The sequence below is a fragment of the Kribbella sp. NPDC031520 genome, from assembly GCF_055580825.1.
This window is the reverse complement of record NZ_JBVIKS010000001.1, coordinates 1,323,328-1,377,330: the sequence shown is the minus strand read 5'-3', so window position 1 is coordinate 1,377,330 and position 54,003 is coordinate 1,323,328. Positions and strand designations below refer to the sequence as shown.

Annotated in this window: 61 protein-coding genes (2 of these 61 cut by a window edge); 31 read left to right on the top strand and 30 right to left on the bottom strand. The window is 69.4% G+C overall.

What is annotated here, in order from left to right:
- Together ACZ5BU_RS06915 and ACZ5BU_RS06910 are read left to right on the top strand one after the other, a co-directional pair.
- On the top strand, nt 1-1,233 hold the 3' portion of the coding sequence (locus ACZ5BU_RS06915) for a kinetoplast-associated-like protein (RefSeq protein ID WP_465696156.1). 816 nt of this gene lie to the left of the window's left edge; only the last 1,233 of its 2,049 coding nucleotides appear in the window; the start codon falls outside the window, past its left edge; it ends in the stop codon at nt 1,231-1,233.
- 72 nt (nt 1,234-1,305) lie between these two features.
- Nucleotides 1,306-2,256 carry a DivIVA domain-containing protein gene (locus tag ACZ5BU_RS06910; RefSeq protein ID WP_141855377.1) on the top strand — a complete coding sequence of 317 codons (951 nt, stop codon included), beginning with the start codon at nt 1,306-1,308 and terminating at the stop codon, nt 2,254-2,256.
- A gap of 49 nt (nt 2,257-2,305) precedes the next feature.
- Here the strand turns inward: ACZ5BU_RS06910 and ACZ5BU_RS06905 are convergent, their stop codons facing one another.
- Complete coding sequence (locus ACZ5BU_RS06905; RefSeq protein WP_465696154.1) at nt 2,306-3,196, bottom strand: HhH-GPD family protein; 891 nt, start codon at nt 3,194-3,196, stop codon at nt 2,306-2,308.
- 24 nt (nt 3,197-3,220) lie between these two features.
- On the opposite strand from ACZ5BU_RS06905, the gene ACZ5BU_RS06900 reads away from it, so the two are divergent.
- Nucleotides 3,221-3,883, top strand: coding sequence for a hypothetical protein (locus ACZ5BU_RS06900; protein ID WP_465696153.1), 663 nt, complete (start codon nt 3,221-3,223; stop codon nt 3,881-3,883).
- On the opposite strand, the gene ACZ5BU_RS06895 is transcribed toward ACZ5BU_RS06900, so the two are convergent.
- The 11 genes from ACZ5BU_RS06895 to ACZ5BU_RS06845 form a co-directional block, all read right to left on the bottom strand.
- Nucleotides 3,884-5,395, bottom strand: a complete 1,512-nt coding sequence (locus tag ACZ5BU_RS06895) for a DHA2 family efflux MFS transporter permease subunit (RefSeq protein ID WP_465696152.1) — start codon at nt 5,393-5,395, stop codon at nt 3,884-3,886. It lies immediately after the preceding gene.
- Nucleotides 5,371-5,943 (bottom strand): PadR family transcriptional regulator, encoded by a 573-nt coding sequence (locus ACZ5BU_RS06890; RefSeq protein WP_465696150.1) that lies wholly within the window; start codon nt 5,941-5,943, stop codon nt 5,371-5,373. Before ACZ5BU_RS06890 ends, ACZ5BU_RS06895 begins: the two co-directional genes overlap by 25 nt.
- Before the next feature lie 121 nt (nt 5,944-6,064).
- Nucleotides 6,065-7,159: a DNA integrity scanning diadenylate cyclase DisA gene (gene disA / locus ACZ5BU_RS06885; protein ID WP_465696149.1), complete on the bottom strand. Its 1,095-nt coding sequence runs from the start codon at nt 7,157-7,159 to the stop codon at nt 6,065-6,067.
- A gap of 158 nt (nt 7,160-7,317) precedes the next feature.
- Complete coding sequence (locus ACZ5BU_RS06880) at nt 7,318-8,259, bottom strand: beta-ketoacyl-ACP synthase III (protein WP_465696148.1); 942 nt, start codon at nt 8,257-8,259, stop codon at nt 7,318-7,320.
- A gap of 107 nt (nt 8,260-8,366) precedes the next feature.
- A complete protein-coding gene (gene radA / locus ACZ5BU_RS06875) occupies nt 8,367-9,767 on the bottom strand; it encodes a DNA repair protein RadA (RefSeq protein ID WP_465696147.1) in 1,401 nt (466 codons plus the stop codon).
- 9 nt (nt 9,768-9,776) lie between these two features.
- Complete coding sequence (locus ACZ5BU_RS06870) at nt 9,777-11,066, bottom strand: hypothetical protein (RefSeq protein ID WP_465696145.1); 1,290 nt, start codon at nt 11,064-11,066, stop codon at nt 9,777-9,779.
- Nucleotides 11,063-12,835 (bottom strand): sugar ABC transporter permease, encoded by a 1,773-nt coding sequence (locus ACZ5BU_RS06865; RefSeq protein WP_465696144.1) that lies wholly within the window; start codon nt 12,833-12,835, stop codon nt 11,063-11,065. Before ACZ5BU_RS06865 ends, ACZ5BU_RS06870 begins: the two co-directional genes overlap by 4 nt.
- On the bottom strand, nt 12,835-14,085 hold the full coding sequence (locus tag ACZ5BU_RS06860) for an ABC transporter substrate-binding protein (RefSeq protein WP_465696143.1): 1,251 nt from the start codon (nt 14,083-14,085) through the stop codon (nt 12,835-12,837). The genes ACZ5BU_RS06865 and ACZ5BU_RS06860 overlap by 1 nt, the downstream gene beginning before the upstream one ends.
- Entirely contained in the window at nt 14,075-14,626 is a 552-nt protein-coding gene (locus tag ACZ5BU_RS06855) for a P-loop NTPase family protein (protein WP_465696141.1), read from the bottom strand. The genes ACZ5BU_RS06860 and ACZ5BU_RS06855 overlap by 11 nt, the downstream gene beginning before the upstream one ends.
- A gap of 92 nt (nt 14,627-14,718) precedes the next feature.
- Nucleotides 14,719-15,414, bottom strand: a complete 696-nt coding sequence (locus tag ACZ5BU_RS06850) for a class I SAM-dependent methyltransferase (RefSeq protein WP_465696140.1) — start codon at nt 15,412-15,414, stop codon at nt 14,719-14,721.
- Nucleotides 15,415-15,418: 4 nt separating this feature from the next.
- On the bottom strand, nt 15,419-16,618 hold the full coding sequence (locus tag ACZ5BU_RS06845) for an MFS transporter (RefSeq protein WP_465696139.1): 1,200 nt from the start codon (nt 16,616-16,618) through the stop codon (nt 15,419-15,421).
- 131 nt (nt 16,619-16,749) lie between these two features.
- On the opposite strand from ACZ5BU_RS06845, the gene ACZ5BU_RS06840 reads away from it, so the two are divergent.
- Together ACZ5BU_RS06840 and ACZ5BU_RS06835 are read left to right on the top strand one after the other, a co-directional pair.
- Nucleotides 16,750-18,177 (top strand): beta-N-acetylhexosaminidase, encoded by a 1,428-nt coding sequence (locus tag ACZ5BU_RS06840; protein ID WP_465696138.1) that lies wholly within the window; start codon nt 16,750-16,752, stop codon nt 18,175-18,177.
- Nucleotides 18,178-18,281: 104 nt separating this feature from the next.
- On the top strand, nt 18,282-19,670 hold the full coding sequence (locus ACZ5BU_RS06835) for a WS/DGAT/MGAT family O-acyltransferase (RefSeq protein WP_465696136.1): 1,389 nt from the start codon (nt 18,282-18,284) through the stop codon (nt 19,668-19,670).
- Here ACZ5BU_RS06835 and ACZ5BU_RS06830 read toward each other — a convergent pair.
- Together ACZ5BU_RS06830 and ACZ5BU_RS06825 are read right to left on the bottom strand one after the other, a co-directional pair.
- Nucleotides 19,667-20,299, bottom strand: coding sequence for a VOC family protein (locus ACZ5BU_RS06830; protein ID WP_465696135.1), 633 nt, complete (start codon nt 20,297-20,299; stop codon nt 19,667-19,669). The two genes, ACZ5BU_RS06835 and ACZ5BU_RS06830, sit on opposite strands and share 4 nt — an antisense overlap.
- A gap of 55 nt (nt 20,300-20,354) precedes the next feature.
- The gene (locus ACZ5BU_RS06825) at nt 20,355-21,095 is read right to left on the bottom strand and encodes a DUF3109 family protein (protein ID WP_465696134.1); all 741 of its coding nucleotides are present in this window, start codon (nt 21,093-21,095) and stop codon (nt 20,355-20,357) included.
- Between the two features lie 62 nt (nt 21,096-21,157).
- Here ACZ5BU_RS06825 and ACZ5BU_RS06820 point away from each other — a divergent pair, with 62 nt between their 5' ends.
- The 6 genes from ACZ5BU_RS06820 to ACZ5BU_RS06795 are packed head-to-tail and all read left to right on the top strand — an operon-like array spanning nt 21,158 to nt 25,610.
- The gene (locus tag ACZ5BU_RS06820; protein ID WP_465696133.1) at nt 21,158-22,090 is read left to right on the top strand and encodes a Ppx/GppA family phosphatase; all 933 of its coding nucleotides are present in this window, start codon (nt 21,158-21,160) and stop codon (nt 22,088-22,090) included.
- A gap of 4 nt (nt 22,091-22,094) precedes the next feature.
- Complete coding sequence (locus tag ACZ5BU_RS06815; protein ID WP_465696131.1) at nt 22,095-22,943, top strand: sugar phosphate isomerase/epimerase family protein; 849 nt, start codon at nt 22,095-22,097, stop codon at nt 22,941-22,943.
- Nucleotides 22,940-23,545: a TetR/AcrR family transcriptional regulator gene (locus ACZ5BU_RS06810; protein ID WP_465696130.1), complete on the top strand. Its 606-nt coding sequence runs from the start codon at nt 22,940-22,942 to the stop codon at nt 23,543-23,545. Before ACZ5BU_RS06815 ends, ACZ5BU_RS06810 begins: the two co-directional genes overlap by 4 nt.
- Entirely contained in the window at nt 23,545-24,114 is a 570-nt protein-coding gene (locus ACZ5BU_RS06805) for an HD domain-containing protein (protein WP_465696128.1), read from the top strand. The genes ACZ5BU_RS06810 and ACZ5BU_RS06805 overlap by 1 nt, the downstream gene beginning before the upstream one ends.
- 39 nt (nt 24,115-24,153) lie before the next feature.
- On the top strand, nt 24,154-24,876 hold the full coding sequence (locus ACZ5BU_RS06800) for an ABC transporter ATP-binding protein (RefSeq protein WP_465696126.1): 723 nt from the start codon (nt 24,154-24,156) through the stop codon (nt 24,874-24,876).
- Nucleotides 24,873-25,610: an ABC transporter permease gene (locus tag ACZ5BU_RS06795; protein ID WP_465696124.1), complete on the top strand. Its 738-nt coding sequence runs from the start codon at nt 24,873-24,875 to the stop codon at nt 25,608-25,610. Before ACZ5BU_RS06800 ends, ACZ5BU_RS06795 begins: the two co-directional genes overlap by 4 nt.
- Nucleotides 25,611-25,632: 22 nt before the next feature.
- On the opposite strand, the gene ACZ5BU_RS06790 is transcribed toward ACZ5BU_RS06795, so the two are convergent.
- The 3 genes from ACZ5BU_RS06790 to ACZ5BU_RS06780 are packed head-to-tail and all read right to left on the bottom strand — an operon-like array spanning nt 25,633 to nt 28,218.
- Nucleotides 25,633-26,610, bottom strand: coding sequence for a hypothetical protein (locus tag ACZ5BU_RS06790; protein ID WP_465696122.1), 978 nt, complete (start codon nt 26,608-26,610; stop codon nt 25,633-25,635).
- 11 nt (nt 26,611-26,621) lie between these two features.
- A complete protein-coding gene (locus tag ACZ5BU_RS06785; protein ID WP_465696121.1) occupies nt 26,622-27,128 on the bottom strand; it encodes a SigE family RNA polymerase sigma factor in 507 nt (168 codons plus the stop codon).
- 55 nt (nt 27,129-27,183) lie between these two features.
- Nucleotides 27,184-28,218, bottom strand: a complete 1,035-nt coding sequence (locus ACZ5BU_RS06780) for a DUF695 domain-containing protein (RefSeq protein ID WP_465696119.1) — start codon at nt 28,216-28,218, stop codon at nt 27,184-27,186.
- Between the two features lie 176 nt (nt 28,219-28,394).
- On the opposite strand from ACZ5BU_RS06780, the gene ACZ5BU_RS06775 reads away from it, so the two are divergent.
- A complete protein-coding gene (locus tag ACZ5BU_RS06775) occupies nt 28,395-29,324 on the top strand; it encodes a proline dehydrogenase family protein (protein WP_465696117.1) in 930 nt (309 codons plus the stop codon).
- Nucleotides 29,325-29,336: 12 nt separating this feature from the next.
- On the opposite strand, the gene ACZ5BU_RS06770 is transcribed toward ACZ5BU_RS06775, so the two are convergent.
- Nucleotides 29,337-29,864: a hypothetical protein gene (locus tag ACZ5BU_RS06770; protein WP_465696116.1), complete on the bottom strand. Its 528-nt coding sequence runs from the start codon at nt 29,862-29,864 to the stop codon at nt 29,337-29,339.
- Nucleotides 29,865-29,965: 101 nt separating this feature from the next.
- Here ACZ5BU_RS06770 and proC point away from each other — a divergent pair, with 101 nt between their 5' ends.
- The gene (proC, locus tag ACZ5BU_RS06765) at nt 29,966-30,769 is read left to right on the top strand and encodes a pyrroline-5-carboxylate reductase (RefSeq protein WP_465696114.1); all 804 of its coding nucleotides are present in this window, start codon (nt 29,966-29,968) and stop codon (nt 30,767-30,769) included.
- A gap of 73 nt (nt 30,770-30,842) precedes the next feature.
- The gene (locus ACZ5BU_RS06760) at nt 30,843-31,421 is read left to right on the top strand and encodes a hypothetical protein (RefSeq protein ID WP_465696113.1); all 579 of its coding nucleotides are present in this window, start codon (nt 30,843-30,845) and stop codon (nt 31,419-31,421) included.
- On the opposite strand, the gene ACZ5BU_RS06755 is transcribed toward ACZ5BU_RS06760, so the two are convergent.
- The gene (locus ACZ5BU_RS06755) at nt 31,414-31,845 is read right to left on the bottom strand and encodes a PPOX class F420-dependent oxidoreductase (RefSeq protein ID WP_465696111.1); all 432 of its coding nucleotides are present in this window, start codon (nt 31,843-31,845) and stop codon (nt 31,414-31,416) included. The genes ACZ5BU_RS06760 and ACZ5BU_RS06755 overlap by 8 nt on opposite strands.
- A gap of 50 nt (nt 31,846-31,895) precedes the next feature.
- On the opposite strand from ACZ5BU_RS06755, the gene ACZ5BU_RS06750 reads away from it, so the two are divergent.
- The gene (locus ACZ5BU_RS06750) at nt 31,896-32,252 is read left to right on the top strand and encodes a winged helix-turn-helix transcriptional regulator (protein WP_465696110.1); all 357 of its coding nucleotides are present in this window, start codon (nt 31,896-31,898) and stop codon (nt 32,250-32,252) included.
- Between the two features lie 4 nt (nt 32,253-32,256).
- Nucleotides 32,257-33,159 (top strand): TIGR03560 family F420-dependent LLM class oxidoreductase, encoded by a 903-nt coding sequence (locus ACZ5BU_RS06745; protein ID WP_465696108.1) that lies wholly within the window; start codon nt 32,257-32,259, stop codon nt 33,157-33,159.
- Here ACZ5BU_RS06745 and ACZ5BU_RS06740 read toward each other — a convergent pair.
- From ACZ5BU_RS06740 to ACZ5BU_RS06725, 4 genes are all read right to left on the bottom strand, one after another.
- Nucleotides 33,145-33,891, bottom strand: a complete 747-nt coding sequence (locus ACZ5BU_RS06740; protein ID WP_465696106.1) for an endonuclease/exonuclease/phosphatase family protein — start codon at nt 33,889-33,891, stop codon at nt 33,145-33,147. The two genes, ACZ5BU_RS06745 and ACZ5BU_RS06740, sit on opposite strands and share 15 nt — an antisense overlap.
- Complete coding sequence (gene trpS, locus ACZ5BU_RS06735) at nt 33,888-34,856, bottom strand: tryptophan--tRNA ligase (RefSeq protein ID WP_465696104.1); 969 nt, start codon at nt 34,854-34,856, stop codon at nt 33,888-33,890. Before trpS ends, ACZ5BU_RS06740 begins: the two co-directional genes overlap by 4 nt.
- A gap of 144 nt (nt 34,857-35,000) precedes the next feature.
- A complete protein-coding gene (locus ACZ5BU_RS06730) occupies nt 35,001-35,756 on the bottom strand; it encodes an SGNH/GDSL hydrolase family protein (RefSeq protein WP_465696102.1) in 756 nt (251 codons plus the stop codon).
- Between the two features lie 169 nt (nt 35,757-35,925).
- Entirely contained in the window at nt 35,926-36,510 is a 585-nt protein-coding gene (locus ACZ5BU_RS06725) for a TetR/AcrR family transcriptional regulator (protein ID WP_465696101.1), read from the bottom strand.
- 79 nt (nt 36,511-36,589) lie between these two features.
- On the opposite strand from ACZ5BU_RS06725, the gene ACZ5BU_RS06720 reads away from it, so the two are divergent.
- The 3 genes from ACZ5BU_RS06720 to ACZ5BU_RS06710 all read left to right on the top strand — a co-directional run bounded on the left by ACZ5BU_RS06720 (nt 36,590) and on the right by ACZ5BU_RS06710 (nt 38,428).
- The gene (locus ACZ5BU_RS06720; protein ID WP_465696099.1) at nt 36,590-36,901 is read left to right on the top strand and encodes a hypothetical protein; all 312 of its coding nucleotides are present in this window, start codon (nt 36,590-36,592) and stop codon (nt 36,899-36,901) included.
- Between the two features lie 17 nt (nt 36,902-36,918).
- On the top strand, nt 36,919-38,094 hold the full coding sequence (locus ACZ5BU_RS06715) for an acetoin utilization protein AcuC (protein ID WP_465696098.1): 1,176 nt from the start codon (nt 36,919-36,921) through the stop codon (nt 38,092-38,094).
- 118 nt (nt 38,095-38,212) lie between these two features.
- Nucleotides 38,213-38,428, top strand: a complete 216-nt coding sequence (locus ACZ5BU_RS06710) for a helix-turn-helix domain-containing protein (protein WP_012923942.1) — start codon at nt 38,213-38,215, stop codon at nt 38,426-38,428.
- 50 nt (nt 38,429-38,478) lie between these two features.
- Here ACZ5BU_RS06710 and ACZ5BU_RS06705 read toward each other — a convergent pair whose 3' ends face one another.
- Nucleotides 38,479-38,973: a MarR family winged helix-turn-helix transcriptional regulator gene (locus ACZ5BU_RS06705; RefSeq protein WP_465696096.1), complete on the bottom strand. Its 495-nt coding sequence runs from the start codon at nt 38,971-38,973 to the stop codon at nt 38,479-38,481.
- 63 nt (nt 38,974-39,036) lie between these two features.
- Between ACZ5BU_RS06705 and ACZ5BU_RS06700 the strand changes: the two genes are divergently transcribed.
- Entirely contained in the window at nt 39,037-40,272 is a 1,236-nt protein-coding gene (locus ACZ5BU_RS06700) for an amidohydrolase family protein (protein WP_465696094.1), read from the top strand.
- On the opposite strand, the gene ACZ5BU_RS06695 is transcribed toward ACZ5BU_RS06700, so the two are convergent.
- Nucleotides 40,262-41,122, bottom strand: coding sequence for an alpha/beta fold hydrolase (locus ACZ5BU_RS06695; protein WP_465696093.1), 861 nt, complete (start codon nt 41,120-41,122; stop codon nt 40,262-40,264). The two genes, ACZ5BU_RS06700 and ACZ5BU_RS06695, sit on opposite strands and share 11 nt — an antisense overlap.
- Nucleotides 41,123-41,176: 54 nt before the next feature.
- Between ACZ5BU_RS06695 and ACZ5BU_RS06690 the strand changes: the two genes are divergently transcribed.
- Nucleotides 41,177-42,934: a BTAD domain-containing putative transcriptional regulator gene (locus ACZ5BU_RS06690; RefSeq protein WP_465696091.1), complete on the top strand. Its 1,758-nt coding sequence runs from the start codon at nt 41,177-41,179 to the stop codon at nt 42,932-42,934.
- Here the strand turns inward: ACZ5BU_RS06690 and ACZ5BU_RS06685 are convergent.
- Genes ACZ5BU_RS06685 through ACZ5BU_RS06675 form a run of 3 tightly spaced genes read right to left on the bottom strand, consistent with a single transcriptional unit; the run spans nt 42,931 to nt 44,367 of the window.
- Nucleotides 42,931-43,146, bottom strand: coding sequence for a hypothetical protein (locus ACZ5BU_RS06685; protein WP_465696089.1), 216 nt, complete (start codon nt 43,144-43,146; stop codon nt 42,931-42,933). The two genes, ACZ5BU_RS06690 and ACZ5BU_RS06685, sit on opposite strands and share 4 nt — an antisense overlap.
- A gap of 44 nt (nt 43,147-43,190) precedes the next feature.
- The gene (locus tag ACZ5BU_RS06680; RefSeq protein WP_465696088.1) at nt 43,191-43,673 is read right to left on the bottom strand and encodes a GNAT family N-acetyltransferase; all 483 of its coding nucleotides are present in this window, start codon (nt 43,671-43,673) and stop codon (nt 43,191-43,193) included.
- Nucleotides 43,674-43,704: 31 nt separating this feature from the next.
- Nucleotides 43,705-44,367 carry a class I SAM-dependent methyltransferase gene (locus ACZ5BU_RS06675; RefSeq protein WP_465696087.1) on the bottom strand — a complete coding sequence of 221 codons (663 nt, stop codon included), beginning with the start codon at nt 44,365-44,367 and terminating at the stop codon, nt 43,705-43,707.
- Between the two features lie 110 nt (nt 44,368-44,477).
- On the opposite strand from ACZ5BU_RS06675, the gene ACZ5BU_RS06670 reads away from it, so the two are divergent.
- From ACZ5BU_RS06670 to ACZ5BU_RS06660, 3 genes are read left to right on the top strand one after another with little or no spacing between them, the layout of a single operon-like run.
- Entirely contained in the window at nt 44,478-44,579 is a 102-nt protein-coding gene (locus ACZ5BU_RS06670) for a 30S ribosomal protein bS22 (protein ID WP_008356322.1), read from the top strand.
- A gap of 47 nt (nt 44,580-44,626) precedes the next feature.
- Nucleotides 44,627-45,634, top strand: coding sequence for an NAD-dependent epimerase/dehydratase family protein (locus ACZ5BU_RS06665; protein WP_465696085.1), 1,008 nt, complete (start codon nt 44,627-44,629; stop codon nt 45,632-45,634).
- Nucleotides 45,627-46,709: a lysophospholipid acyltransferase family protein gene (locus ACZ5BU_RS06660; protein WP_465696083.1), complete on the top strand. Its 1,083-nt coding sequence runs from the start codon at nt 45,627-45,629 to the stop codon at nt 46,707-46,709. The genes ACZ5BU_RS06665 and ACZ5BU_RS06660 overlap by 8 nt, the downstream gene beginning before the upstream one ends.
- A 68-nt stretch (nt 46,710-46,777) precedes the next feature.
- Here the strand turns inward: ACZ5BU_RS06660 and ACZ5BU_RS06655 are convergent, their stop codons facing one another.
- The gene (locus tag ACZ5BU_RS06655; protein ID WP_465696081.1) at nt 46,778-47,431 is read right to left on the bottom strand and encodes a hypothetical protein; all 654 of its coding nucleotides are present in this window, start codon (nt 47,429-47,431) and stop codon (nt 46,778-46,780) included.
- Nucleotides 47,432-47,481: 50 nt separating this feature from the next.
- Between ACZ5BU_RS06655 and ACZ5BU_RS06650 the strand changes: the two genes are divergently transcribed.
- Nucleotides 47,482-47,958, top strand: coding sequence for a hypothetical protein (locus ACZ5BU_RS06650; protein WP_465696079.1), 477 nt, complete (start codon nt 47,482-47,484; stop codon nt 47,956-47,958).
- A 142-nt stretch (nt 47,959-48,100) separates the two neighbouring features.
- On the opposite strand, the gene ACZ5BU_RS06645 is transcribed toward ACZ5BU_RS06650, so the two are convergent.
- Nucleotides 48,101-48,673 (bottom strand): sigma-70 family RNA polymerase sigma factor, encoded by a 573-nt coding sequence (locus ACZ5BU_RS06645; RefSeq protein WP_238332099.1) that lies wholly within the window; start codon nt 48,671-48,673, stop codon nt 48,101-48,103.
- Between the two features lie 367 nt (nt 48,674-49,040).
- On the opposite strand from ACZ5BU_RS06645, the gene ACZ5BU_RS06640 reads away from it, so the two are divergent.
- The 6 genes from ACZ5BU_RS06640 to ACZ5BU_RS06615 all read left to right on the top strand — a co-directional run.
- Complete coding sequence (locus ACZ5BU_RS06640; RefSeq protein ID WP_465696077.1) at nt 49,041-50,489, top strand: class I adenylate-forming enzyme family protein; 1,449 nt, start codon at nt 49,041-49,043, stop codon at nt 50,487-50,489.
- Nucleotides 50,486-50,722: a glutaredoxin family protein gene (locus tag ACZ5BU_RS06635; RefSeq protein WP_465696075.1), complete on the top strand. Its 237-nt coding sequence runs from the start codon at nt 50,486-50,488 to the stop codon at nt 50,720-50,722. Before ACZ5BU_RS06640 ends, ACZ5BU_RS06635 begins: the two co-directional genes overlap by 4 nt.
- Nucleotides 50,723-50,822: 100 nt before the next feature.
- Nucleotides 50,823-51,578 carry a redox-sensing transcriptional repressor Rex gene (locus ACZ5BU_RS06630; RefSeq protein ID WP_465696073.1) on the top strand — a complete coding sequence of 252 codons (756 nt, stop codon included), beginning with the start codon at nt 50,823-50,825 and terminating at the stop codon, nt 51,576-51,578.
- The gene (locus ACZ5BU_RS06625; protein WP_465696071.1) at nt 51,575-52,852 is read left to right on the top strand and encodes a glutamyl-tRNA reductase; all 1,278 of its coding nucleotides are present in this window, start codon (nt 51,575-51,577) and stop codon (nt 52,850-52,852) included. The genes ACZ5BU_RS06630 and ACZ5BU_RS06625 overlap by 4 nt, the downstream gene beginning before the upstream one ends.
- The gene (gene hemC / locus ACZ5BU_RS06620) at nt 52,849-53,736 is read left to right on the top strand and encodes a hydroxymethylbilane synthase (protein WP_465696070.1); all 888 of its coding nucleotides are present in this window, start codon (nt 52,849-52,851) and stop codon (nt 53,734-53,736) included. Before ACZ5BU_RS06625 ends, hemC begins: the two co-directional genes overlap by 4 nt.
- Nucleotides 53,733-54,003, top strand: the 5' portion of a protein-coding gene (locus tag ACZ5BU_RS06615) for a bifunctional uroporphyrinogen-III C-methyltransferase/uroporphyrinogen-III synthase (RefSeq protein ID WP_465696068.1). The gene runs 1,469 nt beyond the window's last position; 271 of the gene's 1,740 nt are visible here — the first part of the coding sequence; the start codon lies at nt 53,733-53,735; the stop codon falls past the right edge of the window. The genes hemC and ACZ5BU_RS06615 overlap by 4 nt, the downstream gene beginning before the upstream one ends.

Below are 54,003 nucleotides of genomic sequence, written 5' to 3'. Positions count from 1 at the left end.
GAGCGGGCCGCCCGGGAAGCGCAGCAGCTGGTCGCGGACGCCGGCGAACAGGCCGCGCTGGTGTCGCAGGCCGCCGCACGCAACGAGGCCGAACTGATCGCCCGCGCCGAGGCCGAGGCGAGCGCACTGCGCGCCGCCGTCGAGCGCGAGGTCGAGGCCGCCCGGGAGAAGGCCCGGGTCCAGATCGCCGAGGCCCACGCCGAGATCGAACGGCTGCGCGGCGAGAACCGTACCGAACTGGAACGCCGTACGGCCGAACTCGAGGAGACCGAGCGCGCCAAGCTGGCCGCGATCTCGCTGGAGATCGACAAGCTCCGCAACGAGGCGATCGCCGAGATCGCCGAACGCAAGGCCGAGACCGAGGCCGCCAACGAACGGCTGATGGCCGATGCCCGCGCCCAGGCCAAGCTGGTGGTGGACTCGATCGAGGCGGACCGTCGTACGGCGGCCGCCGAGGCGCAGCGGATCGTCGAGGAGGCGAACCAGGCCGCCGAGGCAGCGCTGGCCGAGGCCGAGAAGCAGACCCAATGGAGCAAGCAGACCGTCGACGGGCTGATCGCCGCGGCGGAGGCCGAGGCGCAGTCGATCCGCGACCAGGCCGCCGCGGACGCGACCGAGCTGCTGAAGGCGAAGCGCGCGCACCTGCGCCGCGTGGTCGGTCGTTCGACCAGCCGGCTCAAGCAGACCCAGGACGCGATCGCCAAGGAGAACGCCGAGCTCACCCAGCTCGCCGAGACCACGCTCTACTCGGCCGGTGAGCAGGCCGAGGCGACCCTCGAGGCCGCCAAGCGCGAGGCCGAGAAGGTCACCAGCCAGGCCCAGCTCCGCGCCGACCGGCTGAAGACCACCGCCGCCGAGGACGCCCGCGAGATCATCGAGCGCGCGAACCGCCGCGAGGCCGAGGCCGAGTCGAGCACCCAGGTACTGCGGGAACGCGCCGCCAACGACCTGTCCGAGGCGCAGCGCCAGTCGCACGAACTGATCCGCAAGTCCCGCGCCGAGGCGCAGCAGATCGAGGCTCAGGCCCGTGAGCACGCCGACGACCTGCGCGCGCAGGCCCGAAAACTTCTCGCCGACGCCGAGGCGAGGGTCGCGGCATTGAACCAGCGCCGTGATGAGATCACCAAGGAGCTCACCCAGCTTTCGGGTGTGATCGAGGCACTCGCTGTACCGGGGTTCCGCCCAGGTGGTGGAATGTCCTCCAGTGAGGGTTCCACGGGGGAATCAGGATGAGGACGTGACAGTCAGATCCTTGTCAGTGACAATGTGTGATCCACCCACCCATCGAAGTGAGCATCGGAAAACATGAGCAGTGAAAGCCCAACCCCGTTCCGTACCGTTCTGCGTGGCTACGAGCCTGCCCAGGTGGATCAGCACATCCGTGAGCTGACCACCTCCCTGACCGCGTTGCAGCAGCAGTCCGAGCAGCTGCAGCGCCACGTCCAGGAGCTGCAGTCCCGCACGGACGCTGCGGAGGCGGCCGTTATCTCCGCCCAGGAGGACTCCAAGGACCGCGCGCCGACATTCACCGAGTTCGGTGAGCGGGTCGCGAAGATCCTGTCGCTGGCCGACGACGAGGCCCGTGACCTGGTGACCCGCGCGCGTACCGACGCCGAGGCGATCGTCGCCGACGCCGAGGCGCACGCGAAGAAGGTCCGCAAGGAGGCCGAGCAGTACTCGCTGGACTGGAAGAGCGAGGTCGACGCCGAGGCCGCCCGGATCCTCGAGGAGGCCCGGACCCAGGCCGACGACATGCGTGACGAGGCCGAGCGCGACGCCACCGCGCGGCGCAGCGAGGCCCAGGCGCTGTACGAGCAGGAGCGGGCCAAGTCCGCGCAGGCCGCGGCCGCCTTCGAGACCACCCTGGCCGAGCGCCGGGGCAAGGTCGAGCAGGAGTTCGCCGCCCGTACCGCACTGGCCGAGCAGCAGCTGGCCGCCGTCACCGACCGCGCTGCTCAGGTGCAGCGGGAGGCCGACCGGTCCCGGTCCGAGGCGGAGCGCCTGGCCCAGCAGCAGCTGGCCGACGCGAACCGGCAGGCGCAGGAGATCGTCGCCGCCGCGAAGGACAAGGCCGAGCGGATCCGCGCCGAGTCCGAGCGTGAGCTTGCGGCCGCGACGCAGCGCCGGGACAGCATCAACGCGCAGCTGACCAACGTCCGCCAGATGCTGGCGACGCTGTCCGGCAGCCCGGCGATGCCGCTCGACCTGCTGGCCGACGACGACGAGGACGCCACCACCGGCAGCAAGAAGAACTGAAACACCCCTCGAGAAGCCGGCCCGATCCTTCGAGCCGGCTTCTCGACGTTTACGCAGGCAGCCGATAGGTGTTGCGGGCCAGCGGCTCGACGAGGCCGTCGGCGACCAGGCCGTCGAGGGCGCGTTCGCGTTGTCCGGCGTCCGGCCAGCACGCGTCCAGCTCCGCCTTCGCGACCGGGGCCGACGCGGACCGGAGTACGGCGAGGAGCCGGCCGCGGGCCTGGCGGTCCGTACCTTCGTACGTCTGCCCCTTGCGCGGCGGACCGTCGTACGGCGGGCTCCCGGCCAGGACCCACGCGCACCGGGACCGGATCGGGCAGTCGGCGCAGCGTGGTGTCCGTGCGGTGCAGACGAGTGCGCCGAGCTCCATCGATGCGACGGCCCAGCGTGCGGCGGTCGACTCGTCGTCGGGCAGGGCGCTGACGGCGAGGCGCTGGTCGGCGGCGGTGGGGGAGACACTCGGCTGCGCGACACCGGTCAGCGAACGGGCAAGGACCCGCCGTACGTTCGTGTCGACGACCGCGTGCCGTTGCCCGAACGCGAACGACGCGATCGCGGCCGCGGTGTACGTCCCGACGCCGGGCAGGGCGAGCAGCGCGGCGTGGTCGTCCGGGACCTCGCCGCCGTGACGCTCCACGATCGCCTGAGCAGCCGCGTGCAGCCGGAGGGCGCGCCTGGGGTACCCGAGCCGGTCCCAGGCCCGCACAGCCTCACCTGGGGCCTCTGCGGCCAGGTCTGCCGGCGTAGGCCACCTCGCCAGCCAGCGTTCGTACGCCGGGAGCACCCGGTTGACCGGCGTCTGCTGCAGCATGAACTCGCTGACCATCACGGCCCACGCCCCGGCACCCGGCTCCCGCCACGGCAGCCCGCGCTTGTTGACGTCGTACCAGGTCAGCACGGGGTGATGGAGAGCTGACGGCGAGCCTGAGTGGTCCAGCACAGTGCCGATATTAGAGTGCGCTCCATGAGCAGCCTGCTCCGTCCGGTCGGGCACCTGCCTGCCAGCGTGTACTGGTTCCGGCGGGGGCTCGTGCTCGCGATCGTGGTGGTACTGGTCATCGTGATCTCGAACCTGTTCGGTGGCGGCGGTGATGCGCAGAGGGCCAACGCGTCCGACCCGCAGCAGAACCCGACGACCGCGCCACCGGCCTCGACCCCCACGACGACGCCGACCACCAAACATTCGTCGAAGGAAACGCCCACACCCACGCCGAAGCCGACGAAGACCACTCCGCCGACCGACCTGCCGTGCCGGCCGTCGGATCTGGACGTCAACGCGCTGCCGGCGAACCGGAAGATCGTCTCCGGCTCGGTGCTGAACTTCGTCGTCCAGTTGGTCCCGACCGGCGATGGCTGCAAGGCGTCGATCGGTGCCGACCAGCTGACCGTCACGGTGACGTCCGGCACGGACCTGATCTGGAGCACCACGCAGTGCGAGAGTGCGATCCAGAACGCCACCCTCGTTGTTGCCAAGGGCAAGCAGTCTGCGGTGACGGTGCCGTGGAACGGACATCGTTCCAGGCCGGGCTGTCTGCCGGGTCAACCGGTGGCCAGGCCTGGAACCTATGTCGTCAAGGCCGAGTACAACGGCCGCCTGTCCGGCGCCCAAGCCTTCACAGTCGTCTGATCAGGCCGCTTCCGCCGGCTGGGTAGCGTCGGCAGACCCCTTCCGTAGGTGGCTCGGTGCGGTGAACAGCAACGCCGCGACCAGCCCGATCACCAGCACCGCGGCCGGCAGTACGAGCGACTGCGCCATCGAGTCGCTGAACCCCTGCCGCACGATCTCCGGCAGCCTGCCGCTGGAGAACCCTTCGGCGGACGCGCCACCGGTCCTCCCGGGCAGGTTGTGCGCCAGCCGCGACTCCATCAGTACGGCGATACTCGCGCTGCCGAGAACCGCGCCGACCTGACGGGTCGTGTTGTACACGCCCGCACCCGCGCCGGCCTGGTGCAGCGGGAGGTTCCGGGTGGCCGTCGTACCGATCGGGGCCCACATGAAGCCGTTCGCGACACCGAGCAGCGCGATCGGCAGCAGCAGGTGCCAGATCGGTACGTCGGGCTCGATCACCCGGCTCATCCAGAACATCGACACCGAGCAGCAGAGCAGACCGAACCCGGCGATGAACCGCGGCGGCGTCCGGTCGACCAGCCGGCCGACGAACGGCGCCAGCGCACCGGAGAGGACCGCCATCGGCACCAGCAGCAGCGCCGACTTGGTCGGGGTCAGACCGCGAACCGCCTGCGCCCACAGCATCAACGGGAACGCCATCGCGGTGATCGCGAAGCCGACCGTGGTGATCGCGACGTTCGCCAGCGAGAAGTTCCGGTCCTTGAACAGCCCCAGCGGCAGCAGCGGTTCGCCACGGTTGCGGGACTGCCAGAGCACGAAGCCTGCGAGTACGACGACACCCGCGACGATCAGCCCCCACACGGAGATCGGCCCGGTGATCTTGCCCCAGTCGTACTTCTGCCCCTCCTGGATCCCGAAGACCAGGAGGAACAGGCCGACCGCGCTGAGCACGACGCCGATCAGGTCGAACTTGTGCTCGTGCGTCGGCAGGTCCGGTACCAGCCGCATCGCCAGCACGAACCCGACCACGCCGACCGGCGCGTTGATGAAGAAGATCCACTGCCAGCCGAGCCCGTCGACCAGGACGCCGCCGAGGATCGGGCCGACCAGCGTCGCCACGCCGGCGGTCGCGCCCCACAGGCTCATCGCCCGGCCGCGCTGGTTCGGCGGGAAGATCCGGGTGATGACGGCCATCGTCTGCGGCGTCATCATCGAGGCGCCGAGGCCCTGGAACACCCGGGCCACGATGAGCATCGTGATCGTATTCGTCAGGCCGCACCACACCGAGGCCAGCGTGAACAGCGCCAGCCCGGTCAGGTACAGCTTCTTCGGGCCGATCCGGTCGCCGAGGCGGCCGGTGATCAGCAGCGGTACGGCGTACGCGAGCAGGTACGCGCTGGTCACCCAGACCACCGTGCCGACGTCCGAGCCGAGGTCCTCGAGGATCGCCGGGGTGGCGACCGAGACGATGGTCGAGTCGACCAGGATCATGAAGAAGCCGAGGACGAGCGCCCACAACGCCGGCCACGGCCGGATCTCCGGCCTCACTGTTTCGTGCGGGGTTGCCATTCCAGATCCTTGCTCTCGATACGTTCGATGGTTTTGGCGAGCCAGTCGCGTTCGGCCGCGAGCTGGTCGCGCATGAAGAGACCGCCGAGCAGATAGGCCTCGGGTACCTCACGGTCCAGCGCCTTGCCGAGCGTGTCGTCCACGTCGGCGAGCAGCGCGTCCAGGTCGGCCACCCGGTTGCGGATCCGCAGTACGGCGTCCTCCGCGTCCAGGTTGTGCGCCTCGCTCAGCAGGACGGGCAACGTCGGGTACTCGTAGACGTACTTCTCCAGCCCGGTCTCGACCCGGCGGACCAGCGCCGCGCGGCCTTCCGGAGTGATCTCGTACGTCGTGCGTTCGGGGCGGTTGCCCGCGCGTTCGGTACCGGTCGCGCGGACGTAGGTCTGCCCGGCCAGCCGCTCCACGGTGTGGTAGAGCGAGCCGGGGCGGACCTTGACGATCCGGTCGTTCTTCCGGGTGGTCAGCAGTTGATACATCTCGTAGGCGTGCATCGGCCGCTCCTCGAGCAGCGCCAGCACCGAGATCGCCAGCGGGGTGAGCTCGGCCATTGTCCTCCACCTGGATTGTTCCGTACGAAATGTTCCATGTGGAGTATTAGCCCGAGCTCGGCCAAATGCAAGACGCCCCCGGTTCTTTCACGAACCGGAGGCGTCTGGTGACAGTGTGCTGCTAGACGTAGCGTTCCAGGATGCTCGACTCGGCCAGCCGGGACAGGCCTTCGCGGACCGTGCGGGCGCGGTTCTCGCCGACGCCCTCGACCGTCTGCAGGTCGTCGATGCTTGCCGCGAGCAACTTCTGGAGATGGCCGAAGTGGTCGATCAGCCGATCGATCACGGCGCCCGGGAGCCGCGGCACCTTGGCCAGCAGCCGGTAGCCGCGGGGTGTGACGGCCGCGTCCAGCTGCTCGGCGCCGCCGATCTGCAGCGCGCGGGCGACCTGGCCGATGTCCAGCAGGTCGGTGGCGCTGACCGCGTCGAGCTCGAGCAGTACGTCGTCGGCGGTCTTGGCGCGCCGGCCGGTGGCCGGCGGCAGGTAGTCGCGGACGACCAGTTCGCGTTCGCCGGCGACGCCCGCGACGAGTTCGTTCAGCTGCAGGGTGAGCAGCCGGCCGTCGGTGCCGAGCTCGACCACGTACCCGTCGATCTCGGTGGCGATCCGGCGGACCATCTCCAGCCGCTGCGCGACCGCGGCGACGTCCCGGACGGTCACCAGGTCCTCGATCTCCAGCGCGGACAGCGTTCCGGACACCTCGTCGAGCCGGAGCTTGTAGCGTTCCAGCGTCGCGAGCGCCTGGTTGGCGCGGGACAGGATCGCGCCGGAGTCCTCCAGGACGTAGCGCTGGTTGTCGACGTACAGCGCGATGATGTGCATCGACTGCGACACCGAGATCACCGGGAACCCGGTCTGCCGGTGCACCCGGTCGGCGGTGCGGTGCCGGGTGCCGGTCTCCTGGGTCGGGATCGCCGGGTCCGGCATCAGGTGCACGGCGGCGCGGATCAGCCGGGTGGCATCCCGGTCGAGGACGATCGCGCCGTCCATCTTGCTGAGCTCCCGCAGACCGGTCGCGGTGAACTCGACGTCGATCTCGAAGCCGCCGGTGGAGATCGCGTCCACAGCCTTGTCGTGTCCGAGCACGATCAGTGCACCGGTCCGGCCCCGCAGGATCCGTTCCAGTCCTTCGCGCAGTTCGGTACCGGGAGCCACCGCTGCCAGCGTCGCCCGGAGCCGGGCGCCGGTGTTGTTCTTGTCCGTGTTCGCCGCCACGGAACCTGAGTCTATGCGGTTCCGCGCACACTGTTGTGCCGATATCCGGGTCGGGTCGGAGCACACCGGCCCGCATCTGCGGATGCTCGTGCACCCGCCCGTGCATCCGGACCGTGCAGTAGGTGTTTCCCGCGTACGGAGGTACGGCGTCTGCTGCGTCAGGGGCAGCGGATGACCTGACCGGCGTACGACAGACCGCCGCCGAATCCGAACAGCAGCACCGGCGCGCCGGACGGGATCTCGCGCTTCTCGACCAGCTTCGACAGGGCGATCGGGATGCTCGCGGCCGAGGTGTTGCCGGACTCCACGACGTCCTTGGCGACCACCGCGTTGACGGCGCCGAGGCGCTTCGCGAGCGGCTCGATGATCCGCAGGTTCGCCTGGTGCAGGACGACGCCGCCGAGCTCCTCGGGCTTCAGGCCGGCCTTCGCGCAGACCTGCTGGGCGATCTCCGGCAGCTGCGTGGTGGCCCAGCGGAAGACGCTCAGACCCTCCTGCTGGAACGGGCCCTCGCGGCCCTCGATCCGAACGGCGTCGGACATCTCCGGTACCGAACCCCAAACCACCGGACCGACACCAGTCGTGTCCTCGTCGGCGACCAGTACGGCAGCGCCGGCGCCGTCGCCGATCAGCACGCAGGTGGTGCGGTCGGTCCAGTCCGTCCAGTCGCTGAGCTTCTCGACGCCGACCACGATCGCCTTGGTCGCCGCGCCCGCGCGGATCGCCTGATCTGCGGTCGCGAGCGCGTAGGCGAAGCCGGAGCAGGCGGTGTTCAGGTCGATCGCGGCCGGGTTGCCGAGGCCGAGCCGGGCGGCCACCCGGGCGGCGATGTTCGGCGAGCGGTCGATCGCGGTGCAGGTGGCGACGATCACGTAGTCGATCTCGGTGACGTCCAGGCCGGCGTTCGCGATCGCCTTGTCGGCGGCCCGCCAGGCCATCTCGTCGACGGACTCGTCCGGGGCCGCGATCCGGCGTTCCCGGATGCCGACCCGGCTCTGGATCCACTCGTCGTTAGTCTCGACCATGGTGGCGAGCTCGTCGTTGGTGAGCACCCGCTCGGGCTGGTAGTGGCCGAGCGCGACAACTCTTGATCCGGTCATCTACCTGCTCCTGCGGGATCGTCGGCATGGGGGCGCCCCCAGCGTACGTTCCCGACGCGGCTGCTGTTGATCCCCTGTCTCACACCTGTGGCCGGGAACACAAAGGGCTAGGCCAACCCGGCGGCGCTCAGGGCGGAGCGGAGGTCGGGGGCGGCGAAGGTGCGCAGGCCGTACTTCTTCTGGATGTCCATCGGCTTCGCCTCGCGGCCGCGGTTCGGGACGTCGGCCGGGATGATCGCCTTGGTGAACCCGAGCCGGGCCGCCTCCGCGAGCCGTTTCTCCAGGCCGCCGACGCGGCGCACCTCGCCGGCCAGGCCGACCTCACCGATCGCGACCAGGCCGGGGTGGATCGGCTTGTCCATCACCGAGGAGGCGACCGCGATCGCCACCGACAGGTCTGCCACCGGCTCGGTGATCTTCACTCCGCCGACCGTCGCGACGTACACCTCCTGGTCGGTCAGTTTCAGCCCGGCCCGGTTGCCCAGTACGGCGAGCACCATCGCGACCCGCGACGACTCCAGCCCGGACGTCGTACGGCGGGGTTGTGGCGCGGCCGACGGGCCGACCAGAGCCTGTACTTCGGCCAGCAGCGGGCGGCGGCCTTCCATCATCACAGTCACGCACGTCCCGGCGACCGGTTCGGCGTGCTCGGACACGAACAGCCCGGTCGGGTCGGTGACCTCGACGATCCCGGTGTCGACCATGTCGAAGCAGCCGACCTCGTCGGACGGGCCGAACCGGTTCTTGGTCGCGCGTACCATCCGGAACCCCGAATGCCGGTCGCCGTCGAACGCCAGTACGACGTCGACCAGGTGCTCGAGCATCCGCGGACCGGCGATCGCGCCGTCCTTCGTGACGTGGCCGACCAGGACGACCGCGATGTGCCGCTCCTTCGCCAGCCGGACCAGCGCACCGGTCACCTCGCGGACCTGGGTGACGCCGCCCGGTGCGCCGTCGGCCTCCGGGTGCGCCATCGTCTGCACCGAGTCGATCACCAGGAACGACGGCTCGACCGCGTCGACCTGACCGACCACCGCGCCCAGATCGGTCTCGGCCGCCAGGTACAGGTCGTCGACGAGCGCGTCCGTCCGGCCGGCGCGCAGCCGGACCTGGGCGGCCGACTCCTCACCGGACACGTACAGCGTCCGCTGACCGCCGCGCGCGGACTGCGCCGCGACCTCCAGCAGCAGCGTGGACTTGCCGACGCCCGGCTCACCCGCGAGCAGGATCACCGCGCCCGGCACGACCCCGCCGCCGAGCACGCGGTCCAGCTCGCCGATGCCGGTCGGGCGGGACTCGGCCTCGATCGCGGACACCTTGGCGATCGGCATCGCCGGTGAGGACACCGGCCCGGCGGTGATCCGCGCGGCCTTCGGCGCCCCGACCTCGGCGACCGTGCCCCACGCCTGGCACTCGCCGCACCGGCCGATCCAGCGCGCCGACGTCCAGCCACACTCCGAGCACGCGTACGCCGATTTGCCCTTCGCCTGAGTCGCCGCTTTCGCCATGAGGACAACCTATTTGAGGCCGCCGACAAAACCCTTGAAGGCACGTTTCAGCCAGGTGCCGGCCTTCCGGTGCGGAGGGTCCTCGCCGACCTCCGGCACGTCGGCGATCCGCTGGGCCGCGTCGAGGTACCGGGTGAGGATCTCGCTCTCCGTGGTGCGCAGCAGGCGGCTCTGCTCGAGCAGTAGGAGGGCGGCCTCGCGGTTCCCGGCGACGACCTCCGCGGAGCCGAGGTGCTGCAGGCAGCGGGCGTGACCTTCGCGTTCGTCGATCTCGGCGTACAGGTCGGCGGCGTGCTTCCAGCGACTCACTGCCTCATGCCGATTGCGCTGCATCCAGGCGGCGACACCGATCAGCTCCAGGGCGTGTGCCTCGCCGCTGACGTCACCGGCTGCGGTCGCGTGCGCATGTGCGGGTCGCAGGTGTTCCAGGGCGCCTTGGCTGTCGTACTGGTACAGGTGCACGACGGCCTGGTTGATGGAGATCGCCACGTCGGCTGCCAGGTCCGGCCCGGGTCTTCTGAGGCGCGCCTCGTCCAGGCGGTCGCGTGCGTTCAGTACGGCCTCGTCGCGGTCGTTGCCCGCTGGTGCGCGGTCTGCCACCGCGAGGTTGATCAACGCTCGCTCCACCTGCCGTCGCATCCTGAGCGCGAACGCAGTACGGCCGTTGGTGGCAATGTTGGCCGAGACACTCAGCCTGGCGCTGGCCGTGTCCAGATCACCGAACATCCGGTACGCCGTTGCCGCGCGAGCTGCTGCGAGCTCGGAGAGGCTTCGACGACCTGCCGCTTCCGCTGCAGCGCTGAGCATGTCGCTGAGCTGCAGTAGCGCATCAGGATCCGGATGCCGTACGTACCAGGCCTCCAAGGCGTCGCAGATGCGGGCGAAGTCGTCGATCTCGTCGTTCTGCGGCTTCTCGGTGGCGAGCAGCTGCCGGAGCCGGTCCTCGTTCAACGCGAACCACTCCGCTGCTGCCATCCCACCCGCGGTGGAGCCGAGTGCGACCATCCACTGCTCTGCCTCCTCCGCGGCTGCGTGGAGGTCGGTAACGCCTTGCTGCTTGCGTTTACGTGCCCGTCTGGTCCGCGAACGCAGTCGCAGGAACGACACGATCACCAGCAGGGCGGTGACCGAGTAGCCGACCCACTGCACGATGCCGCGCTGTCCGAAGCTCTGGTTGAGCAGTTGCGACATGAGGTCGGTCAGCAGACCGGAGGCGACCGCACCGATCGCCAGTGAGAACTCCTGGGTCCGCGAGGGGTCGTCGCGTTCCTCCTCTGGTTTCTCGCGCTCGTCGCTCATGGCCGGCTCCCTGTAGTGAGCCCGCGTACCACGGTGCGCCAGAACGAGAGCAACAGCACCACGGGTACGACGGACGCGACAGTAGCCGCAGCCGCGACCGGTCCGCTCGACACGGAGAACTGCCGCGCCTCACCCCACAACACCAGTGAGAGCGGCGTCGTACCAGGCCCGCTGATCAGGAAGCCGACGATGAAGTCGTTCCACACCAGGGCGAACTCCAACACCGCAACGGCAACCAGGGCAGGTCGATACGCCCGCTGAACAGTCGCCAGTACGGCGCTCTGCCGCACCGGCCCCTGCAGCGCTTCGGAGACCACGGCGGGTGGTGCAGACGCGAAGGCGGACCGCAGGAGCAGTACCGCGAACGGCAGGCCGGCCGCCGCGTGTACGAGTGCCAGTGCGACCCGTGAGCCGGCCAGCCCCGCTGCGTCGATCGCGTCCCGCAGCGGAGCGGCGTACATCTGTACCGGGGTGACGGCCAGTACTACGAGCACTGCCATAGCCAGGCGGCCCAGTCGTGATGGCAGCCCGCCCCAAGCGATCAGGTGGGCCGTCGGTACGGCGATCACCAGGAGTACCGCGGTAGCGGCCGTCGCGATGACAAGCGTCGACACCAACGCCCGGAACAGACCTACGTTGGCCGCCGCGGCGAACGACGAGAACCCCAGCCCGGACGTCGACCACCAGCCGCGCAGGCCCGCCTCCCGCGGCGAGTGCAGCGCCGTGGCGACGAGTACTACGGCCGGGAACACCCACACCAACGCGACAGCGGAGCCGATGACCCAGCCGAACCGCCGTACCCTCCGGCTCGGCCGCGGCCTTCCCAGCGACGGCTCCTGACGTACTACGGCCACAGGCATCGCCCAGCGCCGCCGTCGCAGACCGCGGACGCCGATCAGCCCGACGGCGGCCACGATCGCGAACAGCACCACGCCGAGCGCAGCCGTACGACCCTGATCCACACCGGACGTGGTCGACCGCCACCAGTTCAGCCCGAGTACGTCGGCGGACCGCTGCATGGACCCCGGTACGACGATCAGCACCAGGTCGAACACCCGTACTGCGGCGATGACGAGCGTCAGCGTGACCACACCGGTGATCGGGCGCAGTAACGGGATCTCCAACGCACGCAGGCGTTTCCAGCCCTTCACGCCTTCGGCCGTGAGCGTCCGCGACACGTCGTCGGGTATCGCGTCCAGACCGGCGCGGAACAGCGACACGACGTACCCGAGCCACGTCCAGCCGAACGCGGACATCAGGACCAGCCAGAACAGCCCGGGGCCCAACCAGACCGGGCTGGTGCCGAAGAGCTTCGTCCAGACCGCTGTGATCGTCCCGCGTTCCGGTGTGGGGTCGTAGATCATCCGGAACGTCGCACCGGACGCCAGCACCGACACCGCGAACGGGATGACCAGCGCAGGCTGCAGGAGCGTCGTGACAGCGGGCAGCCGATAACTCAACAATGCAAGGGAAAACCCGACCGCGACCGTCCCGAACGCGATCAGTACCCACAGCAGACTGTTGCCGACGGCATGCAGTGCGGCCGGGTCGCCGATCACCGCGAAGTTCCCGAGGCTGAGGTGGTGGTTCGTGGTGAACGCCTTCACCACGGTCACGCCGATCGGGATCAGCAGCAGACAGCTCAGCAGCAACGCGGGCAGCCCGAGCAGATAAGGCCCGGCCGGGCGGCGCGGCTTGCCCTGTACCGGTCTACCGGTGATCTCGCGGCCGACGACCTCCAGCGACAGGCCGTTCGTGTGCAGGCCCATCAGCCTTCCTCCAGCGTCCGCAGGTCGCTCAGCGCGGTCTCCACGGCCCCGGGCACGGCGTCGGCGCCGTGGCCGCCCACCGCGATCAGGAAGTCGGTCAGTACCTTCCAGAGGCCGTTGATGCCGCCGAGCGCACCGAGCAGGTCGGACAGGTCGAACTGCAGTTGCTTGCCGGGCAGCGTGAGCTGTTCCGCCAGCCGGGTGAGCTCCGGTGTGTACCCGGTGGTGCGACCGTCGACGAGGAACCCGCCCTCCTTGATCCACGGGTCCACCGCGGTGGGCGCAGCCAACCGCCGTACGAGGTCGCGGGAGTTGTCGGTGATCGGCGACGTCAGCACCATCACGTCACCCCCGACGACCACGGGTGCCGCGGCACCCGGTGACATCGGAGGGAACGTGAAAAGGCCGATGTCGTCGGGATCTGCGGCGAACGAGCGGACTACAGGCTCGGCGAAGTCGGACGCGAGCACCATCGCCGCCCGGCGATGACCGAACACCTCGACGAGAGCGTCCGGGAATTGCTGGACGAGCGACTCCTTCACCCCGCCCGCCAGAGCGCCAGGTGTCGACCACATGGTCCCCAGCAGACGTAGGGCAGCACTGAACTGCGGCTGCTGCGACGGCCGCGGGTGCTCTGCCGTTGCGAGCCCGGCGTACACAGCAGGCGCTATGCCCAGCAGGATGTTCTCCAAGAAGTCGGTGAGCACCCAGCCGTCGCCGGCGCCGAGTGCGAGCGGTGTGACGCCGGCTTGGATCAGGGTCTGGTTCAGCGTGATCCACTCCGACCAGTGCCGCGGTGGCTGCATGCCGGCCTTCTCGAACACCGACGGGCGGTACCAGACCGCTGACTTGTGCGCGGTCTTGAAGGGCACGCCGTACGTCGTGCCGTTCTGCACGAGCAGGTCGCGCCAGAGTCGGGCCTGGCCGAGTGCAGCCAGGTCGTCGGGTATCGGCGCCAGCTCCTTCAAGTGCTGCCGTACGAGACCGGGCTGCGGCAGCATGACCACGTCGGGTCGCCTGGCGGACGGGGATCCGAAAGCGGTGGAAATGTCGTCTCCGAGCGGTACTACCTCGACTGGATAGTCCAGGGCGCCGAGGCCGTCGAGGACCTTGTGGAAGGCGCGCAGCTCCTCGCCACTCCAGCTGACGGCGACACGCACCGCACGGCGTAGCCCTAGTACGTCACTGGAACAGCTGGTGAGCAGGAGCGTTGCTGCGGCACCCAAGAACGTCCTGCGGCTACTCAGCATCGTCAAATCCAGTAGTGCGGGTGGTGCTGGTCGTGATGAGCAGCAGGGCAACCGAGGCGAGGTCAGGGTTCGGGCGGATCGACAACAGCGAGCCCCACGTCGGTAGGCCGTTCGCATCCTCCAGAACGATTGCTCGCGGGTAGGCGCCGAGTGCGCGGGCCACACCGGCCAGGCGGCGACGCCCTGGGGTGATCTCGTGCGGGTAGCGGTCGAGTACGTCCTCGAGACCACAGCCGATCGCCTGTACCCGACTCTGGTCGCGGGCAGCCTGCTTGGTGATCGAGTGTGTCGTGAGGTGCCCGTGCACCACGTTGCCGAGCACGGTGAGATGGGGGAGCAGTCCGCCTTCAGCAGGCACCAGCCGGACCGGTCCGCCGGCAAGAACGATCGCGTCGGGCGGCGGCTCGTCCAGCCCGCTCACGATGTCGGCCAGCCGCCGACGGTCCGAGGCCTGCGGCACCACGACCGCACGCTGCTCACCGACATCGACGCGGAGCCGCTCCGGTAACCCCGGCACGCGTTCGAGCAGCAGTCCGTCCATCGGTGGCCGGCGCCTCCCCAGAGTTGCCCCGTCGAATCGTGCGTCAACCCTATGAGGATCAGAGGTCCGTCCGCAGGCCGCCTGTGTGTCGTTCAGTAGGTGCGGCTCCACAGGTTGATCGCGTAGTCGACCTCGACGCCGGTGTGCGACGCGAGGATCCGCTTCGCGTCCTTGGGGGTGAACTCGATCTTCACCACCGCCTCCAGGTCGGCGCGGGTCTCGAAGCGCCAGCCCATGTCCAGCTGCGTCCGGTGCCACCCGCGGTCGGCCCAGAACCGCTCCACGACCGGCGCCTTGATCGTCGGGTACGACGTACTGAACCACTGCCCGAACGTCGACCGGCTCCCGTCGTTGTCGATCACGAACGCGGTCCCGCCGCGGCGCATCACCCGGTCCAGCTCGGCCAGCCCCGGCTCGCAGCCCGGCCCGAAGAAGTACGCCCAGCGCGCGTGCATCACGTCCACCGACGAGTCCGGTACCGGCAACCGCTGCGCCGATCCCTGCCGTACTTCGACGTTCGGCAACGCCTGGGTCCGTCGCCGCGCCGCGTCCACGAGGCCCCCGTGTGGCTCGACCCCGATCACCCGAGCAGCGGTCGCCGCGAACCTCGGCAGGTAGAACCCGGTACCGCAGCCGATGTCGAGCACGTTCGCGCCGGCCCAGTCCCGGATTGCCCGCATCGCCGGCTCGATCACGCCGTTCGGATCGACGGCCCGGTTCTCGATCTCGTACACCTTCGGGTGATGCCAGATGTTCGGGCTCGGGATGCTCCCGTCCGCAATGCTCACGACGCTAGACCCTAGCCAGTGCCTGCTTGGTCGTAGCGGCCAGGAGCGCCGCCGGGACGAGCAGGATGCCGCAGAAGACGGCCAGCCAGTGGAAGCCGAGGTGCGCGAGGACCGGGCCGGCAGCTGTGCCCGAAAGGGAAGCCAGGACGCCCATGGTGAGGTCGGAGAGACCTTGCGCCGAGGTGCGGATCTCGTCGGGTACCGAGCGGGACAGGAGGGTGGAGCCGGCGACCAGGCAGGCGGACCAGCCGAGGCCCAGCGTGAACAGCGCGAGCCCTGTCAGGGCGTGCGCGTCGTCGGGGGCCACTGCGGCCAGTGTCATCGCGACGGCCAGGATGCCGAGGCCAATGCCGATCGTAGGGATGCGGCCCAGGCGGTCGGCCAGCCAGCCGGTCAGTGGAGAGAGGGCGTACATGCCGGCCACGTGACCGCTGATGACGAAGCCGACGATGGTCAGCGACGCACCGTGGTGCCGTAGATGTACGGACGTCATCGACATGACCCCGACCATCACTGCGTGGGCCGTAGCGATCGCCAGCAGGCCCAGGCGGGCGTGGGGGATGCTGATGACCAGACGGAACGTCTGTGCGAGCGGCTGACGCTCCACCCTTTCCGGGCGTATTTGGCTGCGCATACCGAGCCAGACGGTGGCTGCGCTGAGGCCGAAGGCGACCACGGAGAACACGTACGGGCCGGCCAGCGAGAGCAGGCCCAGCGACGTACCGATCGAGCCGCCGACGCCGGTCAGGTTCGGGCCGACGATGACGCCGATCGTGGTGGCCCAGACGACCAGGCCGAGCGAACGGGCGATGCGGGTGGGCTCGGCGGCGTCGGTGGCGGCGTACCGCGACTGGAGGTTCGAGGCCGAGCCACTGCCGAAGAGGCAGCCTGCAGCGAGCAGCAAGGCGAGGGACCCGACCTGCGCGGCGAAGATGGTCAGTACGGCGCCCACGCAGGCGATGAGATAACCGAGGCTCAACGAGACCCTGCGGCCGTGTGAACGGGCAAGGCTGGCCAGAGGCACCGCCAGGACAGCCGCGCCGAGCGTCGTGGAGGTGGCGACCAGGCCTGCCAGTGAGGTGGAGCCGGAGACGTTCTCGGCGAGGAGGGCGGCTACCGCGAAACCGCTGGCTGTTGCGACCCCTCCGAGCGCGTTGCTCGCCACCAGAACCCGGAGAGTTGTCCGCTGCCGCTCGCTCGTCACGGGCAAACCCTCTCATGAACCTGACATCGAAGGTAGATCGATTGTTAATGCTCGGTGCCAAGGGTTCTGAACAGTTCCGAGCGGATATAGGATCGACCTGACATATCTCAGCGCGCCTCTGGAGAGCCCGGATGTCCGACATCGCGATCGTTCCCGCCCCACGTGAACTCACCGTCGACGAGGGCCGGTGGATCACCCGCGACCCGGTCGCCGACGCCGTCCGGGACGTCGTCGGGAACCTCGACGCTACCGAGTACCGGATCGACATCACCGCCGGCGGCGCGCGCCTGACGGCCGGCTCCGAGGACGCGCTCCGGCACGCGGAGACGACGTACGCGCAGCTCGTCGAGGCCGCGGAGGACGCCGGGGACGGGACGGTCGCCGTACCGCTGGCACACGTCGCGGACGCGCCGCGGTTCGCGTGGCGCGGGATGATGCTCGACGTCGCCCGGCACTTCATGCCGAAGGAGTTCGTCCTTCGGGTCATCGACGTACTCGCGCTGCACCGGCTGAACGTGCTGCACTTCCACCTCACCGACGACCAGGGCTGGCGGGTCGAGATCGAGGCGTACCCGCGGCTCACCGAGGTCGGCGCGTGGCGCGAGCACACGATGGTCGGCAAGATGTCGCACGGCCAGACCGAGTTCGAGTACGACGGGACGCGGCACGGCGGGTTCTACACCAAGGACGAGCTCCGCGAGATCGTCGCGTACGCCGCGGAGCGTGGCATCACGGTCGTACCGGAGATCGACCTGCCGGGGCACATGCAGGCGGCGATCGCGGCGTACCCGGAGCTCGGGAACCACCCGGACCAGCAGCTCACCGTCCGGCCGTACTGGGGGATCAGCGAGGACGTGCTGAACGTCAACGACGCGACGGTCGAGTTCGTGAAGACCGTGCTGCGGGAGGTGCTCGACATCTTCCCCTCGCCGTACGTGCACCTCGGTGGCGACGAGTGTCCGTCGGTGCAGTGGGGCGAGTCGGAGGAGGCGCAGAAGCGGCAGGCCGAGCTCGGGCTCGACGAGCCGGGGCAGCTGCAGGGGTGGTTCACCGCGCAGGTCGCGGAGGTGCTCGCGGAGGAGGGGCGCCGGCTGGTCGGCTGGGACGAGATGGTCGAGACCGACTGCCCGAAGGACGCCGTCATCATGGCTTGGCGCAGCGCGGAGCGCGGCGTCGTCGCGGCGAAGGCGGGCCACGAGGTCGTGATGGCGCCATGCGAGTCGGTGTACTTCGACTACTACCAAGGCGACCCGGCCACCGAGCCGCTGGCCATTGGCGGGAACATCCCGCTCCAGAAGGTGTACGACTTCGAGGTCGTCCCGGCGGCGCTGTCGGAGGCTGAGCAGGCGCTGATCGTCGGTACGCAGTGCCAGATCTGGACCGAGTACATGGAAGGCCCGGAGCAGGTCGGCTACATGTTGCTGCCGCGTCTGTCCGCGTTCGCCGAGCGGGCGTGGGGCTCGCCGAAGGTCTCGTACGACGAATTCCTCGGCCGGCTCCGCCCGCACCTGCAGCGGATCGAGAAGCTCGGTGTGAACTACCGTCCGCTGGATAGCTGAGGGGATAACTAAATCTCCGTTAGCCCTGTTAGAAGGGGTAGACGACCCGGCCGGACCTGACAAAGATGAATTTGCAGGAGGCCGGTGCGGGAGCGGAGGCGCGCATGACCGCGGTAGGGCCGCTGGATGCGATGTTCCTGGGTGGGGAGTCGCGGGAGCAGCCGATGCATGTCGGCGGGCTGATGCTGTTCGAGCTCCCGGAGGGTGCCGGGCGGGACCACGTGTTCCCGGAGAGCTCGCGGGACTTCGTGTCGCGGCTGTACCACGACCTGCTCGCGGCGCCGGAGGTGAACCCGCTCTTCGCGCGGCGGGTACGGAACCGGGCGGTCGACCTCGGGTACTGGTCCTGGGCACAGGACGACGAGATCGACCTCGAGTACCACGTCCGGCTGTCGGCACTGCCGCGCCCCGGGCGGTACCGCGAACTGTTCGAGCTGACCAGCCGCCTGCACGGCACCCTCCTGGACCGGCACCGCCCGCTGTGGGAAATGCACCTGATCGAGGGTGTCGAAGGCCGCCGCTTCGCCCTCTACAGCAAGATCCACCACTCGATGCTCGACGGCGTCACCGCCCTCCGTCTGATGCAACAAACCCTCACCACGGACCCCACCCGAACGAACATGCCGGCCACCTACGCCTTGCCGGCGCAACCGACGGAGTCGGTGCCGGGGAGTGGGTGGTTGCCGACGATGGCTCGAATGCCCGGCGACGTGCTGAAGACGGCCGCCGGCCTCGCGGGTTTGCCGCTCGCCGGAATGAAGAGCTTGCTGCATTCGACGATGCCGTTTCAAGCGCCGCGGACGGTGTTCAATCAGTCGGTGACCGGGGCTCGGCGGTTCGCGGCTCAGTCTTGGCCGCTGGAGCGGTTGGAGAAGGTGCGTGCGATCACGGGCGCGACGCTCAACGACGTACTGCTCGCGATGTGTTCAGGGGCCCTGCGCAACTATCTGCTCGACCTGAACGCGCTCCCGGACAAGGCGCTGACGGCGATGGTCCCGGTGAACCTGCGTACGTCGAACAGCGGCCCCGGCGGCGGCAACTCGCTCGCGACGTTGATCGCCGACCTCGCCACCGACCTCTCCGACCCGGAGAAACGCATCCGCCGCATCATGGCCTCGACCGCCCGGGCGAAGAGCGTCCTGTCCGGCCTCACGCCGTTACAGAACCTGATCGTCGGCGCCCTCGGGTTCGCCGTCGCCGGCCCCGGCGCGGTCCTGCCCGGAGTCGCCGGCCGTACGACGCCGCCGTACAACCTCGTCATCTCGAACGTCCCCGGCCCCACGCAGAGCCCGCTCTACTGGAATGGCTCCCGCCTGCTCGGCCTCTACCCGGCGAGCATCGTGATGAACGGCCAGGCGCTGAACATCAGCGTCACCAGCTACGCCCACCAACTGCACTTCGGCCTGGTCGGCTGCCGCCGCACCGTCCCGCACCTGCAGCGCATGCTTGCCCACCTCGAAACCTCACTGGCCGAGCTGGAGAACATCCACTAGATCCGGACGACGCCGTTCGGGGTCCGGAAGACCGCGGCGACCAGGCCGGGCTGCCCGTTCGGCCCGACCCAGCCGACGTCGAGGTCGTCGAGCAGGTGGTCGGCGGGGTGACCGATCCAGTCGGTGACCCGGGTCGGGTCGCCGGCGATCTCCAGGCCGGTCAGCTTGACGTCCTTGCCGCCGATCGACGGGTGCTCGCTCAGGTCGTCCCAGTGGATGAAGAACGGCAGCTGCGGATCCGCGATCAGGCCCTTCACGCCGATCTGCCGCCAGGTCAGGTTCACCCCGTCCGGCCGGTGCCGGTTGCCGGGCACCGCCTGCCGCCCGAGGCGCTGCTCCATCGCCTCCATGTCGGTCACCTCGACGACCCAGCCGAGCCAGCCGCCGCCGAGCTCCTTGCGGGCCCGGACCGCCTGACCGAACGGCGCCTTGTCCGACGCCGGGTGGTCGAGCACGTCGACGACCTCGATGTACCGGTCGTTCTCCAGCGGGAGGATGTGGTTCACGGTGCCGAACCGCGGGTGCACCCCACCGTCCACGAACTCGGCACCGAGCAGCTCCGAGAGCCGTTCGATGGTGGCCGCACAACCATCCGGTCCGCACGCGTACGACAAGTGATCCAGACGCATGTCAGTCATTGTTGCGTCCCGCGCCGACAATCCGTCGCGCAGGGTGTGTCGCGGCCTACTTGGAGGCCGGATGGGGCAGCAGCGGGCGGGCCGCCTCCAGGTGCTGACGGCACAGGTCGGCGAGTACGTCGTACGCCTTGAGACCCATCAGCGTCTGCAGCTCGACCTTGCTGGACTCGAACACCGGCTCGACCGCGATGTGCGCCTCGGTGTTACCGGTGCAGTACCAGTCGAGGTCGTGCCCACCGGGACCCCAGCCGCGGCGGTCGTACTCCGCGATGCCGACCTCGGTGTACGACGTACCGTCCGGGCGCTCGACCTCGCGGAACGTCCGCCGGATCGGCAGCTGCCAGCACACGTCCGGCTTGGTCTCGACGAAGTGCACGCCACGCTTCAGCGCCAGCCCGTGCAGCGCGCATCCGGCGCCGCCGGCGAACCCGGGGCGGTTCAGGAAGATGCAGGCACCGTCCCAGACCCGGGTCTTGCGGTCGCCCTCGTCGTCGGTCTCGACCCAGCCGTTCGCCCGGCCTTCCTTGCGGAACTGCCAGTCGTCCTTGGACAGCTCCTTGACGTACTTCTTCACCCGCTTCTCGTCGTCGGCGTCGGAGAAGTGCGCACCGAGCGTGCAGCAGCCGTCGTTCGGACGGCCCTTGTAGATCCCCTGGCAGCCGCCTCCGAAGATGCAGGACCAGTTGGACGTCAGCCAGGTCAGGTCGCAGCGGAAGACCTGGTCGGAGTCGTCGGGGTCGACGAACTCGACCCAGGCGCGGGGGAAGTCGAGAGAAACCTCAGGCACCTGGAAAGCCTACGCGCAACCGGGAACGCACCGATACTCCGGTTGTCCAGTAGCGTGAGGGTATGCGGCTCGGCGTACTCGACGTGGGATCCAACACCGTCCACCTGCTCGTGGTGGACGCACATCGTGGTGCCGCGCCGCTCCCGGCGTACTCGCACAAGACCGAGTTGCGGCTGGCCGAGCACCTCGACAAGGACGGCCGGATCGACCAGTCCGGCGCCGACGGGCTGATCGCGTTCACCAAGGAAGCGGTCGACCTGGCCGAGGACAAGGGCTGCGAGTCGGTGCTCGCGTTCGCCACCTCTGCGCTCCGTGAGGCGCCGAACGGCGAGAAGGTGCTGGACCGCGTCCGCGCCGAGACCGGCGTCGACCTCGAGGTGCTCAGCGGCGACGACGAGGCCCGGCTGACGTTCCTCGCCGTCCGCCGGTGGTTCGGCTGGTCCTCCGGCCGGCTGGCCGTGTTCGACATCGGTGGCGGCTCGCTGGAGATCGCCGCCGGGTCGGACGAGCAGCCGACCGTCGCGGAGTCGGTCCAGCTCGGTGCCGGGCGGCTCACCCGCGAGAGCCTGACCGCGGACCCGCCGGACAAGGACGAGGTACGCGCGCTCCGCCGCCGGATCCGGCTGGAGCTGGCCGCGGTCGCCGGTCCGGTACTTCGGGCCGGCAGGCCCCAGCGCTCCGTGGCCACCAGCAAGACGTTCCGCTCGCTCGCCCGGATCACCGGCGCCGCCCCGTCCGCCGACGGACCGTACGTACCGCGCAGCCTGAACCGGGACGACCTGAACGAGTGGATCCCGAAGCTGACCAAGATGTCGGCCGCCGAGCGGGCCGCCCTGCCCGGCGTCTCGGCCGGTCGCGCTTCCCAGCTGACCGCCGGCGCACTGGTCGCCGACGCGGTGATGGACCTCTTCGACCTGTCCGCGCTCGAGATTTGCCCGTGGGCGCTCCGTGAGGGTGTCATCCTGTCAAGGCTCGACCAGCTCCAACCCCGGTGAACGAATGAACCCCCGTACGACCGCGAAGATCGGCCTGTCCACAGCCTCCGTCTACCCCGAGTCCACCGCCAGCGGTTTCGAGCTGGCCGCCCGGCTCGGGTACGACGGGGTCGAGGTGATGATCGGGATCGATCCGCTGAGCACCCAGATCGACGCGATCCAGCGGCTGATCGACTACCACCAGTTGCCGGTGCTGGCGCTGCACGCGCCGACGCTGCTGATCATGCAGCGCGTCTGGGGTACCGACCCGTGGAGCAAGCTCGAGCGCAGCGCCGAGGCGGCGAAGGAGCTCGGCGCGGACGTGGTCGTCGTCCACCCGCCGTTCCGCTGGCAGCGGGACTACGCCCGCGGGTTCGTCGAGGGGATCGCCCGGCTGGAGGCCGAGACCGGCGTGACGCTCGCGGTCGAGAACATGTACCCGTGGCGCGCGCCGGGGCGGGACCTGCAGGCGTACGCGCCGAGCTGGGACCCGACCGAGCAGACGTACGCGCACACCACACTCGACCTGTCGCACGCGTCCACCGCCGAGCAGGACTGCGTCGAGCTCGCCGCGACGATGGGCAAGAGCCTCACCCACGTACACCTCACCGACGGCACCGGCTCCGCGAAGGACGAGCACCTGGTCCCGGGCCGCGGTACGCAGCGCGCCGCCGACCTGCTGAACGAGCTGGCGAAACAAGACTTCCGCGGGCACATCATCGTCGAGATCAACACCCGGCGCGCGACCAGCCGCTCCGAGCGCGAGGTCGACCTGGTCGAGTCGCTGGAGTTCACCCGCCGGCACTTCGTGAAGTCCCGCCGGACGCCGTTCGCGGTCACCCCGGAAGGGGAGATCTCGGAGCTGACGCCGTGACGGCTGCCCGCCGTACGCAGGGACGCGGTACGCCGGGACGCCGGCCGGGCGGCCCTGACACCCGGGGGGAGATCGTGCGGTCGGCCCGGGAATCCTTTGCGGACAAGGGTTTCGCGGCCACCTCGCTGCGCGCGGTCGCCCGCGGCGCCGGGGTCGACGCCGCGCTCGTGCACCACTACTTCGACAGCAAGGACGCGCTGTTCGTCGAGGCGATGGCGATCCCGGTCGACCCGCGGATGATCGCCGCACAGATCCTCGACGGGCCGGTGGAGGAGATGGGCCGGCGGATCGCCACCGCCTTCCTCGGGGTGTGGGAGACGCCGGACGGGCAGCAGCGGATGCAGGCCCTGTTCGGCAGCATCGTCAGCAGCGACGAGGTGGCCCGGATGATGCGGGAGGGCATCGGGCAGATGATCCTGCAGCCGGTCTCCCAGGCACTCGACGTACCGGACGCGGCGCTCCGGGTCGGTCTGGCCGGGACCCAGCTGGTGGGGGCCGCCATGCTCCGGTACGTCGTGCGGCTCGAGCCGCTCGCCTCGCTCGACGTCGAGGAACTGATCGACCGCGTCGCACCGGTCCTGCAGCAGTACCTGACCGGCTGATGGAGATCCCGACCGACGCGGAGATCCTTGCTCTGCATCGCGACCAGGCGCCGAGCCGGGCGGCGTTCGAGCTGGTGTACGAGCACTGCGAGCTCGTCACCCAGGTGGCCTCGCAGTTCTTCGACGGTCTGGACGTGGACACGGATCTGGTGCGGGCAGGTGCGTTGCTGCACGACATCGGGGTGTACCGGCTGGAGTCGGCGGCGTACGTCCGGCACGGCGTCCTCGGGTACGAGCTGCTCGCGTCGCTCGGGTTCCCGGTCGAGCTCTGCCGGTTCGCCTCGTGCCATACCGGCATGGGCATCACCCGGGAGGACGTCGTACGGCAGGGGTTGCCGATCCCGGTGGACGACTACGTGCCGCGGACGCCGGAGGAGGAGCTGGTGATGTATGCCGACAAGTTCCACAGCAAGCGGATACCACCGGTGTTCGTGTCCGGGAACACGTACGCGACCGAGGTGGGACGGTTCGGCGCGGACAAGGTCCTGCGGTTCGGTGAGCTCCGGCATCGGTACGGCGAGCCGGACCTGGGCCCGCTGAGCGACGCCACCGGATACGCCGTCATCTGACCCTTGCACCGGTTCGGCTGCCCGCGCTAAATTCATCACATGATGAAAAACGCGGTGAGCTGCCACGACCTGGTCGTGGTGCGGGGTGACCGGGAGGTCCTGCACGGGGTCGGGTTCGACCTCCACGCCGGCACCGTGACCGGTCTGCTCGGGCCGTCCGGATGCGGCAAGACCACGCTGATCCGCGCGATCGTCGGTCTGCAGGCGCAGGTCACCGGCGACGTCTCGGTGCTCGGGTCGCCGGCCGGTGCGCCGAATCTGCGCGGGCGGATCGGGTACGTGACCCAGGAGCCGAGCGTCTACGGCGATCTGACCGTGGTCGAGAACGTACGCTTCTTCGCGGCCGTACTCGGCGTCCCGGCCTCCGAGGTGACCCGGGTGATCGAGGCCGTCGACCTGACCGAACATGCCGACGCGCGGGTGGACAGTTTGTCCGGCGGGCAGCGTTCGCGCGCCTCACTGGCGGCCGCGTTGCTCGGGAGTCCTGAGCTGTTGGTGTTGGACGAACCAACGGTTGGCCTGGATCCCGTGCTGCGCAGGGACTTGTGGGCTCTCTTCCACCAGTTGGCGGACGCGGGTTCGACGCTGCTCGTCTCGAGCCACGTGATGGACGAGGCGTCGCGCTGCGACCGGTTGCTGCTGATGCGCGACGGTGAACTGCTCGCCGACGAGACCCCCGACGCGCTGCTCGACTCGGTCGGGACCAGCGACATCGAGCAGGCGTTCCTCACCCTGATCGAGCGAAAGGCAGGTGCGCGATGACTCCGCGCGTGACGTTCGCGATCGCGGCCAGAGTGCTGGCCCAACTCCGGCGGGACCACCGCACGGTGGCGATGCTGATCCTGCTGCCGTCCGTCTTCATCAGCCTGATGTGGTGGATCTTCCACGACTCCCCGAGGGTGTTCGACCAGGCCGGTGGTCCGCTGCTCGCGGTCTTCCCGTCGATCATCATGTTCGTCGTCACCTCGGTGACGACGCTGCGCGAACGCTCCAGCGGGACGCTGTCGAGGTTGTTCACGATGCCGATGTCCAAGCTGGACTTCCTGCTCGGCTACGCGCTGGCGTTCGCACTGGTCGCCCTCGTGCAGGCGGTGGTCGTGGTCTCGATCTCGCTCTATCTGCTCGGTCTGGACATCCAGGGCGCGGCCTGGCAGCTGGGCGTGGTCGCCGTACTGGACGGCGTACTGGGTGCCGCGCTCGGCCTGTTCGCGAGCGCCTTCGCCGCCACCGAGTTCCAGGCGGTGCAGATGATGCCGGCGATCATGATCCCGCAGATTCTGCTGTGCGGCCTGTTCGTCCCCCGCGACCAGCTACCGTCGATCCTGCACGCGATCAGCGACGTACTGCCGCTGTCCTACGCGGTCGACGCCGTCCTTGGAGTTGCCAAAGGCAACGGTCTGACCACCGGGACCGGCGGCGACACCCTCGTTGTCGCCGCCTTCATCCTCGCCGCCCTCGGCCTCGGCGCCGCCACCCTCAAACGGCGCACGGCCTAGCGTGGGCAGACGACGGCCGGAGCTAGCGGAAGGTCTTCACGATTCGCCCTTGGCGGTCGTACGCGGCGATGCTCGGGCGGGCGCCGGCTTTGTAGGGGCCTGACTGCCAGGTGAACGTGAACCAGCCGTCCGGGCCGACCGGGACCTGGTAGATCGGGCCGTCTCCCATCCGGAGGCGGATCGCGATCGCGTCCGTCGCGGCGACGCGGCCCCAGCCGACGATTGCGTAGCCGCCGCAGGTCGTGGCGCTGCAGGCCAGACTGGTCATGCCGCCGGTGCGGTACAGGTCTGCTCGGGTCGTGGTGTCGGGCGGCGTTACGAACCACGCCGCGCCTTCGAGGCCGTCGTACTTGTCCTTGCGTGAGTCCAGTTCGCACTCGACCGCCTTCCGGCCGCTCGGCGAGACCGCGACCAGCGCCGCCTTGCCGAAGCCCTTCGACAGGTCGGTCGCCACGACCTGCCACTTGGTCAGGTCCACCCAGGCGAGCACCGAGCAGTTCCGCAGCTTGTCCGTTGCGCTGACCGGCAGGCGGTTCTGTGCGAGCGCGGCCTCGAGTTCCGCTGACGGCTTGTCACCGCCGGGGACCAGGCAGGGCAGGCTCTTCCCGCCGACCTTGACCATGACGAACGAGCCTGCCCGGATGCTGCCCACGGCCGGCTCCGCCAGGGTGACGGACTCGTTCGGGTACTTGAACGCGCACCGCCGGGCGGCTTCCGTGCGGGTGATCAGCTGGCCTGCACTGTCCTCGCCGCGGGGTACCCCTGGTACGGGGCTGAACTGTGAATCGTTCGCTACCTCGGGCTTTGTGCCTGCTGGGAGCAGGCCGGCGCCGACCGCAATCGCCGCGACACAGGCGATTGCTCCGCCGACCCCCAGGAGGGTGCGGCGGCGCCGGCCGCGGTGGCCGCGGTCGAGCAGTTGGGTGGTGTCGATCGGTTCGATCGGTCCCGCGTCGGCCAGCCGGTGCAGTTCGGCGCTGATGTCACGTACGTCTTCCATGTTCTCCTCCTTCACAGCGCCCTGCTCGTCCGTCGCTGGTCGATGGCCTGCCGGAGCGTCACGAGACCACGCGCGGCCTGGCTCTTCACGGTGCCTTCCGTGCAGCCGAGGAGTTCTGCGGTCTGCTCGACGGACAGGTCCTCGTAGTAGCGGAGTACGACACACGCTCGCTGGCGCGGCGGCAACGAGCGCAACGCGTCCAGTACTTCGTCCCGCTCGGCATGCCCGGCGGTGAAGTCGTCCGCCTGCGCGTGATCGGGCAGCTCCCCGGTCGCGACCTCCCGGCGCCAGGGCCGACGCCCTCCGTCGTAGGCCGCGTTCACCACCATCCGGCGGGCGTACGCGAACGGGTTCCCCACCCGCCGTACTTTCGGCCACTTGAGATACAGCTTGTACAACGCGTCCTGCACCACGTCGTCGGCCCGATGCCGGTCCCCTGACATGAGAAACGCAGTACGCCGCAACCCCGGCCCGGCCTCCTCGACAAAGGCCACGAACTCCCGATCCCGCTCCGCCATCCCACCTCCCTCTCCACCCCAAGACGGAAACCGCGGTCTCCGGGGTTGCATCGCCTCAGCCGGAGAGGTGGGAGACGTTGTGCCAGGCGGGGTCAGGGGTGCTGGTGACGGTGACTTTGCCGTGGGGCCAGCCGGTGGTGGCGGCCTGCAGTTGGGCGTCCGCGGGGGTGGTGCCGTCGATGTAGTAGTGCAGGGTGCGGACGCCGGCGGAGGTTTCGTGGGCGAGGAGGTTGCCGGAGCCGCCGAGGCGGTCGGTGAGGTGGTCCTCGAAGGCGCGGAGTTCGTCGAGCATCTCGGACTCGGGCAGGCCGTCCTCGCGGACGACGGGGTACCGGATCGACACCGCCACATGCGTGTCGAGGTGCGGCCGCCGGATCGAGCGCAGCGGGTACTCCGCGGTCGCGATCACCCGTTGCCCGTCACGCGTACCCTCGAGCATCTTCCACGCCGGGCTGCCGTCCTCCAGCGTGTGCTCGGCCGCGAACCCCGCCACCGCCGGCAGCAGTTCCATCACCGGTACGGCGTCCGCCGGGGCATCCGCGAGCGTGTCGATCGCCCCCACCCACGTCTCCACCATCTCCTCGCCGAGCACCAGATCGAGGATCAGGAACGTCACCCGCCGCTGCACGTCCACCGACAGCGACGCGAACGACGGATGGTGTACGCCGACGTGCACCGACGCGGAGTCCGGCTCGATCGACACCAGCGACTCGTCGATCGCCACCGGCGGGAGCCCCTCGAACTGGATCGTCACGGGAGGTCCCGGCCGGCGCAGATCGGCGTACTCCCAGAGCTGGTCCGACGGCGGCGCGGCCCGCAGCCAGCGCCGGGCGGTCGCGCGCTGCGCCGGGTTGCCGGCCGCGGTGACGATCAGTACGTGCTCGGCGTGCAGCCCGGGGCCGAGCTCCCACTCCAGGTCGGGGTGGATCCGGCCGACGCGCTCGTTCAGCTCGGCGTTCGCGCCATCCGGTTCCCGGCGGGCGACGGCGTCCGCGACGGCCGCGCTGCCGGTGGTCGTCCACCAGGACCAGAACGCGCCGATCGGGTCGGCCTCCACGGCGTTCCGGCGGCGGCGTCTGAAGATGGGCATAGCCGCATCCTCTAACAACCAGGGGTGCGACCAGGTCCTAACGATCCTGAAGCGAACCAGTGCGGCCGGTGGTGTGGTCCGGGCCACACGATTCCGCAAAGCCAGGTTCAGGCGCGTAACCTGCAAACACCGCTGGCGGCCACAGCCGCGCGTGGGTTCACGAGGAGGAACACGTAGTGCTTCGGCGAGTCCTGCTGGGCATGTCCCGCAGTCCCCAGATCAAGAAGGCCGTGTCGTCGCTGCCGGTGTCCAGCGGCATCGTCGCCCGGTTCGTCGCCGGTGAGACCGCTCCGGAGGCCGTACTCGCCACCGAGAAGCTCGTCAGCAACGGCTTGCGGGTCACCCTCGACCACCTCGGCGAGGACGTCACCGACCTGGCCGCGGCGACCGCGACCGCCGACGCGTACCTGGACCTGCTGAAGAAGCTGTCCGCGGCCGGTCTGACCGCGAACGCCGAGGTCTCGGTGAAGCTGTCCGCGGTTGGCCAGGCGCTCCCCGGGGACGGCGAGAAGATCGCCCTGGAGAACGCGCGGACGATCTGCCTCGCGGCCCGCAACGCCGGTACGACGGTGACCCTCGACATGGAGGACCACACCACCACCGACTCCACGCTGGGCATCCTCCGCGAGCTGCGCCAGGACTTCCCGGAGACCGGCGCGGTCCTGCAGGCGTACCTGCGCCGTACGGAGGCCGACTGCCGCGACCTCGCGTACGCGGGCTCCCGGGTCCGGCTCTGCAAGGGCGCGTACAAGGAGCCCGAGTCGGTCGCGTTCCAGGAGAAGCGCCAGGTCGACAAGGCGTACGTACGCGCGATGAAGGTCCTGATGAACGGCGACGGCTACCCGATGATCGCGTCGCACGACCCGCGGCTGATCTCGATCGCGGGCGCGCTGGCCGACCGCGCCGGCCGGAAGCCGGGCTCCTTCGAGTACCAGATGCTGTACGGCATCCGCCCCGAGGAGCAGCTCCGCCTGGCCGGCCTCGGCCACACGATGCGGATCTACATCCCGTACGGCGAGGACTGGTACGGCTACCTGGTCCGCCGCCTCGCCGAACGCCCCGCCAACCTCCAGTTCTTCGCCCGCTCCTTGATCAGCAAGAAGTAGGCAACAACCGGCTCAGCACGGATAGCCGTACTGCGTGCCGTACCAGGCACTCCAGCCGGTGAAGTTCCGGGTGTCGCCGTCCTTGAGCTCGTACATCTCCCAGCGGACGCACTTGCCTTCGATGTGGTCGTAGTTGCACTTCCCCCAGCCCTGAGCGGCCGGGAGCGCCTGGCAGTACCGGTCCTTGCCGTAGTTGGTCTGTACGTGCACGACGGCGGCCCAGCCGTTGGCGTCGCCGTCGATCACCCACTGGTCGTCACCGACCCACTGGTAGCAGGTAGCGCCGATCTCGTAGCCGTAGAGGATGCAGTGGTCGACCGGCGCGGTATAGGAGAAGCCTGCTGCCGACATCGCTGCGGGAGCGGCAGCCGTGGCCATGGTCGGATTGGTCAGCGTTCCGGTGTCGCCGTCATCGGTGTCGGCGTCCGCGGGCTGGACGATGGCCGTCGCTCCTGGTGCGAAGGCGGTGGCTTGAGTGGAGCCGCCGACCAGCAGCAGGAGTGCGGCGGCGGAGATGGCGAGGGCGGCGCGAAGTCGCATGGGCGGTCCTTCCCGGGACGGAGGGGCGGAGAAGAGAGCCTATGTCCCGGTTCGTGGGCAGCGGGACCAAGATCTGGGCAGTTCGTCAGTAGTCTGTGGGCATGAGTGCAAAGGTGGCCGTTCTCGGGGCGGGTGTGATGGGGGAGACGTTGCTGTCCGGGCTGATTCGGGCCGGGTGGCGACCGGAGGACCTCCTGATCACCGAGCGCCGCCCGGAGCGCGCCGCCGAGCTGCGTGAGCGGTACGGCGTCGACGTCGTGTCGAACCTGGACGCCGCGAAGCAGGCGGACACGCTGGTCCTGGTGGTGAAGCCGCAGGACATGCCGGACCTGCTCGCCGAGATCGCCCCGGCGGTGCAGCCGACGCAGACGGTCGTGTCGCTCGCGGCCGGTATCACCACCGGCTTCGTCGAGTCGCGGTTGCCCGAAGGCGTCGCCGTCGTCCGTGTCATGCCGAACACGCCGGCCCTGGTCGACGAGGGGATGGCCGCGATCTCCCGCGGTGCGCACTGCGACGAGAGCCACCTCGAGCTGGCCGAGAGTCTGCTGGCCGCGACCGGCCGCGTGGTCCGGGTGCCGGAGAAGCAGCAGGACGCGGTGACCGCGATCTCCGGTTCGGGTCCGGCGTACATCTTCTTCGTGGTCGAGTCGATGATCGAGGCCGGCGTGCACATGGGGCTGCCGCGCGGTACGGCGACCGAGCTCGTCGTACAGACCGTGGTCGGTTCCGCGAAGCTGCTGCGCGAGACCGGCGAGCACCCGACAGTACTGCGGGAACGCGTGACGTCTCCCGGCGGTACGACCGCTGCCGCCGTACGGGAACTCGAGGACCACAAGGTCCGCGCCGCGTTCCTGTCCGCCATCGAGGCCGCCCGCAACCGCTCCCGCGACCTGGCAGCCGAATAACACCTCTTGCTCAGGTGGCGTTAAGGTAACCCAGCCGAGGTTTCCTGCCATGTTCGAGGGATTGAGTCCGCCCATGGGTAATGGTTCGGTCGAGCCGGTCACCAAGCCTGCACAGCTCGAGGAGCAGCAGCAGGAGGTGCCGCAGCTCCCGTGGCGCGTGCCGCTGGATCCGGCGCCGTGGTGGGCGTGGGCGCTGTTCCTGCTGCCGTTCGTCGCCGTCCCCGCGCTCAACTCGTGGCTGTGGATGGGTGCCCGCGACATGCTCGCGGTCGGCCTGCTGACGATCATCGGCGCGTCCGTGGTCCGGGTCGCCGGGGGCGTCGTGCTGTACCGGGTCGAGCTGTTCCCGACCGGCCTGAAGGCCCGCACCAGCATGCTGATCCGCAGCCTCGCCTGGCAGGACGTCGGCAAGATCGAGATCGGCGACGACAGCGTCGTCCTGACCCGGGGCCCGGACGAGCACGAGATCAACGGCATCCAGCAGGACCGCACCGCCGAGGTCGCCGCGGTGATGGAGGTGCTCCGCGAACGCTCCCTGACCACCCAGGTCCGCCGGCACCGCCCACGCCCCGGCATCGGCACGGCCCTCGTACTGCTCTACGTCGTCCTCTCCATCGGCGCCTTCATGCTCCGCTGGCACCTGGTCATTTGATCCACGGTCCCTCACCGCTCACCCGCTCGACGGTGACGCGGGCGATCACGCCGGTGTCCCAGATTCCTTCGCCGAAAGGGAACTCGGGCAGCCCGAGGTAGCGCTGCGTCTCGCGATCCATCAGCGCCTTGTACTCGTCCGGGATCCCCGGCCCCTCGAGTTTCGCCGTACCGCGCAGCACGAGGTACTGGGTGATCCCGCGCCAGCCGACCTGGTCGTCCTGGATCAGCAGCGTCACGCGCGGATCGCGGAACAGGTTGCGGGTCTTGCGGTGCGGCGCCTGGATCCCGACCAGCACGTCGTCGCCGTCACGCTCAACCCACACGAGCGAGGCCTGCGGCGACCCGTCCGGGTCGATGGTGATGATCGTGGCGTTCTTCGGCTCCTCGAAGAGCCGGTGTGCGGCGGCCGGAATTGTGCTCATACCCGGAACGCTAGGTACTGCCGTGGGAACCTCTGGGTACCCTGACGTCTGTGTACGGAGTGGAACCCGGCGACATCTTCCTGGCCGACTGCCCAGCGAGGCTCGCGGTCGAGGTGATCGCGGACAAGTGGTCGGTCGTCGTCCTGTGGGGACTCAACGACCATGCCCGGCGGCACACGGAGCTGGTCGAACTGATCGGCGGCATCTCGAAGAAGGTGCTCACCCAGACACTCCGCCGGCTGCAGGCCAATGGTCTCGTCACCCGCACCGACCACGGCGGCGTCCCACCGCGCGTCGAGTACGAACTGACCGACCTCGGGCGCACCTTGATGGGCCCGATCCAGCAGCTCACCGAGTGGGCCGAAGAGAACGGAGAAGCAGTCCTCGCGGCCCAGGAGGCAGTATGACCGCATGGACTTCTCTTTGTGGCCCGCAGCGGCTCGTTCTTGGCAGTCAGTGCTCGAAGGAGCGGAGTACGCCGAACGCACCGGATGGCACGGGGTCTGGATCGCCGATCACTTCATGCAGAACGGGGACGACCTGAGCGTCCCGGTCAACGAGTGCCTGGCGTTGATCGCGGGGATCGTCGCCCGGACCGAGCGGGTGCGGGTCGGGTCGATGGTGCTCGGCAACACGTACCGGCATCCTGCCGTGGTCGCGAATGCCGCGGCGACGATCGACCAGATGGCCGGCGGGCGGTTCGTGCTCGGGATCGGGGCAGGCTGGCAGGTCAACGAGCACGAGGTGTACGGGATCGAGCTGCCTGCGATCGGGCCGCGGTTGAAGCGGTTCGAAGAGGCTTGTCAGGTGATCACGGGACTTCTCACCCAGGAACGTACGACGTTCGACGGCAAGTACTACCAGCTTTCGGGCGCGCCCTGTGAGCCGAAGCCTGAGCGCCTTCCGATCCTCATCGGTGCGTCCGGGGAGAAGGTTGCCTTGGGCATCGTTGCTCGGTACGCGGACGAGTGGAACCACTGGGGGCGGCCGGAGGTGGCGGCGCAGAAGGGTGTGGTGTTCGCCCAGCACTGTGAGCGGACAGGGCGGGATCCGCAGAGCGTACGGCGGTCGGCCCAGACGTTCCTGGAGGTTGTCGTGCCGGGGGATGTTGAGGCAGCCGGGCGGAAGCAGCGGCTCGAGAGCCGGGGGATGCACGTCATCATGGGGTCCGCGCAGGAAGTGCTCGACGTGGTGGCGCAGTACCCGGACGCGGGGATCGACGAACTGCTGGTGCCGGACGCGTTTCTGGGCGAGGGCAACCGGAGGTTCGAGGCGCTGGAGCGACTGCGTGAAGAGGTACTAGCGAAGATCTAGCGTCGCGACGACCGGCCAGTGGTCGCTCGGTAGGCGACCTTCGGGGCGGAAGTGCGAGACGGCCGCGTCGCTCACGGTCCACTCCTTCGTGACGAGGAGGTGGTCGATGCGGTCGTTGTCGACGGTGCCCGTGAAGTCGTGCCAGGTGCCGCCTTCGGACAGCGGTACGGCGAGCCGCAGGCCCGCGTCGACCAGAGTCTTGACCGGCAGCGAGTCCGGCGTCGCGTTCAGGTCGCCCATCACGATCCACGGCAGCGATCCGGTGATCCAGCGTGCGATCAGCCGGGACGACTGCAGCTGCGCGACCTCGCCCGCGTGGTCGTAGTGCGTGTTGACGACGCCGACCGTCGTACCGTTGCGGTGCCGCAGCCAGACCAGCGTCGCGATCCGGGTCAGGTCGGCGTCCCATCCGATCGATCCCGGCGTCCCCGGGTCGTCGGACAGCCAGCGGGTCTCGTACCGTTCGATCCGCCAGTCGCCGGGCCGGACCAGGACGGGGGAGTGCTCACCGGCACTCATCCCGTCGTCCCGGCCGGCGCCGACGATCTCGTACTTGCCGAACCGCCAGCGCAGGTACTCGAGCTGGTCGGGCAGCACCTCCTGCAGCCCGACCACGTCCGCGTCCAGCTGTTCGATCGCCGCCACTGTCGCCTTCCGTCGGACCGGCCAGGCGTTGTCGCCGTCCGGCGCGGACGAGTTGCGGATGTTGAACGAGGCGGCGCGGATCTTCATGGCGCAGATCCTGCCAAACCCATCGCCCGCATCGCAGCCTGGAGGCGCGGCGTGCTCGCCTCGAGCGCCCGGTCGCGCCCTTGCGCGAGCAGGTGATCGATCGCGCCGGGGTCGGTCGCCAACCGCGCGTACTCCTTCTGCAGCGGCTCGATGACGGCCAGCACGGCGTCCGCGACGTCCTGCTTGAGCGCGCCGTACGACGTGTACGACGTGGCCAGCTCGACCGGGTCGCCGTCGGTGCAGGCGGCCAGGACGTCCAGCAGGTTGGTGACGCCGGGCTTGTTCGCCTCGTCGTGCCGGACCTCGTTCTCGGAATCGGTGACGGCGCGCATGATCTGCCGGCGGATCACGTCCACCGGGTCGAGCAGCCGGATCGTGCCGACCGCGTCGTCGGCGTCGGACTTGCTCATCTTCGCGGTCGGGTTCTGCAGGTCCTTCACCCGGGTCGCCAGCGCCGCCTTGTTCAGCCGCGGTACGACGAACGTCTCGCCGTACTCGCGGTTGAACCGGATCGCGACGTCCCGGGCCAGTTCGACGTGCTGGTCCTGGTCACCACCGACGGGGACCCGCTCCGCGCCGTACAGCAGGATGTCCGCGGCCATCAGGCACGGGTACGTGAACAGCGACGCCCGGGTCATCGGGCGGCCCTTGCCCTTCTCCTTGTACTGGATCATCCGGGACAGCTCACCGACGTACGACGTGCACTCGAGCAGGTACGCGAGCTGCGCGTGGGTGGGTACGTCGGACTGGACGAACACCGTGCCCTCGGGGACGCCGGCCGCGAGCATCAGCGTCGCGAACTCGCGGGTGAGTGTGGCGAGTCTTCGGGGATCGTGCTTGGTCGTCATCGCGTGCAGGTTCGCGACGAAGTAGAAACCGTCCGGGTCGGTGAACCGGCGGAGTGCGCCGAGGTGGTTGCCGAGCGTCAGCCGGCCGGACGGGGTGATGCCGGAAAGCGAAGTCATGATCGTGCCCTTTCGATGGTGTGAGGCCCCACCGAGGACATGAAAAAGGCCGCCTCGGTGAGGCGGCCTTGGTGGCTGCGTGCGAACACGCCAGGGGGACCGCCCTAGGCGGCCCACCACAGCTGCAAGTTCGTGTTCACATCATCAGCCTAGCAGCGATTGGACGATCAGCTCGTTGCGGGCGTCCTGGCCCAATGGCACGGACGGGTGGACGCCGTCGCGCAGGTAGTTGACGAGACGGTACGGCTTGACCCAGAGCCACTCGGCCCAGCGGACGATCCGCAGGTTCGGGTACTTCGTCTGCGCGTCGTACAGCTGCATGTTGAGCCACGAGCTGTTGCGCTGGTCGGCCTGCTGCACGGCCGCTGTCGCGCTCGTGCGTACGACCTGGATGTCGACCCAGAACACGGTCCGGTCCCGGCCGACGATGCTCATCGCGCGGTCGACCTGGGCCCGGAAGTTCGGCGGGTCGAAGATGTCGTTCGAGCCGCTCGCCATCAGGATCCGCTTCGGCAGGCCGTACGCCGACGCGATCTGCTGGAGCGCGTCGACCGCGCCCGAGGTCGGGCGGCTGGACCAGTTGTGGACGGCCAGCTGGGTGCCGTTCCGGTTCAGCAACCGGATCGCCAGCGCCTTGCCGTCCTGGACCGAGATGCTGTCGCCGAACATGTAGACGCCGTTGGTCTCGCGGGTGTACTGGAACTGCGCGGCGGTCGAGATCGCGTGCGTCGCGGTCGTCCAGGACCCGGCCACACCGGAGCCGTACGGCCCGGTGGACGCGGTCGCACTGGCGAACGCGGAGCTGCTCGCGGACGCGGTCTGGGTCTGGGCGGCGCCGGCCGCAGTCACCGCGGCCGCGGCCGCGCCGACCGTGAAGATCTGCCGACGGTTGGGTTTCATTTGCCTCACGGGAGAACCTTGGGCCCCTCGGTCGGGTACTCGCAAGTCCGAATCTCACTGTCCGCAGTCGGACGGAACCGGAACAGATGCAGATTCTGCGGTTTCTCGGCACGAAATTGCAAAACCTGTAACGCTTTGCAGTCCGCCACCGATGAATCGACTGTTGGACCTAACGGGCCGGCGCAGCCAGGGAGGGGTGCTGCGCGGCCCGTTCGTCCTGCACGAGATGCTCGATCAACGGCCCCGCGATCGCCATCAGCTCCTGCGGCGGTACGTCGAGGCCGTCGAGTTTCACCAGATGCCGCGAGATCACCAGGCCGAGGGTCAGTGCGCCGATCACCCCGGAGCGCACCAGCGCGTCGTCGCCGGGCAGCTGATCCGCTACCTGCCGCTGCTGGGCCGTCATCGCCGTGCGCACCTCGTCAGCCGCTTCCGGATGGCTGAACATCGCGCGCAGCGCGGCCAGCGCGGCGGCCGGTTCCTCGGTCAGCTTGCCGGTCAGCGCCGCGATCAACTGCTCCGCGATCTCCGCCGGTGAGCCCTCGATCGCCCCGTCCGGCGGGATCGAGGCTGCCTGTGCGAACAGCTTCTCCTTCGAGCCGAAGTACCGCATCACCAGCCCAGGATCGCTGCCGGCCCGGCTCGCGACCATCCGCACGGTGGTCCGGTCGAACCCGTGCTCGCCGAACAGCTCCCGTGCCGCGGTGAGGATCCGGACCTCGGTCTGCCTGCGTTGCTCCGCCCTGGTGCTCACGAGATTCAGTCTACGCATGTTGACTGATCTCTGATACGGTTTCAGTCAACAGATGTAGACTCAAACCGAGGAGAAGTCGATGATCCAGGCGATCCTGCTGGCCTTCCTGGCCGGGCTGATGGCACTGAACGGCGTCCCGCACTTCGTTACCGGCATCACCGGGCACGAGTTCCCCAACCTCACCGGCAACTCGGCGACCAACAACGCCGTCGGCGGCCTCGCGGCCTTCGCGATCGCCGCCGGGCTGCTCGCCGCTGCGCATGTCGGTGCGCATCCCTGGGCGGCGCTGATCGCGGGAGCGTTCGGAGCCGTCCTGATGACCCTCTTCCACGCCCGCCGCGGCGCCTACTGGATGAGCCGCCGCTTCGGCAGACCACTTCCCGAAGTCTGACGGTTAAGGTCAAGGGCATGAGTGGTGAGGCGTTGCTGGTCTTCGACGACGGGTTGACGGCGTACGACTTCGGCCGTGGGCATCCGATGAGTCCGATCCGGGTCGAGTTGACGATCAAGCTCGCCCGCGAGTTCGGGGTCCTCGACCAGCTCAAGATCGTGCCGGCGCCGACCGCCGACGACGCGCTGCTCGAGACCGTGCACACCGCGGAGTACGTCGCCGCCGTGAAGCGCGCCGGCGAGGACCCGGACGAGTCCGACCCGGTGCACGGTCTCGGTACGTCGGACACGTACTGCTTCCCGCACATGCACGAGGTCTCCGCCCGGATCGCCGGCGCCTCCGTCGAGGCGGCCCGCGCGGTCTGGGAGGGCGACGTACTGCACGCCGCGAACATCGCCGGCGGCCTCCACCACGCGATGCCCAACCAGGCCAGCGGTTTCTGCGTGTACAACGATCCGGCGATCGCGATTCAGTGGCTGCTCGACCACGGTGCCGAGCGGGTCGCGTACGTCGACGTGGACGTGCATCACGGGGACGGCGTACAGACCGTCTTCTACAACGACCCGCGCGTACTCACGGTCAGCCTGCACGAGTCGCCGACCACGCTCTTCCCGGGGACCGGCAGCGCGGGCGAGACCGGCGGCCCGGACGCGGAGGGTACGGCGGTCAACGTCGCGCTCCCGCCCGGCACCGGCGACGCCGGCTGGTTGCGCGCGTTCCACGCCGTCGTACCCGCTGTGGTGAAGGCGTTCCGGCCGCAGGTGCTGGTCACGCAGCACGGATGTGACTCCCACGTCGAGGACCCGCTCGCGCATCTGACCAAGACGATCGACGGTCAGCGGGCGGCGTACGTCGCTCTGCACGACCTCGCGCACCAGCTCACCGACGGGAAATGGATCGCCACCGGCGGCGGTGGGTACGCGATCATCGACGTGGTTCCGCGGGCCTGGACGCACCTGCTCGCGATCGTCGCCGGCAACCCGATCGACCCGGCGACCGCGGTGCCGCAGGCGTGGCGCGACGAGGTGCAAATGCGCTTCGGGCGCGTCGCTCCGGTCCGGATGACCGACGGCCGCGACGCGTCGTACGTCGACTGGTCCAGCGGCTACAACCCGGACACCTGGCTCGACCGCGCGATCAACGCGACCCGCGAGGCGAGCTTCCCTTTGCTAGGTCTCGACCCGAGCTACTGAGTCACACGAGTCCCCCTCTTTCCCATTCGTACCAACAGCCACTACCCTCGTGACATGCACGGACGTAGGTGCCGGAGGGGAAGCCGGCGCACGATCCGTGCTGGAAGTGCGGTGCGCAATGGCATCAAAGAAGTCCGGCGGTGAGCAGCCGCTCGCCGAGGTGAAGTTTCTGACCGTGGCGGAGGTCGCCACGGCCATGCGCGTGTCCAAGATGACGGTGTACCGGCTGGTGCACTCCGGTGAGCTGCCCGCGGTGCGGGTGGGTCGTTCGTTCCGGGTCTCCGAGGACGCGGTGCACGACTACCTCAAGGGCGCCTTCTTCCAGGCCGGATAACCACAGAAGCCGAGGGGGCCGGATCCACGGACCGGCCCCTTCGTCATGCCTCAGCCCGCGCTTCTGCCTGGCGTGATGTTCCGCAACGCCTTGGTCGCGTACTCGATCGTGTCGTCGGGCAGCTCCGACCACAGCTCGTGGTGAGCAGCCGCGCTGGCTTTCACTGCCTGTTCGGCCAGTGCGACCCCCTCGGGCGTGAGGCGGATCTGCGTACCGCGGCCGTCGGCCGGATCGGGCTCACGGACGACCAGGCCCCGTCGGACCAGCTGATTCGTCACGTTGCTCGTACCGCCCGTGGACAGCAGCAGGCTCCGGCTGAGGTCGGACGGCTTCTGGCGGTACGGCGTACCGGACCGGCGCAGCGCCACGATCACGTCGAACTCGGCCGTGGTCAGCCCGAGGTCGCGGAGCACCCGCCGGGTCGCCTCGTTCAGCGCGCCGGACAGCACCAGGATCCGCTTCGTGAGCTCGCTGGACGGATACAGCACCTCCGGCAGCTCCTGGCCCCACGACGCGATCAGCCGGTCCACCGGATCGTCGTTCATGGTTGACATCCTAGGATGCTTTGGTGATAGCTTTTCATAAAGCTTTCTACTGAGGGAGATTTCGTGAGGCTGTTGCTCGAGGGCGGGACGGTGATCGACACGTTCCCGGAGGTCGTCGTACGGCGGAACACCGACGTACTGATCGAGGACGGGCGGATCGCCGCGGTCGGGCCGGGACTGGGGGCGGACGCCGAGGTGATCGATGCGCGGGAGCGGATCGTGTTGCCCGGGTTCGTGGACACCCATCGGCATCTATGGCAGACGGCACTGCGCGGGGTCGCGGTCGACGCCGGCCTCGGAACGTACTTCGAGCGCGTGCTCGGGTCGTACGGTTCGCGGTTCCGGGCCGAGGATGTTGCTGCGGGCAACATCGTTGGGGCGCTGGAGTGCCTGGACGCCGGGATCACCACGGTGCAGGACTATTCCCATGTGCAGCGCACGCCCGATCACGCCGACGCTGCGCTGGACGCGCTGGAACGGAGCGGTATCCGGGCCGTGTTCGGGTACGGGCCGTCGCCGTTGAGCGGTGGTGCGGTGGACCCGGGGGAGATGCGGCGGATCATGGCGCGCCGGTCCGCGCGGCTCGGGCTGGCGGTGGCGGCGATCGGGCCGTCGTTCGCACCGTTCGAGACCGTACGGGCAGACTGGGAGCTGGCGGATTCGCTCGGGATGCCGGTGGTGGTACACCTCAGCAGCAGCTCCGACACGCCGGACCCCGTGACGCGACTGCGGGACGCCGGGCTGGCGCGGCCGAACACGTTGTACGTACACGGCAACAACCTGCCCGACGCCGAGTTGAAGGTGATCGCGGAGACCGGGGCGGCGGTGTCGGTGACGCCGACGGTCGAGGCGCGGATGGAGATGGGCCAACCGCTGGCGCCACGTCTCCGCGCGGCCGGGGTCGACTTCAGCCTCGGAATCGATGTCGTGACGACGTCCGGCGGCGACATGTTCCGGGCGATGCACGAGGTACTTGCCCTTGGCTACAACACCTTCACCGCCGCCGAGGTTCTCCAGCTGGCAACGTACGCCGGCGCCCAGGCCCTCGGTCTCGCCGACGTCGGGTCCCTTGCTATAGGCAACCAGGCCGACCTGATCCTGCTCCGCGCCACGGACGTCAACCTTGCCGGCGGCCTGCACGACCCTGTGGCCACCGTGGTGACGTCGGCCCACCCCGGCAACGTGGACACGGTCCTGGTAGCCGGCGCCCCGGTCAAGCAGAACGGCCGAATCACCAGCACCTCGCTACCAGGAGCCCTGACAGCCCTGGCCAACTCAACCGCCCACCTCACCGCTTGAGGAGAGCGCGGAGTGCCGTGGTGATCTCCTCGGGGGACTCTTCGGCCATGAAGTGGCCGGCTGTGGTGGTTCGGTGCTGGAGGTCGGTGGTCCAGTTCTTCCAGCGGGCGGCGGCGTCGAAGCCCAGTGCCGCGCCCCAGTCCTGCTGGATCACCGTGACCGGCATCCGGAGTTTGTTGCCGGTGGCAAGGTCGTCCTCGTCGTGGGTGACGTCGATCGTGGCCGACGCCCGGTAGTCCGCCACGATCGACGGTACGGCGTTCCGCGACGCCTTCAGGTACTCCGCGCGCACGTCCGCCGGGATCGCCGCCGGGTCGTTCGCCCACAGGTCCAGGAAGTACCCGAAGAACTCGTCCGGCGCGGCCTCGATCATCCGCTCCGGCAACCCGGCCGGCTGCGCCATCAGGTACAGATGGAACCCGACCGCCGCGGTCGTCCCGTGCATGACGTCCCACATGTCCAGCGTCGGCAGTACGTCGAGACACATCAGCTGCGTGACCACGTCCGGATGATCGAGGCCCGCCCGGAACGCCACCAACGCGCCGCGATCATGCCCGACCAGCGCGAACCGTGAATGCCCGAGCGCGGCCGCCACCGCCACCACGTCCGCCGCCATCGCCCGCTTGGAATACCCGTCCAGCGGTTTCCCGCTCTCGCCGTACCCGCGCAGATCCGGGCAGATGACGGTGTGCTCCGCGGCAAGCTCCCGCGCCACGTGACGCCACATCAGGTGCGTCTGCGGAAACCCGTGCAGCAACACCACCGGCGTACCCGATCCCCCGACAGCTACGTTCAGCTCGATGTCATCCACCCCGCGCACGCGGACGTACTCGAATCCTTCGATCTTCATGCCACCCAGCGTCGCGCCGGCCGATGAGCATTCGATGAGCGCTACCGTGGCCGGGTGGAGTTCGGGGTGCTCGGTCCGGTGGTGGCCTGGGATCGCGAGCCGGTCGATCTGAAGGGGCCGCGGCATCGGGCCGTGCTCGCCCGGCTGATCGTCGCGCGCGGTCGGGTCGTGCCGGCGAACGTGCTGGTCGACGACCTCTGGCCCGATCCGCCGGACGGTGCGTTGAGCTCGTTGCGGACGTTCGTGGCCGCGCTCCGTCGTGCGGTCGAGCCCGACCGTCCACCACGTGCGCCTGCCCGGTTGCTGGTCACCGAGGGGCCCGGGTATGCGCTCCGGACCGGCAACGTCGACGCGTGGCGGTTCGAGGCGGCAGTCCGGTCCGAGCTGCCCGCGGAGCGGTTGCTGCCGGAACTCCTGGCCGGGTTGGAGCTGTGGCGCGGTCCGGCGTACGCCGAATTCGCCGACGAACCGTGGGCGCTGGCCGAGCGCGCCCGGCTGACCGAGCTTCGGCTCCAGGCTGTCGAGCGTGTGGCGGGCGCGCGCTTGGAGCTGGGCCTTGCGGCGGAGGCGGTGCCGGACCTTGACGCGCATGTCACCGAGCACCCGTGGCGCGAGGACGCCTGGCGGCTGCTCGCGCTGGCGCTGTACCGGAGCGATCGGCAAGGGGACGCGCTCGCCGTACTGCGTCGTGCCCGCGAGACTCTCGTAGGTCAGCTCGGTGTCGATCCCGGTCCCGCGCTGAGCCGGCTGGAGAGCGACATCCTCAACCAGGCAACGCATCTCGCCCCGAATGTGTGGGCGGAAACGGCTGCGGCCTACGACCGGGCCGTCGGCGGAACCCGGGCCCGGATCGAGTCCACGGTCGGCCTGCTCCGCAACCTCGCGGTCACCGGAGGCGGTGGACTCGAAGCCGCACGCCGCCACCGCCTCGCCGCGATCAAGGCCGCGGAGGAGCTCGCTGATCCCGATCTCACCGCCCGGGTGATCGGCGCGTACGACGTACCCGCGATCTGGACCCGTTCCGACGACGAGGCGCAGGCCGCCGCGATCGTGGCCGCCGCGGAGCGCGTACTGCCGACGCAGGACCACCCGAGCATCCGCGCCCGGCTACTCGCCACGATCGCGCTCGAGTCCCGCGGGTCCCGGGAGGCCGGCCCTCGCGAGGCCGCCCTCGAAGCCGAGCAACTCGCGCGCGGACTCGACGATCCCGCACTGCTGGCGTTCACGTTGAACGGCGTCTTCATGCAGACCTGCTATCGCACCGGCCTCGCACCGGAACGAGACGCGATCGGCGCGGAACTCGTCACGCTGTCGCAGCGCCACAACCTCTTTACCTATGAGGTTCTCGGCCATCTGATCCGTCTGCAGTCGGCCTGCGCACGCGCCGACCACACAGCAGCCGACGAACATGCCGCAGCCGCCGACGCGCTGTCCGCGCGGCATGAGCTTCCACTGGTCGCCGTCTTCACCCGCTGGTACGGCGCTCTGCGCGAAGACACTCCCGATGCGTATCGCTTGGCAGCTGAACTGCTCGACGGTGCGGGGATGCCGGGGTTGAGCGATGGCCTCCTTCCGTTGGCGTTGGCCGCGTACGCCGTACGGCACAACGAACCGGTGCCCGAGGTGGAGTATCAGCCGACGCCCGGGCTGCTTCTCGAGGCGCAATGGTGCCTGACTGCTCGCGTCGCCAGGCAGTCCGGAGACGAAGAGCTGTTGAAGAAGGCGCAGACGACGCTTGCCCCCGCAGCGAACGAGCACGCAGCCGGCAGCGGCTTACTGACCTTCGGCCCGGTCGCCGACTACCTGCGTTAGAGATCCTCGGGCGAGCCGCTCTCGGACTTCCGGTCGGCCTGCACCCGCAGCTCGTAGTGCGACCGATGCGCAGTCCCGCGGTAGCCCTCTTCGTACGCCGCAAGCGCCCCCGCCACCCCGGATCCCCGCCCGTTCCGCCGAGCCCAGGAAGCGAACCAGCTCAACCCGCCGACCACCACCACGAGACCCGCAAGGAACACGACGTAGGCCATGCGCTCCACGGTACCGGGCCCCCAGGCGCAGTCCGCAAGGCGGACTAGAGGTCGAGGCTCCAGTCGTTGCAGCGCATCCAGTGGCCCTTCGGGTACTCGAAGTCGCGCTCGCCAAGTGCCGTGAACCCGGCCTTGCGGCACAACGCGTTGGACGCGGTGTTGGCCACCCCGGGGTACGCGTGCAAGGTCCGGTGTGAGCCCGCGGCGGCCGCGACCTTCGCCACCTCGTGCACCGCGTCCGTGGCCAGTCCGCGCCCCTGGAACTCTGGCAGGATCGCCCAGCCCGTCTCCCAGACGGTCTCGTCGCCCTCGGTGTGTTCCCAGTACCCGATCGAGCCGGCGCGCTCACCGGCGGCGGTGAGGATGACGAACATCTGCCCGGTGAAGGCGTTCTCGACGTACTTGCGATGCCGCTCCTGCAACTTCCCGGGTGTCTCCGGACCACCGAGGTACGCCGTCATCTCGGGCGTGTTGCAACGCTCGAGCAACCCGAAGTCCTGCTCGGTCCAACTGACCAGCGTCACCATGTACTCAGTACATCAGCGGCCACCGACAGGCTCAGCCGGGGCGGTGGGCGCGGAAGGCGAGGGCGTGTGGGATGTCGGGGCCGGCGGGCTCGTCGAAAAGGTCGACGGTCAGGCCGCTTCTGATGATGGCGTTCAGGTAGTCGGTCAGGGTGAGGTGGGACATGCCGATGCGGCGGCGGATGCCGTCCATGCCCCACCAGGGCATGTCGGTGTGCCAGCCGGTCTGCCGGTACGTCGGATGGACGATCCGGCGGCCGTCCTCCTCGTAGACGACATGCGGCCCGTTGAAGCATGGGTGTACGCCGTACGCGACGAGCACACCACCGGGCCGCAGTACCCGCGCCGCTTCCCGCAGGACCGCGCCGAAGTCGTCGACATCGGTCGAGATCCACATCGAGATCGCAGTGTCGAAGGACTCGTCGGCGAACGGCAAGGCCGCCGCGTCACCGTGGAACAAGGAACCGTCGGTGCGCATCCGGGCCCGGCGCAGCTGGTCGATCGAGAAGTCGAGGCCGACGACCGAGCGGCCGCTGGCGCGGATGCTCTCGAAGTTCCTGCCGGTCCCGCAGCCAATGTCCAGACAGGGGCCCGAACCCGGCCCGAGCAGCTCCAGCAGCCCTGGCTGATGCGGCGGCGCGTCCGCCCCGAACCGCTCGTCGTACCAGTCCGCCAGACCGTCGTACCGAGCCCGCATCCAGCCTCCCCAGGTAAGGTCTCACTCTACCGAAGGAGCCCGCTTTAGGTCGGGGAAGACACCTACGGGTAAGCTTTGCCGACGTTCTCTTTGAGTTTGGATGGTCCGACGTGGGTTCCGTTATCAAGAAGCGCCGTAAGCGTATGGCGAAGAAGAAGCACCGCAAGCTGCTGAAGAAGACGCGGGTGCAGCGCCGCAAGCTCGGCAAGTAGTCCGGCACGTACTGTTCTGCCGCGCCCGGTCCGGCTGGGGGTAGCTCGTGGCACAGGTGGTGATGGTGACCGGCGTCTCCCGGGACGCCGGTGCTCGTTGTGCCCGGAGACTGGCCGAGGACCCGTCGATCGGCACCGTGATCGGTGTCGACGTCGTTCCGCCGCGCGCGGAGCTCGGCCGGGTCCGGTTCGTCCGGGCCGACATCCGTAACCCGGTGATCGCCAAGGTGATCGCCGCCGAGGATGTCGACACGGTCGTACACACCGGCGTGGTGGCCACTCCTGGCAGCGCCGGCGGCCGGTCGTCGATGAAGGAGATCAACGTCATCGGCACCATGCAGCTGCTCGCGGCGTGCCAGAAGGCGCCGGGCGTGGCCAAGCTGGTGGTGAAGTCCTCGACCACGGTGTACGGCGCGGGTCCGCGGGACCCGGCGATGTTCACCGAGGAGATGGCGCCGCGGGCGATCCACCACCACGGGCTGAGCAAGGACGCCGTCGAGGTCGAGGGGTACGTCCGCGGATTCGCCCGGCGCCGCCCGGACGTCTGCGTCTCCACGCTCCGGATGGCGAACTGGATCGGCCCGAAGACCGACTCCCCGATCACCCGCTACTTCGGCCTGCCCGTCGTACCGACCGTCTTCGGGTACGACGCGCGCCTGCAGTTCCTGCACGAGGACGACGGCGTCGAGGCGATCCACCACGCGACGGTCGACGACCTGCCCGGGACCTTCAACCTGGCCGGGGACGGCGTGTTGTCGCTGTCCCAGGCGATCCGCCGGCTCGGCCGCCCGACGTTGCGGCTGCCCTCGTTCACCGCGTCCAGTACGGCGGCCGTCGTACGGCGCGCCCGGCTGGCGGACTTCTCGCCGGACCAGATCACCTTCCTGACGTACGGGCGCGGCGTGGACACCACGCGGATGCGCACCGAGTTCGGGTTCGAGCCGAAGTACACGACCGCGGAGGCCTTCGACGACTTCCGCAGGTCGCTCGGCACCGGCGCGATGACCCGCGCCGCCGGCCTGCTGAGCGCCGGACTGGGGGCGTTGCGTGGCTGACGCGGACGTCATCCCGATCGGCTCCGGCGGCCGCCCCGGCCGCGGTAACCGCCGAACCACCCCGTCAGCAGCCGCTCGCGCACTGGCCGGCGACCGGGCCCGCCCGAAGAAGAGCCGGAAGCAGCCTGTCGAGGAGACGGTAGAGCCTGTCGTCGAGGCGCCGGCGTACACCGAGGAACGACCGACCGAGGCGAGCTTCGACTTCGTCGGGCTCGAGCGGGCGGTACGCGGGTTGTTCGGGGCGGACGGGGAGCGGCGGGTCGCGGAGTGGCTGGCGTTCCTGCGGCGGCGGCTGACGGGGGAGTACGAGCTCGACGAGTTCGGGTACGACGCCGACCTGAACGACCAGGTGCTGCTGCCGATGCTGCGGCCGATGGTGGAGAAGTGGTTCCGGGTCGAGGTGCGCGGGATCGAGAACATCCCGTCCGACGGCAGCGCGCTGATCGTCGCGAACCACTCCGGCACGATGCCGCTCGACGGCCTGGTCACCCAGGTCGTGGTGGCGGACCACACCGGCCGTCCGCTGCGTACGCTCGCCGCGGACCTGGTGTTCCAGACCCCGTTCGTCGGCGAGCTGTCCCGCAAGGGCGGCGCCACCCTCGCGAACAACGACGACGCCGAGCGCCTGCTCCGCCAGGGCAACCTGGTCGGCGTCTGGCCGGAGGGCTTCAAGGGCCTCGGGAAGCCGTTCTCCGAGCGGTACAAGCTGCAGCGGTTCGGCCGCGGCGGGTTCGTCAGCGCGGCGATGCGGACCGGCGTACCGATCGTGCCGTGCTCGATCGTCGGCGCCGAGGAGATCTATCCGCTGGTCGGCAACATCGCGTCGCTGGCCCGGCTGCTCGGCGTCCCGTACATCCCGGTGACGCCGTTCTTCCCGCTGCTCGGCCCGCTCGGCCTGATCCCGCTGCCGTCGAAGTGGCTGATCGAGTTCGGCGAACCGATCCGGACCGACGACTTCGCCGAGGGCGCCGCGGACGACCCGATGCTGGTCTTCAACGTCACCGACCAGGTCCGCGAGACCATCCAGCAGACCCTGTACACGCTGCTCATGCAGCGCCGCAGCGTCTTCTTCTGAACGACGGCCCCACGCGAAAGGCCCCCGGCGGACTGCTCTGCCGGGGGCCTTCGCACAACTGTTGCCTGCTACTTCCAGGGTGGAAGCAGGGTCTTGAGGACACCGGGCAGGTCGATCAGCGGGGTGGTCGGGAACGGCCACGGCCACGCCGGTGTGGTCGGGGTCAAGGTGGAAGGCAGCACCGTGGGCGTCGCAATCGGCGAGTTCGACGACGACGGCTTGGGTGGCGTCTTCAGGGCGGTCGGCGGCGGAGTGTTGGACTCCTGGACGATCGTCGTGTTCGGCACATTGGTCGGCGCGGTGCTGGGCTGCAGCGAGGTCGAGTCGACCGGGGTCGGGATCGTCGTCGAGGCCTTACTCGTCGACGACGCCTGGACCGGATCGCTCGGCCCGGTCGCGCCGGGGGAGGTGCGGTTCGGTTTGTTCGAGCCGGTGCTCGGCGCACCGGACGCCGGCTTCGGTGCGTCGCACTTCGGGCAGGCGGCCGCGGCATGGCCGGCCAGCTGCTCGATGGTGGCGAACGCCTCGACTCCGGACTTCAGCGACTCGGGCGGCAGTTGCGGCGCGAGCTCACCGAGAGCCTGGCGGGCGCTGGTGATGAACGTCGTGATCGCCGTGATCGAACTCTGGTCGCTGTTCTGCTGGTACGACGCGAGCAGTCTGGACACGCCCTGACGGGCCTGCTTCGAGAAGTCGTCCAGGGTCGCGTTGATGGTGTCCACCGAGCCGCCGCTGGTGGCCAGCTCCTGGACTTCGGACAGTCGGGTCTGGCATGTTCGAGATCGCGCCGGCCGCGGGAGTCGTCGCCGACACCCACATTGGTCGCCACATTCTCGATGCTGCGTTTCATCCCGTACAACGTGTCGCCGGGCATCGCCTGCTGGGCGGCGGCGGCAGAACCGATGCCACCTCCCAGCAACACGAGCGCAGCGGTCGATGCCACCAGCCGGATCCTCCGGCTCTGGCGACGGCGGATATCTGTCACGGACGCGCCAACGTCCTCGCTACCCGGCGGGTCGTCCGAGTCGTCTGGTGCGGTGTGCACCGTCAGTTGAGTCGCAGTGGTCGCCGCCCGCGCCGCCGCCTGCTCCATCAGGCGGTGCCGCAGCTCGGCACTGAACTCGGGTCGCGGTGCTACTGCGCCGGCGGTCCTCAGCCGTCCGACCAGTTCCACAGCTTCCAGCAACTCTGGATCGTCGCCCAGTCGCGCGGAGTGACGGGGCCCGTGATCGATGGCGTGCGCGAATGACTCCGCGCGCGCTCGAGCCCTGTGTAGGTCACTCATGAGTTCTCGTTCTCCTCAATGGCCAGTCGGGGTCACCGACAGGTCCTCACCAGGCAAACGAGGTAACTCCCTGACGGGTTACGAAAGACGTTCGTTGTCATCCGCCTCATCTCAAGTCCTTGGGGATAACCTTCGCCAAGTGCCGTACGGCCCTCAGTTGCAGTTGCTTGACGGCGCCTTCGGACTTCTCCAGCGCCTTGGCCGTCTCGGCGATCGACAAGCCGGCGAAGAACCTCATCGTCAGGCAGTCGCGCTGTTCGTCGGGCAGGCCGGCCACCGCGTCCCGGAGCACCTCGGCGGTGGCCGCGGCCAGCACGTCGATCTCCGGGCCCTCGGTCTGCCGGTCGTGGGTCTCGATCTCGTCGGTGACCACTTCGAGCCGGACCCGCCCGGACTTGTAGTGGTCGGTGATCAGGTTCCGGGCGATCGTTACCAGCCAGGCTCCGAAGTCCCGGCCCTGCCAGCGGAACGAGTCCAGCGCGCGGAGTGCCCGCACGAAGGTCTCGCTGGTCAGGTCCTCGGCGAGTGCCGACGACGACACCCGGGCGTAGATGTAGCGATAGACGGTGAGCGAGTACTCGTCGTACAGCTCACCGAAGGCACCGACGTCCCCGGCCTGGGCGCGATCGACGAGCTCAGCACGTCGCATCCCGTCCGGGCTTGGTTCCGGCGTGGTCAAGTTGTCTCCCCGTTCGACTGACACGTCGTTCGACACATCCGCGAATGGCCTCAGTGACTCTGGGACAGCACCGAACGTTACTGCTCATGCACGGGCTGTCAACAGGCTGGGGCGTGCCGCCTTCCGTCCGGTCCGAAGCTTGCGTGAATGCGCCAGCGGACCGCGTCCGCCGATGACGGAGCAGCCTGCTGTCGGGGTTGGTACATCGCGCATGAGGGTCCCCGCGCGGACGGGTTTCTGCAGTGTGAGGTTCAGCAGAAGCTCGCTCGCGAAGTCACCTGTATATCGGTGGTCACGCTCTGCTGCAACCGTTCCGAGCAAACCCGGTCGGTCCTCAGGAGAATCCCGGCCGTGACAGACTCGCCTGGTGAACGTGAATTTCGCGGACATCCTTCGTGACACAGCGCAACGTCATGGCGATCGTCCCGCGCTGGTCGACGCCGACCGGCGGCTGACCTGGAGCGAGCTCGACGAGGCCGTCGACCGGACCGCGCGGGGGCTCGCCGCGGCCGGCCTGGTGCCCGGCTACCGGGTCCTGCTCCTGGTTGCCAACAGCATCGAATTTGTCACGTCCTACCTGGGCGTTCTTCGCGCCGGGCTGGTCGCCGTACCGCTGAACACCGGACTCACCAGACCCGAGGTGGCGACCGTCGCGGCGCACTCCGGAGCCCGGCTGGCGATCGCCGACGCGGTCCTCGCGGACCGCGTCGAGGGCGTCCGGACGGTCGCCCCGGACGAGCTCCAGGGTGACGTTCCGTTACCGCCGCCGATCGATCCCGAGTCGCTCGCGGTCCTGCTGTACACGTCCGGAACCAGTGGAGATCCGCGGGCCGCGATGCTCACCCATCGGGCACTTTCGGCGAACGTACGGAACCTCAGCGAGCTCGGCGAGGACCGGATGGGGCCCGAGGACGTGGTGCTCGGGGTGCTGCCGATGTTCCACGCGTTCGGCCTGAACGCGGTCCTCGGCTGGACCGTCGCGACCGGCGCCGCGCTGATCGTCGAGCGCCGCTTCGACCCCGAGCAGACCCTGGAGCTGATCGGGCGGTACGGCGTGACGCGCCTGCCGCTCGCACCGCCCGCCCTGAACGCACTGCTGACCCGCCCGGACCTGCGCTCCGCGCTGAAGACGGTCAAGGTCGTCCTGACCGGCGCCTCCACGCTCGACCGTACGCTCGCGGACCGCTTCGAGCAGGCGAGCGGGCTGTACGTCCACCAGGGGTACGGGCTGACCGAGGCGTCCCCGGGTGTCACCACGACCCTCGGCGAGGCCGCGCCGAAGCCCGGATCGGTCGGCCGCCCGCTGCCGAACGTCGAACTCCGGATCGCCGACGAGCAGGGCGAGGACGTCGAGGGCGACGACCCCGGCGAGATCCTGATCCGCGGCGGCAACCTGTTCTCCGGCTACTGGCCGGACGGCGTGGACGGCCCGGACGCGGAGGGCTGGTACCGGACCGGCGACGTCGGGTACCTGGACGCGGACGGCGACCTGTTCCTGGTCGACCGCCTCCGCGAGCTGATCATCGTGTCCGGTTTCAACGTCTTCCCGAGCGAGGTCGAGGACGTCCTGGTCGCGGCGCCGGGGGTCCGCGAGGCGGCGGTGATCGGCGTACCGTCGGAGGAGACCGGCGAGGCCGTGAAGGCGTTCGTCGTACCGTTGCCGGACACATCGGTCGACGTCGCAACGGTCCGCGAGTACGCCGAGGGCCGGCTGGCGCGGTTCAAGAGCCCGGTCGACATCGAGGTGGTCGACCACCTGCCGCACTCGGTCACCGGCAAGGTCGCGAAGGGCCGGCTCCGGGAGGGCGGCCGATGAGTCGCGTGGTGATGTACGGGAAGCCGGGCTGTCACCTGTGCGACGACGCCCGGGAGATCATCCGGGCGGTCTGCGCCGAGGCGGGCGTGGAGTGGAGCGAGGTCGACATCACGCAGGATGACCGCCTGTTCACGGAGTACGGCGAACAGATCCCGGTCACCTTCGTGGACGGCAAGCAGCACGACTTCTGGCGTGTGGACCCCGCCCGACTGCGAAAAGCGCTGATGAGGTAGGGCTCACTTCCACCGATTTTGTTCTCACGTTCACAAGCTCCTAGAGTAAGAGAGCCGCCGGCCGTCAGACCGCGGTGAACCAACCGCTCCCAGGAGAATTGTGACGCGTGCCAGCAGCCGTCGCCCCGGCCCGCCGACGAGAACCGAACGCGGCATCCCCGAGGCGACTGTCGCGCGCTTGCCGGTCTACCTGCGGGCCCTGACCGCGCTCTCCGACGGTGGCACCGCCACCGCGTCGAGCGAGGACCTGGCGACCGCGGCCGGGGTGAACTCCGCGAAGCTCCGCAAGGACCTGTCCTACCTGGGGTCGTACGGCACCCGCGGCGTCGGCTACGACGTCGAGTACCTGCGCTACCAGATCGCCCGCGAGATCGGCGTCACCCAGGACTGGGCGGTCGTCATCGTCGGGATCGGAAACCTCGGCCACGCGCTGGCGAACTACTCCGGCTTCGGGACCCGCGGCTTCCGGATCGTCGCGCTGCTGGACGCCGACCCGAACCTGGTCGGCGAGCGGATCGGCGACATGGAGGTCCGCGACTTCGCCCAGCTCGAGGACATCGTGAAGGCCGACCGGGTTTCGATCGGGGTCATCACCACCCCCGCCGGTCCGGCCCAGGAGGTGTGCGATCGGCTGGTCGCCGCCGGTGTCACCAGCATCCTGAACTTCGCGCCCGTGGTGCTGTCCGTGCCCGACGGCGTCGACATCCGCAAGGTGGACCTCTCGATCGAGCTTCAGATCCTGGCGTACCACGAACAACGAAAGTCCGGAGAGGCGGCGCTCCCCCAGGTGCCCGAACTACCAGCGATGAACGGCCTGACGGACTTCCCGAGTGTCGGGGGAGGTGTCGGCGCATGAGCTATCTGGTTGTCGGCATCAGTCACCGGTCCGCTGCGATCGACGTTCTCGAGCGGGTCGCGCTGGACGCGGAGGCCGCGACCAAGCTCGGGCTCCAGGTCCGGAACTCGGCCGCCGTCGCGGAGTCCGCGGTCGTTGCCACCTGCAACCGCACCGAGGTGTACGCAACCGTCGACCGGTTCCACGCCGGGATGGACGAGGTCACCGCGATCCTGTCCGACGTCACCGGCGTACCGCTGCTCGACCTCGCCGAGCACCTGTACGTGCACTTCGAGGAGGGCGCGGTCGCGCACCTGTTCCAGGTCGCGGTCGGGCTGGACTCGATGATCGTCGGCGAGAGCCAGATCCTCGGCCAGCTCAAGGAGACATTGCGGGCCGGCCAGGACAACGAGACCATCGGTACCGACCTGAACGCCCTGTTCCAGCACGCGTTGCGGGTCGGCAAACGGGCCCGTACCGAGACCGGGATCGACGCGGCCGGCCGCTCGGTCGTCTCGGCCGGGCTGGAGGCGGTCGGCGGGACCGAAGGCCGCCGGGCGCTGATCGTCGGCGCCGGCTCGATGGCCTCTCTCGCCGCGCAGACCCTGATGAACAACGGCGCGCGCAGCGTGACCGTTGCCAACCGCAACTACGATCGCGCGGTCGCGCTGACCGACCGGATCGGCGGTACGGCGATCCGGCTCGCCGACGTACCGGACGCGCTGAAGGACGCCGATCTGCTCGTCTCGTGTACCGGCGCCCGCGGTGTGGTGATCACCGAGGAGATGATCCGGAACGCCGCCGGCGACCGGCCCCTCGGCGTACTCGACGTCGCCCTTCCGCGCGACGTCGCGCCCGAGGCGGCCCGGATCCCCGGCGTCACGCTGATCACGCTGGCCGACCTGGTCGGTACGGCGGGCGGCAGCGAGGCCGACATCGACGAGGTCCGGCGGATCGTCGGCGAGGAGACCGGAGCGTTCGAGGCGACCCGGCGGGCCGCGTCGGTGGCGCCGACCGTGGTGGCGCTGCGGGCGATGGCGAGCTCACTGGTCGACCAGGAACTTGCCCGGCTCGAGCGCCGGCTGCCGGACCTCGACGAGCACGAACGGCACGAAGTCGAGCGGACCATCCACCGGGTCGTCGACAAGGTGCTGCACAACCCGACCGTCCGGGTGAAGGAACTCGGCGGCGATCCGGGCGGACCGACGTACGCCGACGCGCTGCGGCAACTGTTCGCACTCGACCAGGCGGCCGTGGACGCGGTCACCACGCCGAAGGGTGGTGAGCAGGCATGATCATCCGGCTCGGGACGCGCCGCTCCAAGCTGGCGACCGCACAGGCGACGCTGGTCGCGGACGCCCTGCGGAACCTCGGTCACGAGGTCGAGCTGATCCCGATCTCGACCACCGGCGACGTGGACAAGGTGTCCCCGGTCGAGCAGATCGGTGGGACCGGCATCTACGTCAGCGCGCTCCGGGACGCGTTGCTGGCCGGCGAGATCGACATCGCCGTGCACTCGCTGAAGGATCTTCCGACCGCGCCTGTCGACGGCCTGGTGATCGGCGCGATCCCGGTCCGCGAGGACCCGCGCGACGTACTCGTCGCCCGCGACGGGCTGACGCTCGGTGAGCTGCCGCACGGTTCGGTGATCGGTACCGGTGCGCCACGCCGGACGGCGCAGCTCGACGCGCTCGGGCTGGGCGTCGAGTGCACCGGGATCCGCGGCAACGTGGACACCCGGATCGGACTGGTTGCCGACGGCAAGGTCGATGCGGTGGTACTGGCCCGGGCCGGGCTGGCACGGTTGGGCCGGCTCGACGAGGTGACCGAGACGCTCGACCCGATCCAGATGCTGCCGTCGCCCGGACAGGGCGCGCTGGCCGTCGAGTGCCGCGCGGACGACACCGACGTACTGGCCGCGCTGGCACCGCTAGAGGACGCGGCCACCCGCGCGGCGGTCACGGCGGAGCGGCAGTTGCTGGCCACCCTCGAGGCAGGATGCACGGCTCCGGTCGGCGCGCTGGCCGAGGTGGTCGAGGGTGAGGACGGCCCGGAGCTGTGGCTGCGGGGCGCGCTCGGCCAGGAGGACGGTGTCCGGCGGCTCTCCGCGAACGGGCCGGTCGACGACCCGGCGGGCCTCGGCAGAGCGCTGGCGAACGAGTTGCTGGAGCGAACATGACAGCGGCGCAGGGCACAAGCACGGCCCACAAGAAGGCCCAGAAGACGGCCCACAGGACGAGCACCAAAACGACGAGGGCGAAGGCAGACGTGAGCGCGAAGACAGCAGCCGCCACCGCGGCACCGCAGAAGGCCGCGACCAGTACCGTCAAGCAGACCAGACCGCTCGGCCATGTCACGTTCGTCGGCGTCGGTCCTGGTGACCCGGCGCTGCTGACGCTGGCCGGCCGGGACGTGCTCGCCAACGCCGACGCGGTCGTTGTCGAAG

Bases quoted from the DNA above. Each gene is read 5' to 3' on its own strand.
- ACZ5BU_RS06705 (WP_465696096.1), bottom strand. From the start codon at position 38,973: ATGAACGACGATCCGGTGGACCGGCTGATCGCGTCGTGGGGCCAGGAG.
- ACZ5BU_RS06755 (WP_465696111.1), bottom strand. From the start codon at position 31,845: ATGAGCACAATTCCGGCCGCCGCACACCGGCTCTTCGAGGAGCCGAAG.
- ACZ5BU_RS06805 (WP_465696128.1), top strand. From the start codon at position 23,545: ATGGAGATCCCGACCGACGCGGAGATCCTTGCTCTGCATCGCGACCAG.
- ACZ5BU_RS06880 (WP_465696148.1), bottom strand. From the start codon at position 8,259: ATGACCGGATCAAGAGTTGTCGCGCTCGGCCACTACCAGCCCGAGCGG.
- ACZ5BU_RS06860 (WP_465696143.1), bottom strand. From the start codon at position 14,085: ATGCTGAGTAGCCGCAGGACGTTCTTGGGTGCCGCAGCAACGCTCCTG.
- ACZ5BU_RS06840 (WP_465696138.1), top strand. From the start codon at position 16,750: ATGTCCGACATCGCGATCGTTCCCGCCCCACGTGAACTCACCGTCGAC.
- ACZ5BU_RS06780 (WP_465696119.1), bottom strand. From the start codon at position 28,218: ATGCCCATCTTCAGACGCCGCCGCCGGAACGCCGTGGAGGCCGACCCG.
- ACZ5BU_RS06680 (WP_465696088.1), bottom strand. From the start codon at position 43,673: ATGGTGACGCTGGTCAGTTGGACCGAGCAGGACTTCGGGTTGCTCGAG.
- ACZ5BU_RS06785 (WP_465696121.1), bottom strand. From the start codon at position 27,128: ATGGCGGAGCGGGATCGGGAGTTCGTGGCCTTTGTCGAGGAGGCCGGG.
- ACZ5BU_RS06820 (WP_465696133.1), top strand. From the start codon at position 21,158: ATGCGGCTCGGCGTACTCGACGTGGGATCCAACACCGTCCACCTGCTC.
- ACZ5BU_RS06740 (WP_465696106.1), bottom strand. From the start codon at position 33,891: ATGAAGATCCGCGCCGCCTCGTTCAACATCCGCAACTCGTCCGCGCCG.
- ACZ5BU_RS06730 (WP_465696102.1), bottom strand. From the start codon at position 35,756: ATGAAACCCAACCGTCGGCAGATCTTCACGGTCGGCGCGGCCGCGGCC.
- ACZ5BU_RS06675 (WP_465696087.1), bottom strand. From the start codon at position 44,367: ATGCGGGCTCGGTACGACGGTCTGGCGGACTGGTACGACGAGCGGTTC.
- ACZ5BU_RS06890 (WP_465696150.1), bottom strand. From the start codon at position 5,943: ATGGCCGAGCTCACCCCGCTGGCGATCTCGGTGCTGGCGCTGCTCGAG.
- ACZ5BU_RS06870 (WP_465696145.1), bottom strand. From the start codon at position 11,066: ATGAGCGACGAGCGCGAGAAACCAGAGGAGGAACGCGACGACCCCTCG.
- ACZ5BU_RS06685 (WP_465696089.1), bottom strand. From the start codon at position 43,146: ATGGCCTACGTCGTGTTCCTTGCGGGTCTCGTGGTGGTGGTCGGCGGG.
- ACZ5BU_RS06650 (WP_465696079.1), top strand. From the start codon at position 47,482: ATGTTCGAGATCGCGCCGGCCGCGGGAGTCGTCGCCGACACCCACATT.
- ACZ5BU_RS06635 (WP_465696075.1), top strand. From the start codon at position 50,486: ATGAGTCGCGTGGTGATGTACGGGAAGCCGGGCTGTCACCTGTGCGAC.
- trpS (WP_465696104.1), bottom strand. From the start codon at position 34,856: ATGACTTCGCTTTCCGGCATCACCCCGTCCGGCCGGCTGACGCTCGGC.
- ACZ5BU_RS06710 (WP_012923942.1), top strand. From the start codon at position 38,213: ATGGCATCAAAGAAGTCCGGCGGTGAGCAGCCGCTCGCCGAGGTGAAG.
- ACZ5BU_RS06910 (WP_141855377.1), top strand. From the start codon at position 1,306: ATGAGCAGTGAAAGCCCAACCCCGTTCCGTACCGTTCTGCGTGGCTAC.
- ACZ5BU_RS06790 (WP_465696122.1), bottom strand. From the start codon at position 26,610: ATGGAAGACGTACGTGACATCAGCGCCGAACTGCACCGGCTGGCCGAC.
- ACZ5BU_RS06815 (WP_465696131.1), top strand. From the start codon at position 22,095: ATGAACCCCCGTACGACCGCGAAGATCGGCCTGTCCACAGCCTCCGTC.
- ACZ5BU_RS06800 (WP_465696126.1), top strand. From the start codon at position 24,154: ATGATGAAAAACGCGGTGAGCTGCCACGACCTGGTCGTGGTGCGGGGT.
- ACZ5BU_RS06745 (WP_465696108.1), top strand. From the start codon at position 32,257: ATGGACTTCTCTTTGTGGCCCGCAGCGGCTCGTTCTTGGCAGTCAGTG.
- ACZ5BU_RS06625 (WP_465696071.1), top strand. From the start codon at position 51,575: ATGAGCTATCTGGTTGTCGGCATCAGTCACCGGTCCGCTGCGATCGAC.
- ACZ5BU_RS06895 (WP_465696152.1), bottom strand. From the start codon at position 5,395: ATGGCAACCCCGCACGAAACAGTGAGGCCGGAGATCCGGCCGTGGCCG.
- ACZ5BU_RS06770 (WP_465696116.1), bottom strand. From the start codon at position 29,864: ATGCGACTTCGCGCCGCCCTCGCCATCTCCGCCGCCGCACTCCTGCTG.
- ACZ5BU_RS06715 (WP_465696098.1), top strand. From the start codon at position 36,919: ATGAGTGGTGAGGCGTTGCTGGTCTTCGACGACGGGTTGACGGCGTAC.
- ACZ5BU_RS06720 (WP_465696099.1), top strand. From the start codon at position 36,590: ATGATCCAGGCGATCCTGCTGGCCTTCCTGGCCGGGCTGATGGCACTG.
- radA (WP_465696147.1), bottom strand. From the start codon at position 9,767: ATGGCGAAAGCGGCGACTCAGGCGAAGGGCAAATCGGCGTACGCGTGC.
- ACZ5BU_RS06830 (WP_465696135.1), bottom strand. From the start codon at position 20,299: ATGCGTCTGGATCACTTGTCGTACGCGTGCGGACCGGATGGTTGTGCG.
- ACZ5BU_RS06900 (WP_465696153.1), top strand. From the start codon at position 3,221: ATGAGCAGCCTGCTCCGTCCGGTCGGGCACCTGCCTGCCAGCGTGTAC.
- ACZ5BU_RS06865 (WP_465696144.1), bottom strand. From the start codon at position 12,835: ATGGGCCTGCACACGAACGGCCTGTCGCTGGAGGTCGTCGGCCGCGAG.
- ACZ5BU_RS06835 (WP_465696136.1), top strand. From the start codon at position 18,282: ATGACCGCGGTAGGGCCGCTGGATGCGATGTTCCTGGGTGGGGAGTCG.
- ACZ5BU_RS06760 (WP_465696113.1), top strand. From the start codon at position 30,843: ATGGGTAATGGTTCGGTCGAGCCGGTCACCAAGCCTGCACAGCTCGAG.
- hemC (WP_465696070.1), top strand. From the start codon at position 52,849: ATGATCATCCGGCTCGGGACGCGCCGCTCCAAGCTGGCGACCGCACAG.
- proC (WP_465696114.1), top strand. From the start codon at position 29,966: ATGAGTGCAAAGGTGGCCGTTCTCGGGGCGGGTGTGATGGGGGAGACG.
- ACZ5BU_RS06855 (WP_465696141.1), bottom strand. From the start codon at position 14,626: ATGGACGGACTGCTGCTCGAACGCGTGCCGGGGTTACCGGAGCGGCTC.
- ACZ5BU_RS06795 (WP_465696124.1), top strand. From the start codon at position 24,873: ATGACTCCGCGCGTGACGTTCGCGATCGCGGCCAGAGTGCTGGCCCAA.
- ACZ5BU_RS06695 (WP_465696093.1), bottom strand. From the start codon at position 41,122: ATGAAGATCGAAGGATTCGAGTACGTCCGCGTGCGCGGGGTGGATGAC.